Origin of the sequence: Flavobacterium sp. DG1-102-2 (genome assembly GCF_033042555.1) — a bacterium.
Taxonomy (GTDB): Bacteria; Bacteroidota; Bacteroidia; order Flavobacteriales; family Flavobacteriaceae; genus Flavobacterium.
The window spans coordinates 172764-213492 of sequence record NZ_JAWLIK010000007.1 but is presented as its reverse complement, the minus strand read 5'-3'; the positions used below and the strand labels follow the sequence as shown (position 1 = coordinate 213492).

At 40.1% G+C, this 40729-nt stretch carries 35 protein-coding genes and 1 tRNA gene (1 of these 36 running past the window's edge); 6 read left to right on the top strand and 30 right to left on the bottom strand.

The annotated features are described in order from the left end of the window. Positions 1-385: 385 nt before the first annotated feature. Entirely contained in the window at positions 386-1621 is a 1236-nt protein-coding gene (locus R1T16_RS12070) for an ABC transporter permease (protein WP_317501362.1), read from the bottom strand. Between the two features lie 7 nt (positions 1622-1628). On the opposite strand from R1T16_RS12070, the gene R1T16_RS12065 reads away from it, so the two are divergent. Beyond that, positions 1629-2891, top strand: a complete 1263-nt coding sequence (locus tag R1T16_RS12065) for a DUF1343 domain-containing protein (RefSeq protein WP_317501361.1) — start codon at positions 1629-1631, stop codon at positions 2889-2891. Positions 2892-2984: 93 nt separating this feature from the next. Beyond that, on the top strand, positions 2985-3194 hold the full coding sequence (locus tag R1T16_RS12060) for a hypothetical protein (RefSeq protein WP_317501360.1): 210 nt from the start codon (positions 2985-2987) through the stop codon (positions 3192-3194). On the opposite strand, the gene R1T16_RS12055 is transcribed toward R1T16_RS12060, so the two are convergent. From R1T16_RS12055 to R1T16_RS12045, 3 genes are read right to left on the bottom strand one after another with little or no spacing between them, the layout of a single operon-like run. Then, on the bottom strand, positions 3191-3436 hold the full coding sequence (locus R1T16_RS12055; protein ID WP_317501359.1) for a hypothetical protein: 246 nt from the start codon (positions 3434-3436) through the stop codon (positions 3191-3193). The two genes, R1T16_RS12060 and R1T16_RS12055, sit on opposite strands and share 4 nt — an antisense overlap. Positions 3437-3444: 8 nt before the next feature. Next, positions 3445-3807 (bottom strand): VOC family protein, encoded by a 363-nt coding sequence (locus tag R1T16_RS12050; RefSeq protein ID WP_317501358.1) that lies wholly within the window; start codon positions 3805-3807, stop codon positions 3445-3447. A 20-nt stretch (positions 3808-3827) separates the two neighbouring features. Next, complete coding sequence (locus R1T16_RS12045; protein WP_317501357.1) at positions 3828-4319, bottom strand: YkgJ family cysteine cluster protein; 492 nt, start codon at positions 4317-4319, stop codon at positions 3828-3830. Between the two features lie 42 nt (positions 4320-4361). On the opposite strand from R1T16_RS12045, the gene R1T16_RS12040 reads away from it, so the two are divergent. Next, complete coding sequence (locus tag R1T16_RS12040) at positions 4362-5072, top strand: SAM-dependent methyltransferase (protein WP_317501356.1); 711 nt, start codon at positions 4362-4364, stop codon at positions 5070-5072. 54 nt (positions 5073-5126) lie between these two features. Here R1T16_RS12040 and R1T16_RS12035 read toward each other — a convergent pair whose 3' ends face one another. From R1T16_RS12035 to R1T16_RS11995, 9 genes are all read right to left on the bottom strand, one after another. Continuing rightward, on the bottom strand, positions 5127-5534 hold the full coding sequence (locus R1T16_RS12035; protein WP_317501355.1) for a DUF2059 domain-containing protein: 408 nt from the start codon (positions 5532-5534) through the stop codon (positions 5127-5129). Between the two features lie 26 nt (positions 5535-5560). Next, on the bottom strand, positions 5561-6193 hold the full coding sequence (locus tag R1T16_RS12030) for a 7-carboxy-7-deazaguanine synthase QueE (RefSeq protein WP_317501354.1): 633 nt from the start codon (positions 6191-6193) through the stop codon (positions 5561-5563). Between the two features lie 101 nt (positions 6194-6294). Beyond that, positions 6295-7989, bottom strand: coding sequence for a tetratricopeptide repeat protein (locus R1T16_RS12025; RefSeq protein ID WP_317501353.1), 1695 nt, complete (start codon positions 7987-7989; stop codon positions 6295-6297). A 47-nt stretch (positions 7990-8036) separates the two neighbouring features. Continuing rightward, positions 8037-8966, bottom strand: coding sequence for a substrate-binding domain-containing protein (locus R1T16_RS12020; RefSeq protein ID WP_317501352.1), 930 nt, complete (start codon positions 8964-8966; stop codon positions 8037-8039). A 271-nt stretch (positions 8967-9237) separates the two neighbouring features. Next, positions 9238-10065: an energy transducer TonB gene (locus tag R1T16_RS12015; protein ID WP_317501351.1), complete on the bottom strand. Its 828-nt coding sequence runs from the start codon at positions 10063-10065 to the stop codon at positions 9238-9240. A 30-nt stretch (positions 10066-10095) separates the two neighbouring features. Beyond that, positions 10096-10659 (bottom strand): biopolymer transporter ExbD, encoded by a 564-nt coding sequence (locus tag R1T16_RS12010; RefSeq protein WP_317501350.1) that lies wholly within the window; start codon positions 10657-10659, stop codon positions 10096-10098. Between the two features lie 20 nt (positions 10660-10679). Beyond that, complete coding sequence (locus tag R1T16_RS12005; protein WP_317501349.1) at positions 10680-11330, bottom strand: ExbD/TolR family protein; 651 nt, start codon at positions 11328-11330, stop codon at positions 10680-10682. A gap of 89 nt (positions 11331-11419) precedes the next feature. Then, a complete protein-coding gene (locus R1T16_RS12000) occupies positions 11420-12259 on the bottom strand; it encodes a MotA/TolQ/ExbB proton channel family protein (RefSeq protein WP_317501348.1) in 840 nt (279 codons plus the stop codon). A gap of 552 nt (positions 12260-12811) precedes the next feature. After that, a complete protein-coding gene (locus R1T16_RS11995; RefSeq protein WP_317501347.1) occupies positions 12812-14155 on the bottom strand; it encodes an NAD(P)/FAD-dependent oxidoreductase in 1344 nt (447 codons plus the stop codon). 185 nt (positions 14156-14340) lie between these two features. Here R1T16_RS11995 and R1T16_RS11990 point away from each other — a divergent pair, with 185 nt between their 5' ends. Next, positions 14341-14499, top strand: a complete 159-nt coding sequence (locus R1T16_RS11990) for a lmo0937 family membrane protein (RefSeq protein WP_317501346.1) — start codon at positions 14341-14343, stop codon at positions 14497-14499. 200 nt (positions 14500-14699) lie between these two features. Further along, a complete protein-coding gene (locus tag R1T16_RS11985; protein WP_317501345.1) occupies positions 14700-15569 on the top strand; it encodes a cupin-like domain-containing protein in 870 nt (289 codons plus the stop codon). 45 nt (positions 15570-15614) lie between these two features. Here R1T16_RS11985 and R1T16_RS11980 read toward each other — a convergent pair whose 3' ends face one another. Then, a complete protein-coding gene (locus R1T16_RS11980) occupies positions 15615-16394 on the bottom strand; it encodes a phosphatase PAP2 family protein (RefSeq protein WP_317501344.1) in 780 nt (259 codons plus the stop codon). A 339-nt stretch (positions 16395-16733) separates the two neighbouring features. On the opposite strand from R1T16_RS11980, the gene R1T16_RS11975 reads away from it, so the two are divergent. After that, positions 16734-22748 (top strand): GEVED domain-containing protein, encoded by a 6015-nt coding sequence (locus tag R1T16_RS11975; protein ID WP_317501343.1) that lies wholly within the window; start codon positions 16734-16736, stop codon positions 22746-22748. A gap of 72 nt (positions 22749-22820) precedes the next feature. Here the strand turns inward: R1T16_RS11975 and R1T16_RS11970 are convergent, their stop codons facing one another. From R1T16_RS11970 to mraZ, 16 genes are all read right to left on the bottom strand, one after another. After that, a complete protein-coding gene (locus R1T16_RS11970) occupies positions 22821-23471 on the bottom strand; it encodes a hypothetical protein (RefSeq protein WP_317501342.1) in 651 nt (216 codons plus the stop codon). A gap of 593 nt (positions 23472-24064) precedes the next feature. After that, positions 24065-24138, bottom strand: a tRNA-Arg gene (locus R1T16_RS11965). A 79-nt stretch (positions 24139-24217) separates the two neighbouring features. After that, a complete protein-coding gene (locus R1T16_RS11960; RefSeq protein WP_317501341.1) occupies positions 24218-24667 on the bottom strand; it encodes a GatB/YqeY domain-containing protein in 450 nt (149 codons plus the stop codon). An 87-nt stretch (positions 24668-24754) separates the two neighbouring features. Beyond that, on the bottom strand, positions 24755-26740 hold the full coding sequence (ftsZ, locus tag R1T16_RS11955; RefSeq protein ID WP_317501340.1) for a cell division protein FtsZ: 1986 nt from the start codon (positions 26738-26740) through the stop codon (positions 24755-24757). A 10-nt stretch (positions 26741-26750) separates the two neighbouring features. After that, positions 26751-28163 carry a cell division protein FtsA gene (ftsA, locus tag R1T16_RS11950; RefSeq protein ID WP_317501339.1) on the bottom strand — a complete coding sequence of 471 codons (1413 nt, stop codon included), beginning with the start codon at positions 28161-28163 and terminating at the stop codon, positions 26751-26753. A 5-nt stretch (positions 28164-28168) separates the two neighbouring features. Next, entirely contained in the window at positions 28169-28891 is a 723-nt protein-coding gene (locus R1T16_RS11945; RefSeq protein WP_317501338.1) for a cell division protein FtsQ, read from the bottom strand. After that, complete coding sequence (gene murC, locus R1T16_RS11940; protein ID WP_317501337.1) at positions 28878-30227, bottom strand: UDP-N-acetylmuramate--L-alanine ligase; 1350 nt, start codon at positions 30225-30227, stop codon at positions 28878-28880. The genes R1T16_RS11945 and murC overlap by 14 nt, the downstream gene beginning before the upstream one ends. 132 nt (positions 30228-30359) lie before the next feature. Beyond that, a complete protein-coding gene (gene murG, locus R1T16_RS11935; protein WP_317501336.1) occupies positions 30360-31451 on the bottom strand; it encodes an undecaprenyldiphospho-muramoylpentapeptide beta-N-acetylglucosaminyltransferase in 1092 nt (363 codons plus the stop codon). A 99-nt stretch (positions 31452-31550) separates the two neighbouring features. Beyond that, positions 31551-32885, bottom strand: a complete 1335-nt coding sequence (locus tag R1T16_RS11930) for an FtsW/RodA/SpoVE family cell cycle protein (RefSeq protein ID WP_317501335.1) — start codon at positions 32883-32885, stop codon at positions 31551-31553. A 114-nt stretch (positions 32886-32999) separates the two neighbouring features. Beyond that, the gene (gene murD / locus R1T16_RS11925) at positions 33000-34331 is read right to left on the bottom strand and encodes a UDP-N-acetylmuramoyl-L-alanine--D-glutamate ligase (RefSeq protein WP_317501334.1); all 1332 of its coding nucleotides are present in this window, start codon (positions 34329-34331) and stop codon (positions 33000-33002) included. 7 nt (positions 34332-34338) lie between these two features. Next, positions 34339-35574: a phospho-N-acetylmuramoyl-pentapeptide-transferase gene (mraY, locus tag R1T16_RS11920; RefSeq protein ID WP_317501333.1), complete on the bottom strand. Its 1236-nt coding sequence runs from the start codon at positions 35572-35574 to the stop codon at positions 34339-34341. Positions 35575-35581: 7 nt separating this feature from the next. Further along, a complete protein-coding gene (locus tag R1T16_RS11915; protein WP_317501332.1) occupies positions 35582-37042 on the bottom strand; it encodes a UDP-N-acetylmuramoyl-L-alanyl-D-glutamate--2,6-diaminopimelate ligase in 1461 nt (486 codons plus the stop codon). Next, entirely contained in the window at positions 37042-39045 is a 2004-nt protein-coding gene (locus R1T16_RS11910) for a penicillin-binding protein (RefSeq protein WP_317501331.1), read from the bottom strand. Before R1T16_RS11910 ends, R1T16_RS11915 begins: the two co-directional genes overlap by 1 nt. Then, positions 39036-39383, bottom strand: a complete 348-nt coding sequence (locus R1T16_RS11905; RefSeq protein WP_317501330.1) for an FtsL-like putative cell division protein — start codon at positions 39381-39383, stop codon at positions 39036-39038. The genes R1T16_RS11910 and R1T16_RS11905 overlap by 10 nt, the downstream gene beginning before the upstream one ends. A gap of 4 nt (positions 39384-39387) precedes the next feature. Next, a complete protein-coding gene (gene rsmH, locus R1T16_RS11900; RefSeq protein ID WP_411162032.1) occupies positions 39388-40293 on the bottom strand; it encodes a 16S rRNA (cytosine(1402)-N(4))-methyltransferase RsmH in 906 nt (301 codons plus the stop codon). Further along, a protein-coding gene (gene mraZ / locus R1T16_RS11895) for a division/cell wall cluster transcriptional repressor MraZ (protein ID WP_317501328.1) crosses the window boundary here: on the bottom strand, positions 40271-40729 show its 3' portion. The gene runs 15 nt beyond the window's last position; the window shows 459 of its 474 coding nt (coding positions 16-474); its start codon lies off the right edge, out of view — the gene reads right to left on this strand; its stop codon occupies positions 40271-40273. Before mraZ ends, rsmH begins: the two co-directional genes overlap by 23 nt.

Sequence of the window (40729 nt, the reverse complement as noted above, 5' to 3'; positions counted from 1 at the left end):
TCTAATGCGGGTGCAAAAGTAGCACTTCTTTCCCCTTTTCCAAACTTTAAGCAACCTTTTTTTAATGTTTTTTTAACCTTTAATCCTAACTTGCTGATATAACCGTTTTTGAGTATGAAAGTTTTTTTAAGCATAATGGTGTTTTGCGACAATCCTGCCCCCTACAGGGAAGAAACAAAAAAAGTCCTTTACTCTTATATATAGGTATAGCAAAATAAGATTTGCTTTTGATATAACTCTTATATAGTAAACTCTCCATCCAGCCCTGATTGAGCCGGTATCCTCGAAGCGAAGCGGAGAGATATAGGCGAAAGCAGGAAAAAACTGTAAAATATAAAACACAAAAAATCCCGGATGAACCGGGATGATATAAAATAGATTACAACTAATCGAAACGGAGTGCTTTTACCGGCGATATCTTTGTAATAATATAAGAAGGGATTAGCAATAAAGCCAAACATACAATCACAGTACCTAAATTTATAAGCAATATTGCCGGTATGTGTATTGTTACAGGAGCTACATTTACATAATAATTTTCAGGAGGGAGTTTAATAACTCCAAAATATTTTTGGGTAAGCAGCAATCCTATACTTATAAGGTTACCCCAATACAAACCTTTTATAATAAGGTAACCCGCATTATACAAAAATATTTTTCGCACACTCCAGTTGGAAGCTCCTAATGCTTTAAGCATGCCTACCATTTGAGTACGCTCTAATATGAGAACCAGCAGCGCCACTACCATATTAATAGTAGACACGATTATCATAATTACAATTATTACAATAATGTTGGTGTCAAACAATTTCAGCCATTCAAAGATATTGATATATTTTTCTTCTATTGTTTGCGCTGTAAGCGTAGACGGTATCGCTTTATATATTTCCTCACCTTTTTCCTCAATTTGAGAAAAATCGTCTATAAAAACTTCAAAACTCCCTACCTGCCCGTCTTTCCATTTGTTTATGCGCTGTACATGACGGATGTCGCCTATTATAAATGTTGAATCGAATTCCTGAAATCCTGAATTGTAAATACCTACCAATTTAAACACCCTAAGGTTCGGCATCCCGTTACCACCTTCCTTCATAAAATAGGTGTTAAATTTATCGCCTACCTTAAGCTGAAGCCTGTCAGCAAGGTATTGCGAAAGCAATACTTCTGTATTGAGCGTGTTTTTTAGATCGGGTTTTCTGCCATCCACGATATACTCCTCCAAAATATCCCATTTGTACTCTTTCCCTACCCCTTTAAAAACCACTCCTTCAAAAGCATCTGCCGTACGGATGATACCTGCTTTTGCAGCTACCGCCTGGACATGATCAATTCCCTGGATATTTTTAAATTTTGGGTAGAAATCCTGATGAATAGATAATGGCGCAACACTAACTTCCGACTCGTTATCGTCAAAATTAGAGATAATAACATGTCCATTGAAAGCCGAAACCTTTTCGCGTATTTTATCCTGCAGGCCGAAACCTGTCGCAACAGCTACAATCATCATAATAACACCCACGGCTATCGCAATAATCGCAATTTTTATAATTGGGGCAGATATACTACTTTTATGGTTCTTTGCAGTAACCAGTCTGCGGGCTATGAAATATTCTAAATTCAACTGACTTATGGTATCTTATTCGTTGTTCAAAAATACATTTTTATTCTCATTTATACTGATGGCTGCATGCGGAAATTCCGTTTCAGACAAAAACACATCATCAGTTACCCAAAATTTCCAGACCACAACAACGATAAATGATACCTTAAAAATTGTAACACCGGTTGAATTCAATACAGGCGCCGAAAATTTTAAAAATTATGCTTCTCTGCTCAAAGGAAAAAAAACAGGAATCGTTACCAACCAGACCGGAACAGTAAAAACCGCGAATGGCAGGATATCTATAGTCGATTTCCTTTTATCAAAAAATATAGCCGTCAAAAAAATTTATGCGCCGGAACATGGTTTTCGAGGTACTGCCGATGCCGGCGAACTCGTAAAAGATGGAAAGGACACCCAAACAGGGCTTCCGGTAATTTCCCTGTATGGAAACAACAAAAAACCAAAACCAGAACAGCTTGAAGGTATCGATGTCATGGTTTTTGACCTGCAGGATGTAGGCGCCCGTTTTTACACCTATATATCTACACTACATTATATTATTGAGGCATGTGCCGAAAATAATATTCCGCTTATTGTATTCGACAGGCCTAACCCTAATGGTAGTATCGTTGACGGCCCCGTATTAGAGAAGGAAAACACAAGTTTTATAGGAATGCACGCGATACCTGTACTTCACGGAATGACAATAGGCGAATATGCAAAAATGATAGTTGGGGAAAAATGGACGAAAAGCGACAAGCCGTGTAACCTTAGCGTAATTCCTTGCTCAGGCTATAAACGCGATATGCCTTACAGTTTACCTGACAGGCCTTCGCCAAATCTACCAAACGACCAATCAATAAACCTGTACGCAAGCCTTTGCTTCTTTGAAGGCACAAATGTCAGCATGGGCCGTGGTACCGAAAAACAGTTCCAGATATACGGTTCGCCATATCTTTCTGAATCAAAGTTTAATTTCAGCTTTATTCCGAAACCAAACTTTGGCGCCAAAGATCCTTTGTACAATGGTAAAGAGTGTTATGGAGAAGATCTGTCTAAAGCAAAGCACGTAACAAGGCTTGAACTGAAATGGCTTTTAAAGGCGTATGCAGCCACCGCCGACAAATCTAAATTCTTCATCCCGTTTTTCACCAAACTAGCCGGGACAACAAAATTACAGCAGCAGATAGAAAGCGGCAAGACCGAAGAGCAGATCCGTCAAAGCTGGCAGGAAGGCCTTATTAAATTCAGGGAGACAAGGGAAAAATATTTTATTTATGAAGAGTAAGGACTAAAATTCTTAATGTTTATACAAAGTGTTTCCTCTTATGAATGCTGTTTTGTAATTTTCAGTTGTATTAATCAACAAATCAAAAGAGCCATGAATATTTCAGACAAAATTGACAATATAGTTGAGTACATCATCAACTTTATAGAAAAGATAAAAGGTTATGTAGACAGCATAATAGAATTCTTCAGCGATCTTAGAGACCGTATTGAAGGATTATTGGAATACATAGACGATAAACTTCACAGCATTACCGGCTTTGTAGAAGAATTAAAACAGCACAATGAAGAAGCTGCTGCTTAAAGATTTAAACCTTCCCCAGCGGAAGGTTTTTTGTTTCTTACACTTTTCACTGTTCTTACTAGTGCCCTGTTTACATAAAACAAGATAGCCAATACTATAAATACAGGAAGTGTTAAAAACAATATCTCTGAAACCTTGTCGCTAAAACTACTTACAATAACACTGCTGTTTATAAAAAACAGACCTATTGCTATCATTACCGACACGACTAATAGTCCTAAAAGTTTTCTGAATGTTTTCATAATCTAAATTACAGCTGCTGGCCAAACTGCAGCAAATAGCCATTGTTATCATAAATAGCAAACTCACGCATACCATAATCAAAGTTTTCAATATCATAGCAAACCTTGCACCTGTTCTTATACATCTCCCACAACCTATCAACACTATCAGTGGTAATATATAGGGAACCTGAAAAAACAGGCAAGTCAAAAGGTATATGCTCATTAGGATATGCAAGCATTATCTCAACACTATCTTTTTGCAACGATGCCCAACCGAGGGCTTCTTCAAAGGCAGCACATTCAAAACCCAGTATTTCTGAATAGAACGCTACTGATTCCTTAAGCTGCTTTGTATAAAGCGTTGGTTTTAGTATCGTAAATTTTGCCATACCATTTATTAAGGACAAAGCTAAACAATTTTCTTTTTCATTTCTTCCACAATATTGTAGGCGGCAGGGCAAATAGCTACATTTTGAAGCGTAAGATTACTTATCTGCTGAAATTTCTTTCTGTCGGTATGCGGGAATTCGCGGCACGCCTTGGGGCGCACATCATATATCATGCAGTAATTTTCATTATCCAGAAAAGTACAGGGCACGCTTTGTAGTACATAATCATTATCCTCATCAATACGCAGGTAACTGTCAATAAACTGCTGCGGCTTTTGGCGCATGTGTTTGGCAATTCGCTCTATATCGGCAAGGGTAAATAGCGGCCCGGTGGTTTTGCAGCAATTAGCACAGGTAAGGCAGTCGGTTTTCTTAAACTCTTTGTCATGCAGCTCCTGCATAATGTAGTCTAAATTTTTAGGCGCTTTCTTTTTAAGCTTATCAAAAAACTTTTTGTTTTCGTTATGCTTATCTTTGGCAAGCTTTGGGAGCTGTTTTAAAAAGTTATCCATCACTCAGGGCATTTATCAATCATCTGGCAAAAGTATAAAAAAATGAAAGACCTTTTCGGAAAAGCTATTTTAGACTATCAAACCGGCAATGCGCCCGAAAATCTTATAACCGAAACATCGATATCTGAAGAGGATGAAATGAGTGTTGCCTATCTTTTCAGGAGTTACAAAGAAATGCCAAAGATTGAAAAGATTGCGCTTGAGCTTGCTAAAGGCAGTGTGCTTGATATAGGCTGCGGTGCCGGAAGCCATTCACTTTATCTACAGGATGAAAAACAACTTAAGGTAACATCTATTGATATTTCTGCCAATGCGATAGAGGCATGCAGGCTTCAGGGAGTAAAAGATGCAAGGGTAATTGACATAATGGATCTGGAAAATGAAAAATATGACACCATTATGTTACTTATGAACGGCACCGGAATCTTTGAAAAGCTTTCTAAAATATCAGTTTACCTACAAAAACTAAAATCACTCTTAAATGAAGGCGGACAGATTCTCATAGATTCGTCTGACATCATTTACATGTTTGATGAAGATGAAGACGGTGGAAAATGGATACCGTCGGACGTTGAGTATTACGGAGAAGTAACTTTTACAGTATCTTATAAAAATGAAACAGAAGAAGCCTTTAATTGGCTGTACGTAGACTATAACACATTGCAAAATGCAGCTTACGCTAACGGGCTCAAGTGTGAACTGACAGCGGAAGGCAAACATTATGATTATTTGGCAAGAATGACACATTTATAAAAAGTAAAATTCCGGACAAGTCCAGAATTTTGCTTTTTATAACGTATAATGAAATTATTGCATGTATTTCATAACCATTCCCTGAAGACCCTGGCTCCATTCCTGCACAACCGGCATACTTGCCTGCGCTAAACCAGCCGACTTTTCTACGAACTTTTTACCAATCGGAGATTCGTAGTATTTAATCATTTGCTTAAGATCATCTGCAGTAAACTCTTTCAGGTAATATTCTTCCTGAAATTTAATAACCGGTGCAAGAGAAGCATCAAATTCTTTAGTGAATTCAGCTTGCTTTTCGGCAGGCACCATTGATAGCACCTGTTTTTTAGCCGCGTCTAATTGCCCGTTAATTCCTGAAATCTGTAAAAACTTTTTCACATCTGCTTTCATAGCGTCTGTAGCCTGAGCCATTCCTGCTTGCGCAACCAGCATAAAGATTGCCGCCAATATTACTTTTTTCATTTTGTAAAAATTTAAGTTGGTTTTTATTAAGGTATATTTAGATACTTGTGTGTTTGCAGCGATACCCTCCATTTAGGATTGTTCATCACATAATCTACAATAAGCGGAGTCATCTCCTCCTTTTTGCTCCATTCAGGCTGAAGGAAAAGTATGGCGTTGCCATTTACCTTAGCTGCCTGCTCTTCAGCAAAAACAAAATCGTGCTTATTATGGATAATCACTTTTAATTCGTGGGCATGGGCATACACTTCTTCCGTAGGCAGCTTCGTCTTCTTAGGCGAAAGGCAAATCCAGTCCCATGTCCCGGAAAGTGCATACGCTCCCGACGTTTCTATGTGTACCCTCAATCCGTGATCTTTAAGCCTTGCGGTAAGCGGACCCATATCCCAGGAAAGTGGCTCACCCCCTGTCACTACAATCGTTTTACAATATTTTGCAGCGTTTGCAGCAATAGTATAAATGTCTGTTGGTGGGTGAAGTGCAGCATTCCAGCTTTCTTTAACATCGCACCAGTGGCAGCCCACATCGCATCCGCCTACGCGGATAAAGTAAGCAGCAGTACCGGTATGGTAACCTTCTCCCTGAATGGTATAGAACTCTTCCATAAGCGGAAGCATCTCACCTTTTTCTACTTGTATTTGTATTTCCTTCTTCAGCATGATATTTCAAACAGGGTGCAAAGATAAGCATTAATCCCTTTATTTTAAGCAAATAAAAAACCGACAGCAAGCCGTCGGTTTTTATAAGTATTGAAGAAATATTATTTAAGAGCCTTAAGCTGACCTTTAACGAATTCATCATTAGGGTCAAGCGCAAGTGCTTTATTAAAGTAATCTAATGCTTTAGCTTTGTCAGTTACTGCATAATATGCACCTGCATTAGCATAAGCATCAAGTAGGTTTGCTTTTTGCTTGGTAACTTCAGCCGGACCGGCAGCCACTACGATAGCGATATATTTATCATAAGACTCAGCCATTGTTTTTAATGACTCAGGCGATTGTATGTACCTGTTCACTTTAGCCCTGTATAAATAAGCATCCTGTGCATTTGCATTAAGCTCTATAACTTTAGCAAGTGCTACATCTGCCTTTTTAAGATTTTCAACATTTGCTTTTTGAGCTTCAGGAGATTTGTTTACGTGATCGTAGTATACCGAATAAGCAAGGTAGAAACTATCAAGCATCATGTTTCTGTTATCAGGATTTGAAGTAGCTACTTCAAACACAACTGCTGCAGGACCATATAATTTTTGTTTAAACAATTTCTGACCAACAGTATTAAACTCATTAGTGATGCTTATGTCGGTTTCAGCTGCTTTTTTAATATTAGCGATAGCCTCGTCAAATGTAGCCTGGTTTTTAATTACAGTGTTACCTTTATCATCCTGCCCAACACTTGATGCAAGATCAGCAAGACCTAAGTAAAGGTAATCACGCGCAATGATACGCTTAGGATCTGCTTTAGAAATCCATTCTTTCATCGCTGCAGAACTTTCTGTAAATTTACCGTTCTCATAAAGTGAATAGGCAAGGTAACGTAGTATCCTTGGGTTCACTTTGTCCATTTGCTGCATTTTTAACGCTTCAGCTTCAAGTGCTTTGTAGTCCCCTGTCAGAAGAAGGAAGTCAGCATGCCTCATACGTGAGTTAAGCGAATAATCCGTAAGGCTCATATACTTTTCATAATATGTAAGCGCTTTAGCGTTGTATTCTGTTTTCTTCGCAGGCTCAGTAACACCCCAAATGTAGTATGTTTCAGCAAGCTCCCTGTAAACAGGACCGTAGTTTGCGTTAGCTGCAACGATACCGTCAAAAGCTTTTATTGCTTCAGGGAAGGCCGCTCTTGTATTTTTTGTAATAACCGCAAGCTGTAATTTAGCTCTTAATAGAGAACTGTCATACTGAAGCGCATTACGATAAGCAGAATATGCTTCATTTTGTTTTCTGTCTCCATAGTATGCATCCCCAAGGCTCAGGTAAGCCTGTGCAGATTTTGGATCTTTAGCGATTGCTTTATTTAAGAACTCTACAGCTTTTTTGTAATCAGGCTTATCAGAGAATATGTAAGCACGGCCAATATAAATAAGCTGGTCTACATCTCTTTTTCCTAATGATTTTTCAACTTCAGCAAATTTCGCCTGTGCAGCAGGTGCATTGCTATTGTTAAGGTCAACCTGTCCAAGTCCAATATTATTGAATTCAGGATTGTTTTTTACAGCCTTTCCTTTATTGAAATAAATTACAGCCGAATCCTGCTCTGTTTGTTTAAGATAAACATCACCTAATAGAAAATAATTCTTTCCTTCATCCGGTGAAGAAGTAATTAAGGATTTTAAAATTGTTTTTGCTTTTTGGTATTGCTCGGCATCAATTGCTTTCTTTGCTTCGTTTACATCCTGTGCAGATGCAACTCCAAAAAACAACAACGATAAACCGATAAATTTCAAGTCTTTCATTTGTATTATTTTATATTCAACTTTTTCAATTTTATTTTTATCTGTAACTACAAGTCACTTCGCACCTCAATTTCCCTTGTTGGGATCTCAACAGGCAGCAATCCTGACTTCAAAATAATGCGTTGCCCTTCAAATGCTCCTATGTAAGTTGCAAAACCTGTGCCCAATCCTTCCCTGCCGCTATAATTTAACACATACAGTTTCCTTGTTAAAGGGTACGAATTCGTAGCTATATTGCTTTGGAACGGCTTATAGTATTTCTTTGCGCCTTTATCAATTTTAACATTATCGACACCTAAAACCGTGATATCCGACACAATTTTTGCCAAAGATTCGGGACGTTGTGTAAGCCAGTTCACACCCACCACACCCACAGATCCGGGGTTTTTGTGAACATAACGGATTACTTCTTCGTTCGACTTAAGAGAATAGATATTTCCAGATGGAAGCTTCGCTACTCCTGCGTACTTCAAAAGATATTGGACACTGCTCGAATTAGGGTTGTCAAAAATAAGCTTTTGAATCTTATCAGAAGTACCTCCTTTGATAACCTTAACAATTTCATCAAGGTTTACAACCGAGTCTTTAGCCGACTTATTGGTTATAAATGCAATGGCATCTGTAGCAAATTGTGTTACGACAGGTGTAATCTTTCTTCTCCTGAAATTAGACTCTTCCTCATCTGTAAGCAATCTTGACATTACCACCACCCTTGCAGAATCCTTTATCATGGCATTTACCAATTCCGTCTCGTTCAGGTTAACCTGTGTAACATCAGCCCTTGTATATACGCTATGAAAAACTGCAAGCACATCTTCTATAATCGGCTGAACGGTATTATCAGCATAGAGCGTTGTTTTACCCGCAGTAGGTATATCGGCATTCACACCTTCTCCCGGTGCCTTATCTCCTTTGCAGGAGAATACTCCCGCAGTAAACACAACAAGTAGAACGAATAATCTATAGGTATATTTCATGGATCAGTTTAAAGTTTAGGTTATGATTACCTTTTATCTGTTTTGCCAAAGTCGTATAAACCTGAAGAAAGAGTACGCGATAAGCAACACACCCATAGCCAGGCGGCCATTGTATGTAATTGACAACGGAATCTCTTTCCAGAATATTAAAGTTAATCCTAATGCCAAATAAAGCAGAAAGAACACCAGACCTAAAACAAACAGAAATCGCTGTATGGGCGATTTCTGTGTTTGTTCTTGAGATTGTCTTTTTGAAAGCATCTCTTATTCCTTATGATTTAATGTTAATCGTGATAGGAAGGTTAAAAGAAGTCCTTACCGGTTTACCGTTCTGGATACCAGGGTTCCACTTAATCTTAAGAGATTTAAGTACACGCTCTGCTTCTTTACCTAATCCGTAACCAGGATCCCTAAGAACTTTGATAGCTGTTAACGAACCATCTTTCTCTACAACGAAAGAAACATAGATTCTTGCCTGCATATCACGGTCAACTTCAGGAATTCTAAAGTTTTTAAGGATATAGTTGTTGAATGCTCCTAAACCACCCGGAAAGTCAGGCTGAACCTGAAGACCTGCTGTAGTATATACTGTATTATCAGGAGCTTCTACACCTTTATCAAGGTCACCGGAAGGCTTACCAATGTTGATATCACCTGTAGGGCTTGCCTCTGCATTTCTTGAACTTGGATCAGCTTCTTTAAACTGCTCAGTTTTAGGAGGATCTTCCGGAACCTCTTCTTTCTTAGCAGCTACAAGCGGCTTAAGCTTTACCTCTTCAACAATAGACTTAGGGGCCTGTTGCTGCTCTACCGGTGGTGGAGGCGGAGGCAATACTTCTTCTACTTTAGGCGGCTCAGGAATATCAACAACCTCGATAACCTTATCTACGTTGTCATCCTCTTTTGATGCCATATCACCAAGCTTGTCTGCAATCATAGGAGTCGCTACAAGAAAGATGAAAAGCAAAGCACCAATGATAAGCGCCCTTACTGTAGTCTTAGGGTTTTCTGTACGAAGCTGGTAAGCACCATACTGTTTGTTTCGGCCTTCAAAGACCAAATCAACCCAAGATTTATTAAAAATATTCAGTTTTGACATAATTATAGTTTTTTATGTAACCGCCTCAGATTAGTATAAACCTGATTTAGTTAACAGGTCAAGTTCTCCCGGAGTAATATCGCCTATAGCATAAAGCTGTGGGTGAGTGATCGCCATTTCATCAAGCATGTCAACAAGGTTTTTGTAACTTGCCTTATCACTTGCTTTAATGTTCACGATAAGTCCGTCTCCTTCTTTACCGCCATCTCTTTTAGCAATTGCCTTACCTATTTCAATTTCTTTAAGAAGATCTTTTCGGATACCATCCTTACCAAACACTGCTTTAGTCGGAGCTTCAACCGGAGTTTCAAACTTACCTCTGTACCACATTATCTGATTTTTATCCCCTATAAGAACTGTTAAAAGCCTTTCCTCAGGAATTTTAGTGCCCGGATCTACGGGATCATCTGTTTTATCCGGCATTGCAAGCGGCATAGACTGCGGCTTAGAAAGCGTAGTGGTAAGCATGAAGAACGTAATAAGAAGGAAAGCCAAATCCACCATCGCTGTTAAGTCAACTCCGGGATTCGATTTCTTGGCTCTTACCTTGCCGCCTTTCTTGCCGCCACCGTCGCCGGTATTTAATTCTGCCATTTTATATCGTGTTTATAAAATTAAAAGTTTTCGTCTCTCAAACCGGTCACTAAGAAGAACCTGTTTTTCTTTTGATCCTGAAGGATGTCAATTACTCTCTTTACAGTAGGATAATCTTCTTTTGCATCACCTTTAATGGCGATATCAAGATCTTTAAACTTATCTATTGTAATTTCCTGAGTAGCCAGTTTACCTTCAAGAAGTTCTTTTTCAGCTTCCCTTGCATACTTAACCCAGTCACCTAACTGGTTATTGATCGAGTCATAAGGAATACCTTTTTGAAGTCCAGCCTCGTTTCTTTTAGCAGCATCTAGTTTAAGAAGCCCTTTAAGCTGATTAATTGGCACTCCAAATCCTTCCATAGTAGAAAAAGTTTTATACTCTTCTGCTGTAAAAGGAACATTATACTGAGCAGAGATACGTTTAAGTGTACCCTCCCTTAGATTAGCCGGCATGGTAAAGAACACTTCTTTATCACCTACTGTAATAGTAGCAACACCCTCTTCCGGAAGCTTATCAAGTACCGTTGAAGCAGGAGTATCTACCGGTTTAGGCTCAGGCTGCTTTGCAGTAGCTGTCATAATAAAGAATGACAACAAAAGGAATGCCACGTCGCACATCGCGGTCATGTCTATCCTTGTGCTCTTCTTTGATATTTTAACTTTAGCCATTATTGATTTTTATTAGCTATAGAGAAAATGGAAGCACATCATAATGTGCTTTCCCATCCCTATATATATTGTTATACTTCTACTATTGATTATGCCTGATTAGCACGAGATCTGAATCTTCTGTACGTTTGTACGATTGTAAATCCAGCCTCATCAATAGAGTAAGTAAGTTTGTCAATTTTAGACGTGAACACGTTGTATGCGATAATTGAAAGTGCAGAAGTACCAATACCAGTAGCAGTGTTGATAAGTGCCTCAGAGATACCGTTTGCAAGCTGAGATGAATCCGGAGTAGAACCTGCACCAAGAGCAGAGAACGCCTTGATCATACCTGTTACCGTTCCAAGAAGTCCCATAAGTGTACCTACAGATACAAGAGTAGAGATAACTACAAGGTTTTTCTCAAGCATTGGCATTTCTAATGAAGTAGCCTGCTCGATTTCCTGCTGGATAGCAGCTTCAGCTCTTTCGCTGTCAAAACCTTCTTTTTTAACTTCTTCGTATTTAAGAAGACCTGCTTTTACAACGTTAGCAACAGTTCCCTGTTGTTTGTCGCACTCAGCCATAGCCTCGTTGATGTTACCTGCACTGATTTGAGACTGTACTTTTCTTAAGAAAGACTCAACATTTCCTTTACCAGACGCTTTGCTGATAACGAAGAAACGCTCAAATGAAAACACAATAGACATTAATAATAACCCCATAAGTACCGGTACAACATACCCTCCTTTGTAAACCATTGCAAGGTAGTTACCTGGTAGTGGGTGTCCTTCAGGATTACCATCCTGGAAATTTGAAGGTGCTCCCATTATGAATTTCCACACAAGGATACCTACAATGATACATACAACCATCGCTAAGCCAGCGAATATGTTAGATCCTGATCCTTCTTCCTTTTTCTCAACCTTCTGAATAGATGCGTTTGCCATTTTTTTTAAAAATTTAGTTTTCTGATTTTTTAATAATAGTTTCTTATTGTTAAAATTTTCTTTATATAAGATTGGCAAATTTATACCATTAAGCCATAAAAAAAAATAAATTGGTTTTTTTTATCAATTCTTAACAATAATTTATTGCAAAAATAAACCTGCCGAAACATTTAGTTTAAACACAAACCATATAAATTTTCGATTTTACCCATTCAAAAACTATCATTATTTATTAAATAATTGAAATTAAGATGTATTCAGTACAAATAACATAAATCAAAACGATTTATTGTGCAGGCATGGCAAATTATTCCATTCTCTGCTTTTAAAGATTTTTTTTAGAAAATATTCACTAAAACGATAGAGTCATTGCGCTAAGTTCAGCCTTTGAAAACGTTTTAGAACCTTCAAAAGGTCACAAATACTATAACTCCTATATCTTTACATTTAAATATACGGTTTTTCACTAAAAAATGACTTACCTAATCACATTATATAAAAAATGCCGGATAGTAATTCCGGCATTTTCATTTGTATAATACTATATTTTTTCTATGCTTCCAGAAACGCTAAAATCTTTTCATCAACTTCATTGCTGTCCCATTTATTTTCGATCCCGTCAATTTTCATCACTTCATCCATAATTTCTTTCTGGCGGTCGCCAATAGCTAATGCCTCCGCATAAGGCCTGAAACTGAATGTAACCCTACTATATAATGGGAGCCATTTATCAGGATATTTTTCCGAGAAACGTTTTTCAATCTTCTTTTGCAGCAGGAATTTTGCATCGGCCGTTTTAGATCGCATCTCCATAAAGTTACGATACGACAATTCAGCTATTGCATCAGCATTCGGTTTACGGCTTTCCTGGTATTTTTTAAATATGGTTTTCCAGTCGTCGCCATACTCTTTCATAAGCTGGCTAAGTATTGTTATATCTTCAAAACCTGCATTCATACCATGCCCGTAAAACGGAACTATCGCATGGGCAGCATCTCCTATAAGTGCTACTCTATCTTCATACGTCCAAGGATAACACTTCATGGTAACAAGGGTACTTGTTGGGTTCTTAAAGAAATCCTCAACAAGGTTTGGTATAACTTCTATTGTAGAAGGAAAATGCTTAGCAAAGAATGCTTCAAGTGTTTCCTTGTCTTTTAGTGATTCGAAAGAATTTTCGCCTTCAAAAGGCATAAACAATGTACAGGTAAAACTTCCGTCGAGATTAGGCATCGCTATCAGCATAAAATCATGACGTGGCCATATATGGAACGAGTTTTTATCAAGCTTGTGTGTACCATCAGGATTTGCAGGAATATTAAGCTCCTTATATCCTGTATTTAAAAACTCCTGGGAATAATTAAACATATTTTGGCGCTGCATTCTGTGTCTTATCCTTGAAAACGCGCCATCTGATCCAAAAACCATATCGTACTTAAGATCTTCCCAAGGCCCCTTTTCAGTTTCACCAATGTGCAGTGTAGCATCCGCCATGTTCACGTCCCAAATCCTGCTTTCAAAAAAGAATTCGGCACCTTCAGCTTCTGCAAGTGTAACCATCTGCCTGTTAAGCACGCCCCTGGAAATAGAGTAGATACACTCTCCTTCATTTCCGTAGTTTTGATAACTAAGCGGCTGCCCTACAAGATGTATCGCTCTTTTATCTAAAGGAATTGCAATTTTTCGTATCTCATCACCAAGACCTATATCATCAAGCGCGCGCCAGCCACGATTTGACATAGCAAGGTTGATGGATCTTCCTGAAAATTGAATTTTTCTGATATCGGGACTACGGTCGTAAACATGAACTGCATGACCTGCCCTTTTAAGGTATATTGCTAAAAGAGACCCAACCAAGCCGGCGCCTACAATTGCAACTTTTAATGGAGTTTGCATTGCAAATTATTCTATAACAACACAAATGTAATTAATTAAATTTCAGCTAAAGCTGTTTTTAATCATTTATTTAGAGCATAAATTTTATTAAGAAAAATTTGGCTATTAAAGGATTCTTAATTAATTAACAGCTCTTACCGTAAAGAAGTAATTTTATCTCACTAACTAATTAAAAATTTAGAGCCATGAGAGATTTAGTATCATTAATTATCGTAATCCTTATCATAGGATGGCTGGTAGGATATTTTGGATTTGGACAAGCCGTAGGTAGCCTTATCCACATACTACTGGTATTAGCAATTATCGGAATACTATACAGACTTGCAGTAGGCAGACGCCCATAAGCAGTCTAGTATCACCAAACAATCAAAAAAGCAAAACCCTCCTGAAATATGGCGGGTTTTGCTTTTTTTACGCCAATTATTCAACGGTAATATAAAAATCATTAATCGGCTCGCAATTGTGCTTTACTCTATTTTTGAATTTAGTTTTTGCTTACATTTGATATTGCCTTAACACAGGCAACATATAACACACTATACTAATGAGTTTTGAATATATAGAAATAGAGAGGGTTGAAAAACTCACAAAAAAGGAGTTTATAGAAAACTACTATAAACCGCAAAAACCGGTCGTAATAACCAATCAGATAGAAGACTGGCCTGCATTTACAAAATGGAACCTGGATTTTATACGCGAAGTTGCCGGCGACAAAATGGTCCCGCTTTATGACAGCCGAAAAACAGATTACACAAAAAAAGTAAATGAACCCGACTTTACGATGACAATGAATGAATACATTGACATTTTAAAAAAAGGTCCAACAGACCTACGCATCTTTTTATACAACCTTATGAAAGACGCTCCGTCTATGAAAGATGACATGAAATGGCCCGACCTTGGTTTACGCCTACTGAAGAGCCTGCCGCTTGTGTTTTTTGGCGGCCAGGATGCTAAAGTGTTTATGCATTATGATATTGATTTTCCTAATATCTTCCATTTTCATTTTGACGGAAGAAAACAATGCGTCCTTGTAGACCCAAAGGAAACAAAATACATGTACCGCCTGCCCTACTCATGGATTTGCAATGAAGATATAGACTTTGACAATCCGGATTTCGAAAAGTTTCCGGCACTACAACACGTAAAACCATATATAACAGAACTTAAACATGGAGAGATGCTTTATATGCCCGAAGGATGGTGGCATTATATGAAGTACCTCACACCCGGTTTTTCTTTAAGCCTGCGCTCTTTGGCAGGACGGCCTTCTAACCTGCTTAAAGGCCTTACAAACGTTGCTTTTAACAGGTATTATGACAACTGGATGCGCAAGCGCAAAGGCCAGGAATGGCTGGATTATAAAGACAAGGAAGCCATACGCAGGACAAATGCTACAATTGGCATCAAATAAAACTACAAAGAGCCCGAAAGTAAATTTCGGGCTCTTTGTAGTTTATCAAAATCGTATTACTGCACTCAGGCCGGCCTGTTCCCCATTATAAAATGGCGCAACCATTCCTATGACCTTTTTGTCGGTATCATCTTTTGGGCTGAAAAGATGTTTCTGAATAAACGGATGAAGCCAATAGGCAAGTTTGCTGCTCAGTATCCCTATTCCGGCTCCTGCCGCAATATCGGTCAGCCAGTGCCTGTCATTATAGATCCGTAAAAAGCCTGTTCCTGTAGCAACGGCAAAACCGGCAACACCATACCAAGGCGAAACATCTTTATATTCCTGCCATAAAATTTCTGCACCGGCAAAAGCGGTAGCTGTATGTCCCGATGGAAAAGAATTATTTGTTGAGCCGTCAGGGCGCTCTACTTTCCCGGCAGACTTAAGCCCCATCACTGCACCTACCATTATAAGGTGCGATGTAGCCACTATTATGGTAAGGTCTTTATAGCCGTGTTTCCCCTTGACCCCTGCAAGATTTAGTGCATACACAGAAACTACAGGAGCATAACGCGTATAGTCATCAACCGTAGTGCCTGTAGCCAGGCGTGAACTCAACCTTGAGCGTACAGAATGATTGACATCTTTTACACCGTCACTAACAAGGCCTAAAGAACCATAGCCTATTAATACTGTAGGTATAATAAGCTGCTTATAAATACTGGATTTTTTGTTTAGCTGGCTTTGGCTTACGAGGGTGTCTTTACCAATAAAAATTTTGTCCTGAGCGTTTGCTGTCACAAAAGTAAGTGTCGACAGCAGTAAGATGATTTTTCTCTTCATTAACTATCCTTCCCATTTTTTCAAAGTATTATAACGAAGCAATGCATAAAAAATTATACGTTACATATTTTCATTACCAAAAAGTTAAAAAATTTAACATTTAAAATTAATTAGCTGAATTCGAAAATAATGCACACCCACTTATTCCTACAAAATATGTGAGAAAAAATGTCTTATTCCTGAATTTCAGTTAAATAATAACAGTGATGCATAACGTTGTTAGATTTAGTCATTTGTTAAAATTAAGATAATATCATGAATTACTTATCGCTAATTTAGCTTTTTAAGAACCTAAATTTTAACAAAAAACCCAAATTATTAACGCTTTATCAATTCTTTATGAAAAGAAAATTATCTGAATGGCCGGAAGCATTGCTTTTGGCCACGAGAAGTTTTGTGCCCATACATTACCTGATACTGGCAGTGGTCTTTATGATCACAGCTAATAGTTCAGCACAATGTACAGCAGCACCAACTGTTGCTGGTGCCAGTAACATTACTACGACATCTGCACGGATTAACTGGAATGCGGTGCCAGACACAACATCACCTACCTATACCTTAGAAGTGTACACTGACTCAGGTATGACGGCATCTTTTGGCACTTACACGGCGGTTACAGCAACAAACTTTCCGCTTACAGCACTGATCCCCGGAACCACTTATTACTATAGAGTAAAAGTAGACAATACTACCTGTGGCGATTTCTCTGCAAGCAATAGTTTTACAGCGCAGGCAGGTTACACTCCGCTTGACACTACAGGGTACAATGCAGATGTAATTGCAAATGGCGTAGGCCTTGCCTCTACTTCTACAAACAACTCGGTAGACAGCAGCACTTCAAATTATGCATATTTATGTATTGATTACAAACCAACTTCTGGAGGAGCAACATTGACTTATGGCCTACCTGTTAGCAGAAGCCTTAACAGCCCAAACGTAACCGGGCTGAAGTATATTCTTCAGGATTATGCATTAAACAACTCATTAAGGCTTAATGCCCAAAATGATTTTGGTGTACTAACACTATCTCAGCCGCAAATGCTCAGCAATCTTTATCTGGCTGTAGCATCCGGAAATACAGACTCTGAAATTTCGGTAGAAGTACAGTTTGCAGACAACACTTCGCAAATATTTACAGGAATTGTAGTTACAAACTGGGACGGCACAGCACCTACTGCATCGCCAGCCATAATAAACAATATAGGCAGGGTTTCAAGAACCGGAACTACACAAACAGCATCTACAGGTGCTTTTAAATTATTCCAGATAAGCATGGCTCTTGACCCTGTTAATCATACTAAGATTGTAAATGCTATTAAAATAACAAAAACAGTAGCAGGAGCAGATGCAAAAATACCTAACATCTTTGCGGTTTCGGGAAAAGTGACCCCTGCATGCCCTATCGTTGCTTCGGCTACGGCAGCAGCAACAACTTACACATCGGCTACATTCAACTGGACGTTAGGTACAGTAGGTACAAGCGGAAGCAGCGCAACATATACACTAGAGGTATATACTGATGCAGGTTATACTACATCCGTTGCAGGCTCTCCATTTACAGGACTTACTGCAACGTCTCAGTTAGTAACCGGCCTTACGCTTGATACCGCTTATTATTACAGAGTTAAGGCTAATAACGGAACTTGTGATTCTGATTACGTAACAGGAACGTACACGCATGCATACTGCAGCGCTACGAACACCACAAATTCAAACAACATCACAAACTTTACAACGACGGGGGGCTATGCTAACATAACCAATAGCACAACTACTACTTCATATAACAATTATACCGCACAGGCTGTATCTAAGCCAGCAGGCACTACGTTTAGTTATAACGGAACAAAGAGTGCGACCGGAACAAAGATCAACATATATGTTGACTGGAACAAAGACCTTGATTTTGATGACACCGGCGAAACAATTGCGACCATAGGAACAGGCGCAACAACATACAACGGAACGATTACCATTCCTGCCGGTACAGCACTTGGAAATTACCGATTAAGGCTGCGCTCAAGCACAGCAACTACAATTACGCCATGCGGCCTGCTTACAAACGGAGATACAGAAGATTACACAATCTCTGTTGTTGCACCTCCTGCAGACTGTCCAACTCCCGGAGTAGCCGGAATGCAGTTATCCGGAATTACAGCTTCCAATGTAACAATAACAGTTACAGCACCTACTACAGCTCCAAGCGGTTATCTATTAGTCAGAAGCACATCAAACACCTTATCATCTCAACCTGCCACAGGAGCAACTTATGTAGTAGGTGCCGAACTTGGAGGTGGTGTGATTGCGGCTGTAGGGCCTACATTAACCACTCTAAACGACTTTGTAGGTTCAAACACACGATATTTCTATTTTCTTTACACATATAACGAAAATGGATCAGCCTGTTTTGGCCCTAAATTCAGTAGTGCAGTAAGTGCAGAAGCTATTACCTGCGCAAAAGCAGCTGTAGCAGCTACCGCCAGTAATATTACAGCTAACACAGCAAGACTTAACTGGTCATCTATCGCAGGAACAGGAGGAACAACTCCTAATTATACAGTAGAATTATATTCTGATGCTGCATTAACTTCACTTGTTGGTTCATACACCACATCTAACTCATATTATGATGTTGCAAATTTAGGGTACGGAGCAACATATTATTACAGAGTCAAAGGTTCAACATCTATCGCTTCATGTTTTAATGATGCGTGGTCTGCTACTATAAACTTCGTTGCGTTAAACAGCTATACACCACTATCAGTAACAGGATTTAATGCCGACGTTATTGCTAACGGAACAGGTATTGCAAAAATATCAACCACAAATGCCGTCGATGCCGTAAACAACAGCTACATTGCTAAAGACTATGAAAGGATAAGCGGAACAGTGACCTCTGTAGGCCTTGACGTAAACAGAACTCTCTCTAATACTACTCCTGCGGTAAGATTCCTTTTAGCAGATTACGGTTTCAATAATGCATTACGATTACCTGCTGAACTTCAGTCCGGCACCCTAACTTTAACACAGCAATTTAAAGTAAGTGATTTATATCTTGCTGTTACTTCAGGCAGTGGACCTTCTAATGTCTCTGCACAGGTAAACTTTCTGGATGGTACATCACAGTCAACATCGGCTCCAACTCATTTAGCAATACCTGACTGGTTCGGCTCAGGATCACAGCTTGTTACAAATATTGGACGCGTAAACAGGACAGATAACACAGGAACGCCTGAAACAGGAGCTGCAAAAGTTTTCTATACATCAATCGCAATATTACCTGAGAATCAAAGTAAAACAGTAACATCTATCCTGTTAACGAAAACTTCAACAGGATTAACAGAGCCTGTGCCAAATATATTTGCAGTATCGGCCAAGTTAATTGACGAATGTCCGTCTGTTGCAACAGCCGCAGCCGGTATACCTACGCCAACTACCGAGACAGTAAACTGGACAGCAGGAACAGGTACAGCTGCTACTTCTTATACAGTGGAAGTATATACAAATGCCAACTTTACTTCTCCAATTGCAGGTTCTCCTTTTACAGGAATTACTGCGTTAAACTATAACCTTACCGCTTTAACACCTGCAACACAATATTACTTCAGAGTTAAAGCTATAAACGCGTCATGTGCGTCTGCTTACGTAACAGGTACTTTTACAACACCATGCCAGGCACCGGCCGCACCAACAGCTGCCGCACAAACAATATGTGGACCGGCAACAGTTGCTAATCTTGCAGCAACAGGTGTAACAGGAGCAACATTTAGCTGGTATACACTAGCAACAGGAGGTACTGCATTAGTTGCTACTGCCACAGTTGAAACAGGAACTTATTACGTTTCTCAAACAACAAACGCATGCGAAAGCTCAAGGACAACAGTACAGGTTACCGTAAATACAGTTTTAGCACCAACAGCTGCTGCACAGACATTCTGTCCAAACACGCCCGCATCGCATCTTACTGCCACAGGAGTTACAGGTGCAACATTTACATGGTATGCAACGCAGGGAGGAGCTCCACTTACAGGGACGGAAATACTTGCAACAGAAACTTATTATGTAACCCAAACATCAAACGGATGTACAAGCCCGGCTACAGTTGTAGGAGTAACCGTTGCGACAGTTAACGCGCCAACTTCGGCTGGACAAACCGTTTGTTCAGGCACAACGATCTCTCAGCTTTCTGTAACAGGATCCACGGGGGCAACATTTACATGGTCTTCCACTCAGGGAGGAGCAGCTCTTGCAGGAACAACAACTCTTGCAACAGGCACTTATTATGTAACACAAACGGTGGGTTCATGCACGAGTACAGCAACAACTGTCGCTGTGACTGTTACCACAACTCCTGCTCCTACCGCTACGTCTCAAACTTTTTGTGCAGGCACTCCTGTATCTCAGCTCGTAGCTACAGGTGGAACAGGTGCAACATTTAGCTGGTATACAACACAGGGAGGTCCGGTTCTTGCGCCTACCACAGTTCTTGCATCGGGAACTTATTATGTTACACAAACGCTAAACGGATGCCCAAGTACAGCAGTACCGGTAACAGTAACTATAAATACTACATCAGCTCCTACTGCCGCTGCTACACAGGCATTTTGTGCAGGTGCGACCGTATCGCAGCTTGCAGCGACGGGTACTAACCTCGTATGGTCTGCCACTCAGGGAGGTACTGCACTTTCTTCAACCGCTACTCTTGCTACAGGAACATACTATGTAACACAAACGGCAAATGGCTGTATTAGTACGGCTACTACTGTAGCAGTAACCATCAATACTGTTAATGCTCCAGAGGCTTCTTCACAGCCATTCTGCGTAGCTGCCACAGCATCTCAGCTTACTGCAACAGGAGCCGCAGGTGCCACATTTACATGGTATGCAGCGCAAGGCGGAAATCCGTTAACCGGAAATACATCGCTTTCGACAGGAACATATTATGTAACACAAACCGTAGGTTCTTGTACCAGTACCGCTACAGCTGTATCGGTTACCATAAATGTTACACCGGTTCCAACAGCATCTGCACAAACATTTTGCGTGGGCGCTACGGTATCTCAATTATCTGCAACCGGGTCAGGATTAAAATGGTATGCTTCGCAGGCGGGCGTAGCAGTTCTTCCGGAGACAGAAGTACTTTCAACAGGTACTTATTTTGTTACCCAGACACTAAGCGACTGCGAAAGCGGCCCAGTTCCTGTTTCTGTAACCATAAATACAACTCCAGCTCCTACTGCATCGGCACAAACATTCTGCGCGGGTTCAACAGCTTCAGAATTGTTAGCTAACGGAACAGACCTAACATGGTATGCTTCGCAGGGAGGATCTGCTCTTACCGGGACTGAAACTCTTGCTACAGGAACATATTTTGTAACTCAAACACTTAATGGGTGTCCAAGTATAGCAACAGAAATTGCTGTTACCGTAAATACAACACCGGCTCCGGCAGCATCGGCACAAACATTTTGTAATGGAGCTACCGCTTCAGAACTTTCTGCAACAGGAACCGACCTTGCATGGTATGCATCTGAAAACGGGAACGTGCTTACAGGAAACGAACTTCTTGTTACGGGAACATACTTTGTGACACAAACACTAAACGGATGTCCAAGCGCAGCGACAGAAGTCAATGTTGTTATAAACACAGCTGAAGCACCTACAGCAACAGAGCAGACTTTCTGCGAAGGGGCGACAGCATCAGAACTTACAGCACAGGGCACAAGCCTTACATGGTACGCTGTTGAAGCTGGTAACGAACTAACCGGAAACGAACTTCTTGTTACGGGTACATATTACGTTACACAAACAGTTGGCGATTGTACAAGTATCGCCGCGACAGTAAACGTACTTGTAAACGCAATACCAGATGCTCCAACAGGAGAAGCTACTCAGGAGTTTACTGAAGGTTCTACAGTAACCGATCTTGAAGTTAATAGTGTTGATGGCGCAATGGCAAACTGGTTTGTAAAAAATGATGCCGACGAATATATAGCAGTATCAAATGATACTGCACTTGAAGATGGCACTACATATTATGTTAGTCAGACCGTAGGGACATGTACAAGTGACTATTTAGCTGTTACAGTAAGCGTAACCGCAGGAAGAACGTCTTTTGATATGAATAGCTTAAAAGTTTATCCTAACCCTACAAGAGATATTATCACTATTGCAAACAACGACAATATCACAAATGTAAAAGTGATTACTCTTTTAGGACAAACGGTTATAGACCAAAATACAAATACCCAAAATGTACAGATAGATCTATCTGACCTTGCCGCAGGAAACTATATCCTTGAGGTAAAAGGATATGGCGGATCTGCTAATCTTAAAGTTGTTAAATTCTAAGATTTATAATTTTAGTAAAACAAACAGGCTCTCAAATTGGGAGCCTGTTTTATTTGTTTACGTAGTTAAAAATCATGAAGAATGATCATTACCGTTCAATGCAATAAAAAGGGATAACGTATTAAATATTGATTTAATCTGATTCTGTGGAATTGAAATAATGGTATGATTATGCCTGCCTGTAATTTTAACTTTTACATCGGCTGCGGTACTCACAGCTTTTATAATTCTTATGTTGTTTTCATTTACCGAATCATCAAACCACTCGCATACTTTCGCCTTGTCTCCCGGATAATACTCTAAATTCTCCGGATAATATTCATAAGGAATACCATCAACCAAAAATTGGCACTTTTTTATGAACATCCATTCATTAGTCTGTACCTGAAAACAAAATCTAAGATTGCCTGCAACGTTGTTAACCTGTTCAAAATAACAGTATGCAGCATTACCGTGGCATAGATCAGGAATACTTTTTTCCCTGTAGTATATAATGCTGTTAGGATCGTATTCGTCTTTTTTAATTTTGAACAAAGGGAGCAGCTGCTTAATCGCAACACTGTCAACACCGCTGCTTGTCATTATAGCAGGCAAAGGATGTCGGGATACCGATTTGTGCTTAATATTTTCAGGAAAAATATTCTCTTTCCTGTTGAGTTCAGTATAGAGAACTGCCGCCAGCACCACAAGGGAGCTAATAAATACCTTTTCGTACGCTTTCATCTTAAGTCTTATTAATAGCAAACTGAATATATGATCGATTTAAAACATAGAAATACACCCAGGACAAGTCCTGAACTGAAATCTGCTATGTTCATGATCAAACCAACATGCAGCAACCGTTTTACGGTTTTCATAAAAATTAACTTAGATATCCCTGGAGGCTAGGCTACCCTATTTTTTATAAACAGAACGCAAAAAGGCATCCTCAAAAAAAGTTCTTTGCAGGTTTAGAACAAAGAACAGTAATCAAATTTACTTAGGGGGCAGTTAAAATAAATTTTGAAACGAATTCATTTTAAGCGTCAAAAATATAGATAAAATGTTTACAAATTAACATCTTGACCGTTTTTTTTACCTTTCATCATTAAATATAACATAGTAAGAATTCTGGCCCGCAAAAACACATTATTTCGTTAAAATAAGCTTTATCAAACATTGTCGCAATTCCGAACTAAGTTGTTAACAAGACATTTGTATAGCTAGTGTCATGCAAGAATTACATATGCCATACTCCAATCTGCTTTGAAAACGAAAAAGGTGAATAAAACACTTAGAGCAAGCTCTGTATTTTATCCACCTTTTTTATTTATTCGTGACCCCAGAGGGATTCGAACCCCCAACCGCTGGAGCCGAAATCCAGTGCTCTATCCAGTTGAGCCATGAGGCCAATTCATACTCTGATTTATAGACTGTCAGATCTTTAGCGTTTCTTTAAAATAGTCTAAAGATCTAACCGCCTAACGATATTATGCTAATGATTTTTTCACGACATTAGAGATGGTTTTACCGTCGGCTGTACCGGCAAGCTCTTTAGACGCTATACCCATTACTTTACCCATATCTCCCATTCCTGCAAAACCATTGTCTGCTATAATTTTCTTTATTACTGCTTCAACTTCTTCTTCAGTCAATTGTGCAGGAAGAAATTTTTCTATGATGGCAGCCTGCTCAAGTTCCGGATCAGCAAGATCCTGGCGTCCTTGCTCAATATATATGTTTGCACTGTCCTTACGCTGCTTTACCAGCCTTTGAAGCAGCTTCATTTCTTCTTCAGGAGACACCTCTTCCTTTGCGCCTGTTTCTGTCTGCGCAAGCAATAGTGCCGACTTAACAGCCCTAAGTGATTCTAACGCCACTGTATCTTTTGCTTTCATGGCTGTCTTGATGGCATCCATGATATCATTTTGTAAACTCATAATATTGGCTTTAATATGCCTGCGAAGATAAAAAAATAACCCGAAAATACAGAATATTTTCGGGCTAAAGGTTCACATTTGGGTTAGTTAATCTACATTGTCATGCAGGAACGAGTTGTTAGAACGTAACTGTAAGTCGTCGTTGCTATCTGTTCCTAAAGACAAGCGTGATTTGCTATTGTCTGTACGGGAGTCGTTTAAATCAATCCCCATCCTTTTATATGCCGGTTCTTTTTCAAATTCGTCTACTCTTGAAGAACTGTTATGGAACTTATAATTAAATTCCTTCATTTTTCTTCTTCTTTCCTCTGCTCTCAAACGAAGTGTCTCTTCAATAGTCATTTCCATCGGAGACAATTCCTCGTTAGCCTGTACTTGCTTAACAGGCTCTACAGACGTCTTCATCGTCAGGTTAAGTTCAGGAGCAATTGGCTCTTCCACTTTAGCTGCCGGTTTTGAATCAAGAAGTTCGTTTTCTTTTTCTAGGTATTCCTCAAGAGAATATCTCACGATTCCGTTCTCGTTAAGTTCGGTTACAGGAACTACCTGAACAGGCTCAACTACCTTAATATCGCGCGTTTCTTCTGTAAGACTGAAAAGTACTTTTTCTTCTCTCTTTATATTATCAGTAGACAGGTCAAAAGAGAAAGTAAATTGATCTTCTTCTTTTTTGGCAGCTACTACAAATTCCGGTTCAAATACTTCAATCTCCCTCACATCTTTGATCTCTGCAAACACCGGAGCCTCAGCTACAGGCGGTACAGCCACAGGTGCCGGTACAATTACGGGCTCTGGCGCTACGATCTCAAAAAACACGTCAAGGTTATTGATGTATTCTGAAGAAGGAAGTTCAACTTCTGCAACTTCAGCAACCGGCTTTTTTTCCTCTACCTCCTCCTCAAGTGAAAAAACAATCTTTTCTTCAACAACAGGTTCCGGTCTCACTTCAGCTCTAGGCTGTTCCACAGGTGCAGCAAGATTAAATACAGATACCGTAGCTCTTGCGCTAAGATCCTGAACAAGCCTCTGCCCTTCTTCAAGAGCGTGGATTATCTTTTTAGGCTCTGTGTTAACGATCTCATTTTGCTGCTCAACATTAAAGCCTGTAGCAATAATAGTTACTGCAACAGCATCTCCAAGAGATTCATCTTCACCAACACCCATAATGATGTTAGCGTTATGGCCTGCTTCAGACTGTATGTGATCATTGATCTCTCCTATCTCGTCAATAGTGATTTCGTTAGTTCCCGAAACCACAAGCAATAGCACGTTTTTAGCACCTGTAATCTTGTTATCGTTAAGCAGCGGAGAATCCAGCGCATCAACAATAGCTTCTTTTGCACGATTATCTCCAGACGCTACAGCAGACCCCATTATAGCAGTACCACTGTTAGACAATACTGTCTTAGCATCCTTAAGGTCAATATTCTGAGTGTAGTGGTGCGTAATAACTTCGGCAATACCCCTTGAGGCAGTTGCTAACACTTCGTCCGCTTTAGAGAACCCTGCTTTAAAACCAAGGTTACCATACACTTCACGTAATTTATTATTATTGATAACGATTAACGAATCAACCTGTTTTCTAAGCCTTTCAACACCTGATAATGCCTGTTCAGACCTTACCTTACCTTCAAACTGGAAAGGAATGGTTACAATACCTACCGTAAGAATGTCTCTCTCTTTAGCAAGCTGTGCAATTACAGGAGCTGCACCAGTACCGGTACCACCGCCCATACCAGCCGTAATAAAGATCATCTTGGTATTAGTATCCAGCATTTTCTCAATATCTTCTATACTCTCTAAAGCAGACTGTTGCCCTACTTCAGGGTTTGCACCGGCACCAAGACCTTCGGTAAGGTCGATACCAAGCTGTATTTTGTTTGGCACAGGGCTATTTTGCAAAGCCTGCGAATCTGTATTGCACACAATAAAATCTACACCTTTGATTCCCTGCTTAAACATGTGGTTTATCGCGTTGCTTCCGCCTCCGCCAACACCAATTACTTTGATCACGTTTGATTGATTTTTGGGTAAATCAAACGAAATGCTTCCAAATTCTGAGTTGCTCATCATATCAATCGGTTTATTCTGCGTTATCTAAAAAATCTTTAATCTTATCAATATACTTGTCAAAAAATGACTTTTTGACTTTCTTCTCTGTAGATTCCTCTACATTTCTTTCAGGCTGTTTTGCAGTTACAGTTTCCAGCACCTCTTCCTCTTCATAAAGCTGCTGCGTAGGATCCGGAGCAACAACTGTATTAATAACCGGCTGCCTGTACACCGGCTGCTCCACCGGTTTTTGCAATTCTACCAGTGGCGTTGCGCTTTGGGTATCATTACGAAGGCTGTTCATTACAAGCCCTACTGCTGTTGCATATAGCGGACTTGAAATTTCTTCATCAGAATTACCAGCCAGGTGCTCGTTAGGATAACCTATCCTTGTATCCATACCCGTAATATATTCTACCAGCTGCTTAACATGTTTAAGCTGTGCGCCGCCTCCTGTAAGAACAATTCCTGCAATCAGCTTTTTGCGTGGATCTTCATGCCCGTAAGCTTTGATCTCTGCAAATACCTGCTCTATAATCTCCACCACTCTCGCGTGGATAATCTTAGAGAGGTTTTTAAGCGAAATCTCTTTTGGTTCGCGGCCTCTCAGTCCCGGGATAGAAACAATCTCGTTGTCTTTATTTTCTCCCGGCCATGCCGATCCAAATTTCACTTTAAGCAATTCTGCCTGTTTCTCTATAATAGAACATCCTTCTTTGATGTCATCTGTAATTACATTACCTCCAAAAGGTATAACCGCCGTATGGCGAATGATACCATCTTTAAAGATCGCCAGGTCTGTAGTTCCGCCACCTATGTCGATAAGCGCAACACCTGCTTCTTTTTCCTCCTGGCTCAATACCGCATCGGCAGATGCCAATGGTTCTAATGTCAATCCTGAAAGATCAAGGCCTGAACTCTTAATGCATCGGCCTACATTGCGGATAGACGAAGCCTGCCCTACCACTACATGGAAGCTGCTTTCCAGCCTGCCGCCATACATTCCGATAGGTTCTTTTATCTCGTTCTGTCCGTCAATCTTAAACTCCTGCGGCAGTACGTGGATAATTTCTTCCCCCGGCAGCATTGCCAGCTTGTGCACCTGGTTAATAAGCAAATCAATATCTGCATCGCCTATTACCTCTTCAGGATTATTCCTGCTTATATAATCGCTGTGCTGAATACTGCGGATGTGCTGCCCTGCAATACCCACCACCACGTCGTTAATTTTGTATCCGCTATCTGCTTCGGCCTCCAGTACCGCCTGCTGTATAGACTGTATTGTTTGTGTAATATTATTTACGACACCTCTGGCCACACCAAGGCTTTTGGATTTTCCGACACCAAGTATCTCCAGTTTCCCGTATTCATTTTTCCTGCCTATCATCGCAACAATCTTTGTCGTCCCGATATCTAAACCTACTGCAATGCTGTCTTTTTCCATAACCCCTATTTTTTGGTGCACACAACCTGTTGTGTAAATTTCAGATTTATTGTTTTGTACTGTTTTACCAGTGTATCTTTTGCTGCATTCTGGAGGAACGCCTTATAATTATTAAATTTCTTTTCAACGTTTATCGGCCTGCCAAATAAAATTTCGAAATCATGATTTCTGCTTTTCATTTTAAAACTGCCACCAGGGGTTATATCTATCCCAATGATGTTCTTCGTTAAAAACACATCATCGTTGATGTAATTGAGCAGTTCGTGAAGTCTTTTCTTCTCTACACTGCTTACTTGCCCGGTTACGATAGGCACCCTCGCAGTGTATGTTTCAGACAACGGCATTTTATCTCCCCTGTAATCGATGTAATATGATTCTTCCCCTAGAAAAATTCTGGCAACAGGCTTCCTCTGCGAAATTTTCGCTTTAAGTTTACCATCTACCGTAGCGTAAACCTCTGCCTTGTCAATCATTGGGTTTTTGTCAAGGGATTTTTCCACGCTATTCAAATCTAATTTATCTTTTCGAATGCTTTGTATACTCCCAAAATTTTGTATCAACAAGTTATTAACTTTCTCGTGCGTTATAAAGTCCTCAGCCTGTGCAAACTCAATATTTGCCTCTTTTAACTTCCTGTTGTCATTTCGTTTTGATGAGAAAGAATACAGGAAAATCACGGCGCCTAAAATAAGCACCAGCCTTACGTCATTCCACTTAATTTTTTTCATCTAAAATCGTCTTAATCTGCGGTACCATCTCCCCTATATCACCCGCTCCAATCGTTACAATTACCGTTGCATCGGTCAGCTTTAAAAGCGATAGCAAATCGGTTTTTGAAACCAGTTTTTTGTTTGGGTTTTCTATTTTATCCAACAGCCATTTAGAAGTGATCCCTTCCATCGGCAGTTCGCGTGCCGGATATATATCCAGCAGCACTATGTTCTCAAATGCAGACAGGCTTTTAGCAAATCCGTCGGCAAAATCCCTCGTGCGGCTGAAAAGGTGCGGCTGAAAAACAGCAAGCACTTTCTCCTTCGGATACAATTCTGTAACCGCCTGGTACACCGCATTTATTTCTGTAGGATGGTGTGCATAATCATCTATATACACCAATCCTTGTTTTTTTATCTGGTATGAAAATCTTCTCTTTACCCCTTTAAAAGATGCAAGCGCCCTTTTAATATCATTACTTTCCACACCATAAGTCCTTGCCATTGCAAATGCAAGAAGCGCATTAGTAAGGTTATGATGCCCCGGAAGTGCAAATTTCACGTCGGTTATTGTTTCGTATGGTGTTACCACATCAAACAAATACCATCCGTTTTCTATGCGTATGTTTACTGCCGAAAACTGCCCCTCATTAACACCAACAGTTATACCCTCTAACGGAAGGCCATTGGTAACAAACAAATGGTTTTTATCTGATACCTTATCTGCAAACTCCCTGAAGGTCGCTTCTATAGCAGCTGTATCGCCATAAATATCAAGATGGTCGGCATCCATAGATGTAATGCAGGCCATGTCAGGATGCAGGTGCAGGAACGATCGGTCAAATTCATCTGCCTCTACAACGGTTATCGTTTTACCGCTGCCAATTAGGTTAGAGTTGTAGTTCTCTACAATACCGCCTAAAAACGCAGTAACATCAAGCCCGCTTTCATATAAAACGTGGCCTAAAATGCTTGAGGTGGTTGTTTTACCATGTGTACCTGCCACTGCAAAGCAGTAGGTATCTTTTGTTATTATACCTAAAACCTCCGCACGTTTTTTAACTTCAAATCCATTTTGCAGGAAATAATTCCATTGCAAATGGTTTTTAGGAACTGCAGGCGTAACAACAACCAGTGTATTCTCTTTATTCAGGAACGGAAGCGCTATCAGCTCAACCTTATCATCAAAATGAATAGCTATTCCTTCTGCCTTAAGCTCATCGGTAAGATGAGTAGGCGTTTTATCATAACCGGCCACATTTTTGCCTATAAATTTAAAATAGCGGGCCAGGGCACTCATTCCGATGCCTCCTATACCCACAAAATAGACGTTATGTATTTGGTTTAAGTCCATTATTCTTTTTAAGTTTCTTAGCTACTGAGTAGTTTAGGTTACTGGTTTCCCGCTACCTTAATACATAGCACATTTCTATTATTTGCTTCCACACTTTTACCTCAAAACCTTAGCTCCTTAGCCACTCAGCACCTACTTGATCAACTTCACTATCTCTTCAACTATGTCTTTAGTAGCATTTGCTTTTGCCAGTTTTTTTATATTCTCTCCCAGCTTATGCTGTTTGTCTGGGTTGGAAAGCAAGTCAGAAAACACCGGTTGAAACTGTGTATCAAGCTGCACTTCCTTAAGCAGCAGTGCACCTTCTTTATCTACGATAGCCTGTGCATTTTTTGTCTGGTGGTCTTCAGCTACATTAGGCGACGGAATAAAAATAACCGGCTTGCCTACTAAACATAGTTCTGAAACCGATGATGCCCCTGATCGTGAGATCACAAAATCTGCAGCAGCATACACAAGATCCATCCTGTCTATAAATGAAAGCACCTGAACACCCTCTTTGTCGCCGTAGCTTTTGTACTCTTCAAAATAAAACTTACCGCACTGCCATATTACCTGTACATTTTGGGCCAACAACCATGTAAGTTCTTTTGCTATGAGCTGATTTATCCTTCGCGAACCAAGGCTGCCACCCAAGACTAATACTGTCTTTTTAGCAGGATCAAGCTTAAAACGTTCTATTGCTTCTTTTCTATTACCTTCTACATCCAGTATATCGCTTCTTACAGGGTTTCCTGTAAACACTATCTTCTCAGCAGGAAAAAAACGCTCAAGATTATCGTAGGCAACACATATCTTTTTTGCTTTTTTTGAAAGCCATTTGTTTGTTATCCCCGGATACGAATTCTGCTCCTGTATAACTGTTGGCACTCCTAACCCTGCTGCTGCCCTTAATAACGGGCCGCTTGCAAAGCCCCCTGTACCTATTACTGCATCCGGTTTAAAATCTTTTACAATTTTTCTTGACTTTACCAGGCTACTCATAAGCTTTAGCGGAAACATAGCATTATCCAGCGTTAGCCTTCTTTGTATGCCTGCAATCCATAAACCAATGATCTTATATCCTGCCTGTGGCACTTTTTGCATTTCCATCTTATCGCTGGCACCTACAAAAAGTATCTCACTATCCGGAAACCTTTCCCTTAATTCATTGGCAATCGCTACGGCCGGATAAATATGCCCGCCTGTACCGCCACCGCTTAATATGAATTTTTTTTTACTCATCCCTTTTTACCTCACCCCCAACCCCTCTCCAAAGGAGAGGGGAGTGAGCAACTTTATTTTATAACTTCGGACTTCCGACATCGGACAATCCACTGATCACTATTTACCAAACACAGCACTCATCGGGTTTTTAGACCTGTCCTCTATTGAAAAGGCTGCAGGCTGTGCTGATTGCTTTTCGTCTTCATCATCAGCTAAAGCTTTTGCTTCTTCTTCCTGTTGTTCCCTTGTTATGTGTTCGTCTATCATGCGCTGCAGTGCTGCTTCGCGTTCTTCCTTCTCAGCTATTTCCTGTGCTATTTCTTCTTCTTTTTTGGTAACACTAATTATGATTCCTATCGAAATACAGGTCATCCATACCGAACTACCACCGCTACTGATAAGCGGTAACGTTTGGCCTGTTACCGGAAGCAGCTCGACCGCTACCCCCATATTTATAAGTGCCTGAAATATAATAGGAAATCCAAGCCCAACAATAATAAGTTTTCCAAATAGCGACTTCGCTTTATGCGCCGTTACTAAAAACCTGAAGAACAACATCAAGTATAAGGTCAGTACCGCCAATCCACCTGCTAACCCGTACTCTTCAACTATAATAGCGAAGATAAAATCGGAAGATGACTGCGGCAGAAAATTCTTCTGAACGCTCTTGCCCGGACCTAACCCATATATCTGCCCTGTCGCAATGGCAATTTTTGCTTTCTCTATTTGGTAATCATCTTCGTTAGGTTCGTCAGACGAAAAACGTTCTATACGGTTCATCCAGGTATCTACCCTGTTTGGCATAGCATCAGGAAATTTCATTGCAAAACCAACAAAAAGCACAAGGAAAAGTACACCTGCACCTATAATTGTTCCTAAATAGCGCAGCGGGTAACCACCTATAAACACCAGCATAGACACCATCGAAAAAATAAGCGCAGCGGTAGAAAAGTTGGCTGGCAATATCAGCGCCAGTATAATAAACACCGGAGCCCATAATTCAAGGAGCGAACCTTTAAATGTTATTTCTTTACCCTCCATTTTAGCAAGGTAGCGCGCAACATAGATCATAAGAACTATAGATGCCAATGCAGATGTCTGGAATGTAACCCCGATAAAAGGCACTTTAATCCATCGGCTGGCATTTGCGCCGTCTATCACCGTACCCTGAAAGAACGTATACACCAACAGCAATCCTACTATAGGCAATGCTATCTGAGATATTCCTTTGTAATAATGATAAGGAACTTTGTGTACAAAATATATAAGGCCAAAACCAATGAAAATATGCACAAGGTGCTTAACCAGGTAACCAATCGTAGATCCTTTACCGATAACATACACAAGGTTTGTACTTGCGCTGAAAACCGGCATGAACGAGATAAGGGCAAGCAGCATCACAAACGACCAGACGCCTTTGTCTCCCTTCAGGTTATTGATTAATTCTTTCATCGTTTTTGTTCTTTATTTTCGTGTCATTTTGAAGAGAAGAAAGCTCAACTATCATTAGCAGGAGATTCTTCTACTCCTTTACACTTCGCTCAGAATGACAGAGCAAGCGATTTTTTATAAATTCTGAACTGCGTTCTTAAATTGCTTTCCGCGTTCTTCATAATTATCAAACAGGTCAAAGCTTGCGCATGCCGGAGACAACAGTACTGTATCTCCTTTTTCGGCAAGTTTCTGGGCCACTTTTACAGCCTCCTGCATGCTCGATGTTTCTACCATCACATCTACCACGTTGCTAAACGCATCCATGATCTTGTGGTTGTCCACACCCAGGCACACTATCGCTTTCACCTTTTCCCTTACCAGCTGCATAAGCTCGCTGTAGTCGTTACCTTTATCAACACCACCCACAATCCACACCGTTGGTGTTTTCATGCTGTCCAGGGCATAAAATGTTGAGTTTATATTTGTTGCTTTACTGTCGTTTATGTACTGTACATTCTGTATCTTAAGTACATTTTCCAAACGGTGTTCAACACCCTGAAAATTAGAAAGACTCTCTCTTATTGTCTCTTTCCTGATGCGCATAATCTGCGCAATAGCTGTTGCTGCCATGGCATTCTTAACATTGTGTTTTCCTTCTAATGACAGTTCGTTTGTTGACATGGTAAATTGGTCTTTATTTATATTGCTGATAATAGTGTCTTCTTTAAAATAAACTCCGTTTTCTATTTCTCTAGTAAGAGAGAACGGAATCTTTTGTGCCCTAACCGAATTTTTTTCTAACCATTCTGCTATCGCCTCGTCATCTGCATCATAGATCAAAAAGTCATCTTCAGTCTGGTTCATTGTAATCCTGAATTTTGCTGCTATGTACAATTCATATTTGTATTCGTAGCGATCCAGGTGATCAGGGCTTATGTTTGTTATCACAGCAATATGCGGCCTGTATTTTTCGATACCGTCCAGCTGAAAGCTGCTTAACTCAAGTACATATCCCTCGTGCTTATTTTCGGCAACCTGCCAGGCAAAGCTTTTCCCTATATTTCCCGCCAAGCCTACATTAAGGCCTCCCTGTTTTAGCAAATGGTGCGTTAGCAGGGTTGTTGTTGTTTTTCCGTTGCTCCCGGTTATTCCTATCGTATTTACTTCAAGAAACTGGTACGCAAATTCAATTTCAGATATTACCGGGATCCCTTTTTCTTTAATCGCTTTTACAATTGGCGACTTATCAGGAATACCCGGGCTTTTCATCACTATATCAGCATTAAGGATCAATTCCTCCGTATGCTTTTCTTCTTCCCAATCCAGTTTATTAAGTGCAAGAACTTCTTTGTAATTGTTTTTTATCTTACCAAAATCAGAGATGAACACGTCATACCCTTTTTTCTTTCCAAGGATGGCAGTACCAACACCGCTTTCCCCTCCGCCAAGTACAACTAGTCTCATAGGCTTTCTATCTTAATTTTAAGGATACAAGTGAAAATATGGCCAATAATATGGCTACAATCCAAAAACGCGTTACGATCTTGCTTTCATGATAGCCTTTCTTCTGGTAATGATGGTGGAGCGGCGACATTAAAAATATCCTTCTTCCTTCTCCAAATTTTTTCTTTGTATATTTAAAATACCCTACCTGAAGCACTACCGAAAGGTTTTCTGCCAGGAAGATACCGCATAGTACGGGTATCAGTAATTCTTTTCTAACAGCAATGGCAAGCACCGCAATGATTCCACCTATGGTCAAACTCCCTGTATCTCCCATAAACACCGTTGCCGGATAGGTATTGTACCAGAGAAACCCAATGAGCGAACCTACAAATGCCGTTATGTATACTGTCATTTCTCCCGAATTAGGGATGTACATTATATTCAGGTAATTTGAGAATATGATGTTACCAGACACAAAGGCAAAGATTCCGAGGGCGAGTACGGCAATTGCCGATGTACCCGCGGCGAGGCCATCTATACCATCGGTAAGGTTTGCGCCGTTAGATACCGCCGTGATGATAAAGATCACGATCGGGATGAATATCAGCCATGCATAATCTTTATAGCCATCACCTGCCCACGAAAGCAGCTCAGCATAATCAAACTCATTATTCTTAAAGAACGGAATAGTCGTCGCTGTAGACTTCTCCTCCTGCCCACCCTGAGAGATAACATTAACACCCGCTGCCTGCTGGCTGTAGATATTAACTTTACCTGTATCTGTTCTTACTGTAACCGATGGATGGAAGTAAAGAATGTACCCAACAATAAGCCCAAGGCCTACCTGCCCTACAACTTTAAATTTTCCTTTAAGCCCTTCTTTATCTTTTTTGAATATCTTGATGTAATCGTCTATAAAACCGATGGTACCCATCCACAATGTGGTAATTATAAGCAGCATCACATAGATATTATCCAGTTTTGCAAGCAGTATTACCGGGATAAGCGTAGAAATGATAATGATAAGACCTCCCATTGTAGGAGTACCTGCCTTTTGAGACTGGCCTTCAAGACCAAGCTCGCGCACAGTTTCACCCACTTGTTGCTTTCTAAGGAAGTTGATTATCTTTTTACCAAAAACTGTAGAGATAAGCAGCGACAAGATGATTGCCAGCCCTGAACGGAATGTAATGTACTGAAACACCCCTGTGCCCGGCACATCTAAATGTTTGTCTAAATATTCAAATAAATAATACAGCATATCTCCGCTATTTGTTTAATTGGTCTAAAATTTCTTTTACTGTCTCCATATCATCAAAGTGAAAGCGCTCCCCTTTAATTTCCTGGTACGTCTCATGGCCTTTACCGGCAATAAGTATAATATCATTTGGCCTTGCCAGCTGGCAGGCAATCTTAATAGCCTGTTTCCTGTCTACCACTGCAAGTGTCTTTTTATAGTTTTGGGGCTCAACACCCTTTTCCATGTCTTCAATAATATCCTCAGGCACTTCGCTTCGCGGATTATCTGAAGTAAAGATGGCTTTATCACTCATACTTGAAGCTATGTGCGCCATGACCGGGCGTTTTGTTTTGTCCCTGTCACCGCCGCAGCCTACAACCGTGATCAGCTGTTCATTCCTGGTGCGGATATTTTCTATTGTACTTAATACGTTTTCAAGCGCATCAGGCGTGTGGGCATAATCCACAATTGCTGTTACTTTAGAGTCGCTTATAATAAACTGGAATCTGCCAGAAACACTCTCAAGTTCACTCATCAGCCGCAAAACTTCTACACTTTCGAGACCTAAGTTTACAGCCGTGGCATAAATAGCCAAAAGGTTGTACGCATTGAAAGTCCCTATTAGTTTTACCCAAACTTCCTGTTCATTAATTTTAAGCAGCAAACCTGACAGTTGGTTTTCCAATATTTGGGCTTTGTAATCGGCATAGGTCTTAAGTGCGTACGTAAGCTTTTTAGCTTTTGTATTCTGCAGCATAATAAGACCATTCTTATCATCTACGTTTACAAGCCCGAAAGAACCTTTTGGCAATTCGTCAAAGAACCTTTTCTTAACATCCCTGTACTCTGCAAAGGAGCTGTGGTAATCCAGGTGATCATGAGACAGATTGGTAAACACACCCCCGGCAAACTCAAGACCCGCAGTCCTGTTCTGGTGAATACCGTGAGAGCTCACCTCCATAAAGCAGTACTCGCAGCCTGCTTCTTCCATCTCTTTCAGATACTTATTTATAGTAAGTGAGTCAGGAGTAGTATGTGTAGCCTTATATTCTTTAGTATCAACAAGTATCTTTACAGTACTTAACAGCCCTGTTTTATATCCTGCATTTTTAAATAGCTGATATAACAATGACGCTATGGTCGTTTTACCATTAGTACCGGTAATACCTACCAGCCTAACATTATGAGACGGGTTACCGTAATAATTTGCCGCCATGTGCGCCAGTGCAGCACTTGAACTTTTAACCTGTATATAAGTGATGCCCTCAATTGTTTCATCCGGCATTTCTTCACACACTACAGCTGCCGCTCCCATGCTTAATGCTTTTTCAATAAAAGAATGTCCATCGCTCAATGTGCCACGAATAGCCACAAACACATCGCCGCCTTTTACAAGGCGTGAATCAAACTCAATTTTATCCACAGCAACATCTGTAGCGCCTTTCACCGCCTCTATAGATACCCTGTATAATATGTCTCTTAACATCATCACGATAACTCCAGTATTATTGTTTGATTCTTACCAATTGCCTCTCCCGGTTTAAGCGATTGCTTTTTTACTTTGCCTGCGCCTATAACCTGAACTTTTAGTCCCATGTTACCCAGCAGGGCTACAGCATCCATACCGCTCATCCCAATTATATTAGGCACAGCATTACCCACTTTTGCTTCCTTATCATAGTACGAAGCATACAGGTCTTCCTGTGTCTTTATTTTTTTATCCAGTTTTTTTACCTTGTTGCTTGACGGCACATCAGTAAATATTTTTTGTGCGATCCTTTTAAATACAGGACCCGATACATCTGCGCCATAAATACCTTTGCTTCTGCTAGGCTTGTGTATTACGACAATACACGAATACTGCGGCTTATCGGCCGGGAAATATCCCGCAAATGACGATGAGTAATACATTTCATCACCTTTACCTTTACCATAATTAACTTGCGCCGTTCCTGTTTTGCCTGCCATAGAAAAATCGGGCGAATACAGTTTTGAACCTGTACCTTTTTTGACCACATTTTCCATAACTGCCTTTACCTTGTTTATGGTTGCCTGCGAACATATCTTAGGGTTAATGACTTCTTTATTAAATTTTTTAACTGTTCTGTCCCACTCCTTGATTTCCTGTACAAAAAGCGGTTTTACCATCTCGCCATTATTTGCTACTGCATTATATAAACACAATGTTTGCAGCGGCGTAAGCTTAAGCCCGTAACCAAATCCCATCCATGGCAATGACAGCCTTGACCAGCTTTTGTCCTGCGGCTGGGGAATCCTTGGTTTACCTTCACCAATTATTGAGATACCCAGTTTATTGTTTAAACCAAATGCGTTAAGATGGTCTACAAACTCCTGCGGGTTATCCTTATAATTCTCATATACTGCCTGAACAAGCACTGTGTTAGACGAAAGTTCAAAACCTCTTGCCAGCGACACCTTTCCATATCCTCCTTTTTTAGAATCACGAACATGGCGGTTAAAGTAAGTTATATCACCCCCCCTGCAGTCATATACCTTACTCGTATCTACTTTTTTATCTTCAAGCAGCGATATTAATCCGGCAAGCTTAAAGGTAGATCCCGGCTCCTGAGATTCTGCAACTGCATAATTTATCGTTTCATAATACGACCCATCTGTATTCCTGCCCAGGTTAGAAATTGCTTTTATGTAGCCAGTCTTGGTTTCCATAACCACAACACAACCATGATCTGCTTCATAATGCTCCAACTGCTTAAGCAATGCGTGGTGTGCAATATCCTGAATGTAAACATCTATAGTGGAAACTATGTCAAGCCCGTCTACAGGTTCAACCTCATTGTTATCACTTATCGGTTTCCACTGGTTCTTGGCGATCTTCTGCATTAGCCTTTTACCATCTTTACCATTAAGGTATTTAGCAAAAGCTCCTTCTATACCCACCTCAAGATTTTCTCCATTAAAGTTTACCCTTTCATAACCAATGGTTCGCTCTGCAATTTTACCTATAGGATGCTCGCGTATTGTCCTTTGTTCAGTTATAATTCCACCTTTAAAAGCTCCAAGATTAAATAGTGGAAAGCTCTTAATGCGCATATATTCTGTAAAGCTAAGGTCGCGTGCCACAAGAAAATACCTGTTTTTCTTAGCCCTTGCCCTTTTAAGCTCATTATAATACTCTTCAGAAGGCTTACCAAACATCACAGAAAGCGAATCGGCAAGCGGCTCAAGGTATTTATTAAAGTTCTCACCGCTTGGCGCTACAGCATCAAAGCGCACTTTATAGTCAGGTATCGATGTGGCAAGCAGACTTCCGTCAGCAGAATACACATTACCCCTGTTTGCAGGTATTGTCTTGTTTTTAACAGTACGGTCTTTTGCAAGCTGGCGGTAATAATCGCCTTCAACCCACTGTATGTTAGCAAGCTTTACAGTAACAAGAATAGCCATCACAAAAATTGCGAAGGCTACCAGGTATATCCTGTACGACATCTTTTTATCGTTATCTACTGCCATAGCTTTTCAAAAAATCCTTTATCTTCTTCTTTTACAACTTCAATTTTTCGTGGAGGAACAGACGACGGAAAAATTTGTCGCTCTTCCATCTTACGTGAAACCGTAGATTCCATCTTAAGCTCCATCAGCTTAGAGCGCATATACACAAATTCAGACCGAAGCTCCTTTACCTGTGTTTCCATTGCTGTTATCTTGAACAACTTTTGCTCGTAGTTATGAGAGTTGGCAATCATAATCATACACATCATGATAAGAAAAACTATAAAACGCCAGTTTCTCATAGACCCCTGGTCTACAAGATATTTTGCCTTTAATAGATTAATTACCCCGCCCTTCATATTCTTATTTTTTTTCTGCTACCCTTAATTTTGCACTACGTGCCCTGTTATTTATAGCTATCTCCTCATCTGTTGGAATGATCAGCTTTTCTATACTTTTAAAAGGAACCTCAAAATTGCCAAACATATCACGCTCCGGCTCACCCTCAAACATTCCGTTTCTCATAAAGCGTTTTACCAGCCTGTCTTCTAAAGAATGATACGAGATAACACTAAGCCTTCCCCCTACATTCAGTATTTCAAGCGACTGTTCCAAAAACTCCCTTAACACGTCCATCTCCTGGTTCACCTCTATACGTATCGCCTGATAGATCTGCGCCAATATCTTATTACTCTTGTGCCCTGGTAAAAACCTGGACAATACTTTTTTAAGCTGTTCGCTATTTTTTATAGGCGCTTCTTTTCTGGCTTCCACTATCACATGCGCCATGGCACCACCATTTTTAAGCTCACCATAATCAAAAAGAACCCTTTTTATATCAGCCTCTTCATAGTCATTGATCACCACAAAAGCATTAAGCTCATTCTTTTTACTCATCCTCATATCCAGCTCTGCTTCAAAACGTGTAGAAAAACCACGTTCCGGCACATCAAACTGGTGGGAAGAAACACCAAGATCAGCAAGAACACCATCTACAGCCTTCACGCCATGAAAACGAAGAAACCTTTTGATGAACCTGAAGTTTTCCGGTATCAGCACAAAACGTTCATCATCTATAATGTTCGCCTGCGCATCTTCATCCTGATCAAAGCCAAACAATTTTCCGTTTGGCCCAAGCCTTTTCATTATTTCCTTTGAGTGGCCCCCACCACCAAAGGTTACATCAACATATATTCCATCAGGTTTTATGTTAAGCCCGTCAACCGTTTCTTTTAATAAAACAGGGTTATGATATTCCATCTTCGTCATCCATTAAATTACCCATTACCTCTTCTGCTAAATCTGCAAAATCCACTACCGAATCGTCAATAGACTTCTCGTATTTATCCTTATCCCATATCTCAACAATATTTACTGCAGATGAAAGCACAATATCTTTATCCATTTCAGCAAACACAAAAAGATCTTTAGGAATAAGCAGCCTGCCCGTAGCATCAATTTCAATTACTTTAACTCCGGCGGTAAACCTCCTGATAAAGTCATTATTCTTTTTTATGAAACGGTTAAGCTTGTTTATTTTTTGCATCATCTTGTTCCATTCCGCCATAGGATACAACTCAAGACATGGCTGAAAAACCGAGCGTTTCAGCACAAAACCATCTTCAAGGCCGGCATGCAGCTGCTTCTTCAAAGGAGCAGGCAACATTAGCCTTCCCTTCGAATCTACCTTGCATTCGTATGTTCC

Bases quoted from the DNA above. Each gene is read 5' to 3' on its own strand.
- murG (WP_317501336.1), bottom strand. From the start codon at position 31,451: ATGAGTAAAAAAAAATTCATATTAAGCGGTGGCGGTACAGGCGGGCAT.
- ftsZ (WP_317501340.1), bottom strand. From the start codon at position 26,740: ATGATGAGCAACTCAGAATTTGGAAGCATTTCGTTTGATTTACCCAAA.
- R1T16_RS12045 (WP_317501357.1), bottom strand. From the start codon at position 4,319: ATGGATAACTTTTTAAAACAGCTCCCAAAGCTTGCCAAAGATAAGCAT.
- R1T16_RS12005 (WP_317501349.1), bottom strand. From the start codon at position 11,330: ATGGCTAAAGTTAAAATATCAAAGAAGAGCACAAGGATAGACATGACC.
- ftsA (WP_317501339.1), bottom strand. From the start codon at position 28,163: ATGGAAAAAGACAGCATTGCAGTAGGTTTAGATATCGGGACGACAAAG.
- R1T16_RS11980 (WP_317501344.1), bottom strand. From the start codon at position 16,394: ATGAAGAGAAAAATCATCTTACTGCTGTCGACACTTACTTTTGTGACA.
- R1T16_RS12055 (WP_317501359.1), bottom strand. From the start codon at position 3,436: ATGAAAACATTCAGAAAACTTTTAGGACTATTAGTCGTGTCGGTAATG.
- R1T16_RS11995 (WP_317501347.1), bottom strand. From the start codon at position 14,155: ATGCAAACTCCATTAAAAGTTGCAATTGTAGGCGCCGGCTTGGTTGGG.
- R1T16_RS12035 (WP_317501355.1), bottom strand. From the start codon at position 5,534: ATGAAAAAAGTAATATTGGCGGCAATCTTTATGCTGGTTGCGCAAGCA.
- R1T16_RS12060 (WP_317501360.1), top strand. From the start codon at position 2,985: ATGAATATTTCAGACAAAATTGACAATATAGTTGAGTACATCATCAAC.
- R1T16_RS11945 (WP_317501338.1), bottom strand. From the start codon at position 28,891: ATGAAAAAAATTAAGTGGAATGACGTAAGGCTGGTGCTTATTTTAGGC.
- R1T16_RS11960 (WP_317501341.1), bottom strand. From the start codon at position 24,667: ATGAGTTTACAAAATGATATCATGGATGCCATCAAGACAGCCATGAAA.
- R1T16_RS12020 (WP_317501352.1), bottom strand. From the start codon at position 8,966: ATGAAATATACCTATAGATTATTCGTTCTACTTGTTGTGTTTACTGCG.
- R1T16_RS12050 (WP_317501358.1), bottom strand. From the start codon at position 3,807: ATGGCAAAATTTACGATACTAAAACCAACGCTTTATACAAAGCAGCTT.
- R1T16_RS11915 (WP_317501332.1), bottom strand. From the start codon at position 37,042: ATGATGTTAAGAGACATATTATACAGGGTATCTATAGAGGCGGTGAAA.
- R1T16_RS12000 (WP_317501348.1), bottom strand. From the start codon at position 12,259: ATGGCAAACGCATCTATTCAGAAGGTTGAGAAAAAGGAAGAAGGATCA.
- R1T16_RS12065 (WP_317501361.1), top strand. From the start codon at position 1,629: ATGGTATCTTATTCGTTGTTCAAAAATACATTTTTATTCTCATTTATA.
- R1T16_RS11930 (WP_317501335.1), bottom strand. From the start codon at position 32,885: ATGAAAGAATTAATCAATAACCTGAAGGGAGACAAAGGCGTCTGGTCG.
- R1T16_RS11905 (WP_317501330.1), bottom strand. From the start codon at position 39,383: ATGAAGGGCGGGGTAATTAATCTATTAAAGGCAAAATATCTTGTAGAC.
- R1T16_RS11910 (WP_317501331.1), bottom strand. From the start codon at position 39,045: ATGGCAGTAGATAACGATAAAAAGATGTCGTACAGGATATACCTGGTA.
- rsmH (WP_411162032.1), bottom strand. From the start codon at position 40,293: ATGACGAAGATGGAATATCATAACCCTGTTTTATTAAAAGAAACGGTT.
- murC (WP_317501337.1), bottom strand. From the start codon at position 30,227: ATGGACTTAAACCAAATACATAACGTCTATTTTGTGGGTATAGGAGGC.
- R1T16_RS12025 (WP_317501353.1), bottom strand. From the start codon at position 7,989: ATGAAAGACTTGAAATTTATCGGTTTATCGTTGTTGTTTTTTGGAGTT.
- R1T16_RS11985 (WP_317501345.1), top strand. From the start codon at position 14,700: ATGAGTTTTGAATATATAGAAATAGAGAGGGTTGAAAAACTCACAAAA.
- R1T16_RS11975 (WP_317501343.1), top strand. From the start codon at position 16,734: ATGAAAAGAAAATTATCTGAATGGCCGGAAGCATTGCTTTTGGCCACG.
- R1T16_RS12015 (WP_317501351.1), bottom strand. From the start codon at position 10,065: ATGTCAAAACTGAATATTTTTAATAAATCTTGGGTTGATTTGGTCTTT.
- R1T16_RS12030 (WP_317501354.1), bottom strand. From the start codon at position 6,193: ATGCTGAAGAAGGAAATACAAATACAAGTAGAAAAAGGTGAGATGCTT.
- mraY (WP_317501333.1), bottom strand. From the start codon at position 35,574: ATGCTGTATTATTTATTTGAATATTTAGACAAACATTTAGATGTGCCG.
- R1T16_RS12040 (WP_317501356.1), top strand. From the start codon at position 4,362: ATGAAAGACCTTTTCGGAAAAGCTATTTTAGACTATCAAACCGGCAAT.
- murD (WP_317501334.1), bottom strand. From the start codon at position 34,331: ATGAGACTAGTTGTACTTGGCGGAGGGGAAAGCGGTGTTGGTACTGCC.
- R1T16_RS12010 (WP_317501350.1), bottom strand. From the start codon at position 10,659: ATGGCAGAATTAAATACCGGCGACGGTGGCGGCAAGAAAGGCGGCAAG.
- R1T16_RS11970 (WP_317501342.1), bottom strand. From the start codon at position 23,471: ATGAAAGCGTACGAAAAGGTATTTATTAGCTCCCTTGTGGTGCTGGCG.
- R1T16_RS11990 (WP_317501346.1), top strand. From the start codon at position 14,341: ATGAGAGATTTAGTATCATTAATTATCGTAATCCTTATCATAGGATGG.